This is a genomic window from Halobaculum rarum (assembly GCF_040025155.1).
GTDB classification, from domain to species: Archaea; Halobacteriota; Halobacteria; order Halobacteriales; family Haloferacaceae; genus Halobaculum; species Halobaculum rarum.
Window position 1 is genome coordinate 1329845 of record NZ_CP157275.1, and the last position, 54910, is coordinate 1384754.

The 54910-nt window shown below is 68.1% G+C and carries 59 protein-coding genes and 1 pseudogene (2 of these 60 cut by a window edge); 28 read left to right on the forward strand and 32 right to left on the reverse strand.

The annotated features are described in order from the left end of the window. Both ABJD39_RS07020 and ABJD39_RS07025 read left to right on the forward strand, forming a co-directional pair. Window positions 1-722: the 3' portion of a CheF family chemotaxis protein gene (locus tag ABJD39_RS07020; RefSeq protein WP_348613724.1), read on the forward strand. It extends 91 nt beyond the left edge of the window; the window shows 722 of its 813 coding nt (coding positions 92-813); its start codon lies beyond the left edge, outside the window; it ends in the stop codon at window positions 720-722. 96 nt (window positions 723-818) lie between these two features. After that, entirely contained in the window at window positions 819-944 is a 126-nt protein-coding gene (locus ABJD39_RS07025) for a hypothetical protein (RefSeq protein WP_348613415.1), read from the forward strand. 83 nt (window positions 945-1027) lie between these two features. Here ABJD39_RS07025 and ABJD39_RS07030 read toward each other — a convergent pair whose 3' ends face one another. The 3 genes and pseudogenes from ABJD39_RS07030 to ABJD39_RS07040 all read right to left on the reverse strand — a co-directional run. After that, entirely contained in the window at window positions 1028-1894 is an 867-nt protein-coding gene (locus ABJD39_RS07030; protein ID WP_348613417.1) for a CheF family chemotaxis protein, read from the reverse strand. A 126-nt stretch (window positions 1895-2020) separates the two neighbouring features. Then, window positions 2021-3223: a cation:proton antiporter gene (locus tag ABJD39_RS07035; RefSeq protein WP_348613419.1), complete on the reverse strand. Its 1203-nt coding sequence runs from the start codon at window positions 3221-3223 to the stop codon at window positions 2021-2023. Between the two features lie 101 nt (window positions 3224-3324). Next, a pseudogene (locus tag ABJD39_RS07040) lies at window positions 3325-3792 on the reverse strand (cation:proton antiporter regulatory subunit); the annotation flags it as partial. Window positions 3793-3938: 146 nt separating this feature from the next. On the opposite strand from ABJD39_RS07040, the gene hisA reads away from it, so the two are divergent. Next, the gene (gene hisA / locus ABJD39_RS07045; protein WP_348613421.1) at window positions 3939-4661 is read left to right on the forward strand and encodes a 1-(5-phosphoribosyl)-5-[(5-phosphoribosylamino)methylideneamino]imidazole-4-carboxamide isomerase; all 723 of its coding nucleotides are present in this window, start codon (window positions 3939-3941) and stop codon (window positions 4659-4661) included. A 9-nt stretch (window positions 4662-4670) separates the two neighbouring features. Here hisA and ABJD39_RS07050 read toward each other — a convergent pair whose 3' ends face one another. Next, a complete protein-coding gene (locus tag ABJD39_RS07050; RefSeq protein WP_348613423.1) occupies window positions 4671-5075 on the reverse strand; it encodes a hypothetical protein in 405 nt (134 codons plus the stop codon). On the opposite strand from ABJD39_RS07050, the gene hisB reads away from it, so the two are divergent. After that, a complete protein-coding gene (gene hisB, locus ABJD39_RS07055; protein WP_348613425.1) occupies window positions 5074-5664 on the forward strand; it encodes an imidazoleglycerol-phosphate dehydratase HisB in 591 nt (196 codons plus the stop codon). The two genes, ABJD39_RS07050 and hisB, sit on opposite strands and share 2 nt — an antisense overlap. A 30-nt stretch (window positions 5665-5694) precedes the next feature. Here the strand turns inward: hisB and ABJD39_RS07060 are convergent, their stop codons facing one another. Beyond that, a complete protein-coding gene (locus tag ABJD39_RS07060; RefSeq protein ID WP_348613427.1) occupies window positions 5695-6267 on the reverse strand; it encodes a hypothetical protein in 573 nt (190 codons plus the stop codon). Window positions 6268-6410: 143 nt separating this feature from the next. Between ABJD39_RS07060 and ABJD39_RS07065 the strand changes: the two genes are divergently transcribed. From ABJD39_RS07065 to ABJD39_RS07090, 6 genes are all read left to right on the forward strand, one after another. Further along, on the forward strand, window positions 6411-6911 hold the full coding sequence (locus tag ABJD39_RS07065) for an amino acid-binding protein (RefSeq protein ID WP_348613429.1): 501 nt from the start codon (window positions 6411-6413) through the stop codon (window positions 6909-6911). Between the two features lie 394 nt (window positions 6912-7305). Then, the gene (locus ABJD39_RS07070) at window positions 7306-7863 is read left to right on the forward strand and encodes a twin-arginine translocation signal domain-containing protein (RefSeq protein ID WP_348613431.1); all 558 of its coding nucleotides are present in this window, start codon (window positions 7306-7308) and stop codon (window positions 7861-7863) included. Window positions 7864-8043: 180 nt separating this feature from the next. Next, entirely contained in the window at window positions 8044-8538 is a 495-nt protein-coding gene (locus tag ABJD39_RS07075; RefSeq protein ID WP_348613433.1) for a hypothetical protein, read from the forward strand. A 30-nt stretch (window positions 8539-8568) separates the two neighbouring features. Continuing rightward, window positions 8569-9201 carry an IMPACT family protein gene (locus tag ABJD39_RS07080; RefSeq protein WP_348613435.1) on the forward strand — a complete coding sequence of 211 codons (633 nt, stop codon included), beginning with the start codon at window positions 8569-8571 and terminating at the stop codon, window positions 9199-9201. A gap of 85 nt (window positions 9202-9286) precedes the next feature. Further along, window positions 9287-11350: a S9 family peptidase gene (locus ABJD39_RS07085; RefSeq protein WP_348613437.1), complete on the forward strand. Its 2064-nt coding sequence runs from the start codon at window positions 9287-9289 to the stop codon at window positions 11348-11350. Window positions 11351-11432: 82 nt separating this feature from the next. After that, a complete protein-coding gene (locus ABJD39_RS07090; protein WP_348613439.1) occupies window positions 11433-11609 on the forward strand; it encodes a hypothetical protein in 177 nt (58 codons plus the stop codon). Window positions 11610-11618: 9 nt separating this feature from the next. On the opposite strand, the gene ABJD39_RS07095 is transcribed toward ABJD39_RS07090, so the two are convergent. From ABJD39_RS07095 to mdh, 3 genes are all read right to left on the reverse strand, one after another. Next, window positions 11619-11822 (reverse strand): DUF7569 family protein, encoded by a 204-nt coding sequence (locus ABJD39_RS07095; RefSeq protein WP_348613441.1) that lies wholly within the window; start codon window positions 11820-11822, stop codon window positions 11619-11621. A 186-nt stretch (window positions 11823-12008) separates the two neighbouring features. Next, entirely contained in the window at window positions 12009-12893 is an 885-nt protein-coding gene (locus tag ABJD39_RS07100) for an NAD-dependent epimerase/dehydratase family protein (protein ID WP_348613443.1), read from the reverse strand. Window positions 12894-13032: 139 nt separating this feature from the next. Then, window positions 13033-13947: a malate dehydrogenase gene (mdh, locus tag ABJD39_RS07105; RefSeq protein ID WP_348613444.1), complete on the reverse strand. Its 915-nt coding sequence runs from the start codon at window positions 13945-13947 to the stop codon at window positions 13033-13035. 212 nt (window positions 13948-14159) lie between these two features. Here mdh and upp point away from each other — a divergent pair, with 212 nt between their 5' ends. Continuing rightward, window positions 14160-14837 carry a uracil phosphoribosyltransferase gene (gene upp, locus ABJD39_RS07110; protein ID WP_348613445.1) on the forward strand — a complete coding sequence of 226 codons (678 nt, stop codon included), beginning with the start codon at window positions 14160-14162 and terminating at the stop codon, window positions 14835-14837. Between the two features lie 177 nt (window positions 14838-15014). On the opposite strand, the gene ABJD39_RS07115 is transcribed toward upp, so the two are convergent. Next, window positions 15015-16748 carry an excinuclease ABC subunit C gene (locus ABJD39_RS07115; protein ID WP_348613446.1) on the reverse strand — a complete coding sequence of 578 codons (1734 nt, stop codon included), beginning with the start codon at window positions 16746-16748 and terminating at the stop codon, window positions 15015-15017. A gap of 145 nt (window positions 16749-16893) precedes the next feature. On the opposite strand from ABJD39_RS07115, the gene ABJD39_RS07120 reads away from it, so the two are divergent. Next, a complete protein-coding gene (locus ABJD39_RS07120; protein WP_348613447.1) occupies window positions 16894-18639 on the forward strand; it encodes a methyl-accepting chemotaxis protein in 1746 nt (581 codons plus the stop codon). 156 nt (window positions 18640-18795) lie between these two features. Next, window positions 18796-19047, forward strand: a complete 252-nt coding sequence (locus tag ABJD39_RS07125; RefSeq protein WP_348613448.1) for a hypothetical protein — start codon at window positions 18796-18798, stop codon at window positions 19045-19047. Window positions 19048-19128: 81 nt separating this feature from the next. On the opposite strand, the gene ABJD39_RS07130 is transcribed toward ABJD39_RS07125, so the two are convergent. Continuing rightward, window positions 19129-19281: a DUF7556 family protein gene (locus ABJD39_RS07130; protein WP_348613450.1), complete on the reverse strand. Its 153-nt coding sequence runs from the start codon at window positions 19279-19281 to the stop codon at window positions 19129-19131. A gap of 196 nt (window positions 19282-19477) precedes the next feature. On the opposite strand from ABJD39_RS07130, the gene ABJD39_RS07135 reads away from it, so the two are divergent. The 3 genes from ABJD39_RS07135 to ABJD39_RS07145 are packed head-to-tail and all read left to right on the forward strand — an operon-like array spanning window position 19478 to window position 22866. After that, window positions 19478-20332, forward strand: a complete 855-nt coding sequence (locus ABJD39_RS07135; protein ID WP_348613452.1) for a CBS domain-containing protein — start codon at window positions 19478-19480, stop codon at window positions 20330-20332. A 1-nt stretch (window position 20333) separates the two neighbouring features. Continuing rightward, on the forward strand, window positions 20334-22226 hold the full coding sequence (gene glyS, locus ABJD39_RS07140) for a glycine--tRNA ligase (RefSeq protein WP_348613454.1): 1893 nt from the start codon (window positions 20334-20336) through the stop codon (window positions 22224-22226). Window positions 22227-22233: 7 nt separating this feature from the next. Next, window positions 22234-22866 carry a dolichol kinase gene (locus ABJD39_RS07145; protein WP_348613456.1) on the forward strand — a complete coding sequence of 211 codons (633 nt, stop codon included), beginning with the start codon at window positions 22234-22236 and terminating at the stop codon, window positions 22864-22866. A 62-nt stretch (window positions 22867-22928) separates the two neighbouring features. Here the strand turns inward: ABJD39_RS07145 and ABJD39_RS07150 are convergent, their stop codons facing one another. After that, window positions 22929-23108: a hypothetical protein gene (locus ABJD39_RS07150; protein ID WP_348613458.1), complete on the reverse strand. Its 180-nt coding sequence runs from the start codon at window positions 23106-23108 to the stop codon at window positions 22929-22931. Between the two features lie 51 nt (window positions 23109-23159). Here ABJD39_RS07150 and ABJD39_RS07155 point away from each other — a divergent pair, with 51 nt between their 5' ends. The 3 genes from ABJD39_RS07155 (at window position 23160) to ABJD39_RS07165 (ending at window position 24310) form a co-directional block, all read left to right on the forward strand. Beyond that, a complete protein-coding gene (locus tag ABJD39_RS07155; RefSeq protein WP_348613460.1) occupies window positions 23160-23483 on the forward strand; it encodes a hypothetical protein in 324 nt (107 codons plus the stop codon). Between the two features lie 100 nt (window positions 23484-23583). After that, window positions 23584-23988, forward strand: a complete 405-nt coding sequence (locus ABJD39_RS07160) for an SRPBCC family protein (RefSeq protein WP_348613462.1) — start codon at window positions 23584-23586, stop codon at window positions 23986-23988. Window positions 23989-24088: 100 nt separating this feature from the next. Beyond that, window positions 24089-24310, forward strand: a complete 222-nt coding sequence (locus ABJD39_RS07165; RefSeq protein ID WP_348613464.1) for a hypothetical protein — start codon at window positions 24089-24091, stop codon at window positions 24308-24310. Between the two features lie 3 nt (window positions 24311-24313). On the opposite strand, the gene ABJD39_RS07170 is transcribed toward ABJD39_RS07165, so the two are convergent. Continuing rightward, window positions 24314-25672: a CobW family GTP-binding protein gene (locus ABJD39_RS07170; protein ID WP_348613466.1), complete on the reverse strand. Its 1359-nt coding sequence runs from the start codon at window positions 25670-25672 to the stop codon at window positions 24314-24316. A gap of 111 nt (window positions 25673-25783) precedes the next feature. Between ABJD39_RS07170 and ABJD39_RS07175 the strand changes: the two genes are divergently transcribed. The 3 genes from ABJD39_RS07175 (at window position 25784) to ABJD39_RS07185 (ending at window position 29214) form a co-directional block, all read left to right on the forward strand. Then, on the forward strand, window positions 25784-26107 hold the full coding sequence (locus tag ABJD39_RS07175; RefSeq protein WP_348613468.1) for a hypothetical protein: 324 nt from the start codon (window positions 25784-25786) through the stop codon (window positions 26105-26107). Between the two features lie 17 nt (window positions 26108-26124). Continuing rightward, a complete protein-coding gene (locus tag ABJD39_RS07180) occupies window positions 26125-27108 on the forward strand; it encodes an ArsA family ATPase (protein ID WP_348613470.1) in 984 nt (327 codons plus the stop codon). A gap of 255 nt (window positions 27109-27363) precedes the next feature. After that, window positions 27364-29214 (forward strand): carbon starvation CstA family protein, encoded by a 1851-nt coding sequence (locus ABJD39_RS07185; RefSeq protein WP_348613472.1) that lies wholly within the window; start codon window positions 27364-27366, stop codon window positions 29212-29214. A gap of 420 nt (window positions 29215-29634) precedes the next feature. Here the strand turns inward: ABJD39_RS07185 and flaJ are convergent, their stop codons facing one another. The 12 genes from flaJ to ABJD39_RS07245 all read right to left on the reverse strand — a co-directional run bounded on the left by flaJ (window position 29635) and on the right by ABJD39_RS07245 (window position 40946). Continuing rightward, entirely contained in the window at window positions 29635-31383 is a 1749-nt protein-coding gene (gene flaJ / locus ABJD39_RS07190) for an archaellar assembly protein FlaJ (protein WP_348613474.1), read from the reverse strand. 9 nt (window positions 31384-31392) lie between these two features. Then, complete coding sequence (locus tag ABJD39_RS07195; protein WP_348613476.1) at window positions 31393-33060, reverse strand: type II/IV secretion system ATPase subunit; 1668 nt, start codon at window positions 33058-33060, stop codon at window positions 31393-31395. A 204-nt stretch (window positions 33061-33264) separates the two neighbouring features. Beyond that, window positions 33265-34023, reverse strand: a complete 759-nt coding sequence (locus ABJD39_RS07200; protein WP_348613478.1) for an ATPase domain-containing protein — start codon at window positions 34021-34023, stop codon at window positions 33265-33267. Window positions 34024-34064: 41 nt separating this feature from the next. Further along, window positions 34065-34517 carry a flagellar protein G gene (locus tag ABJD39_RS07205; RefSeq protein ID WP_348613480.1) on the reverse strand — a complete coding sequence of 151 codons (453 nt, stop codon included), beginning with the start codon at window positions 34515-34517 and terminating at the stop codon, window positions 34065-34067. A gap of 1 nt (window position 34518) precedes the next feature. Continuing rightward, entirely contained in the window at window positions 34519-34965 is a 447-nt protein-coding gene (locus ABJD39_RS07210; protein WP_348613482.1) for a hypothetical protein, read from the reverse strand. After that, entirely contained in the window at window positions 34949-36403 is a 1455-nt protein-coding gene (locus ABJD39_RS07215) for a FlaD/FlaE family flagellar protein (RefSeq protein ID WP_348613484.1), read from the reverse strand. Before ABJD39_RS07215 ends, ABJD39_RS07210 begins: the two co-directional genes overlap by 17 nt. A gap of 152 nt (window positions 36404-36555) precedes the next feature. Further along, window positions 36556-37095, reverse strand: coding sequence for a chemotaxis protein CheD (locus tag ABJD39_RS07220; RefSeq protein ID WP_348613486.1), 540 nt, complete (start codon window positions 37093-37095; stop codon window positions 36556-36558). A 7-nt stretch (window positions 37096-37102) separates the two neighbouring features. After that, the gene (locus tag ABJD39_RS07225; RefSeq protein WP_348613488.1) at window positions 37103-38302 is read right to left on the reverse strand and encodes a chemotaxis protein CheC; all 1200 of its coding nucleotides are present in this window, start codon (window positions 38300-38302) and stop codon (window positions 37103-37105) included. A gap of 2 nt (window positions 38303-38304) precedes the next feature. Then, entirely contained in the window at window positions 38305-38667 is a 363-nt protein-coding gene (gene cheY, locus ABJD39_RS07230) for a chemotaxis protein CheY (RefSeq protein WP_348613490.1), read from the reverse strand. A 106-nt stretch (window positions 38668-38773) separates the two neighbouring features. Further along, window positions 38774-39706: a DUF7500 family protein gene (locus ABJD39_RS07235; protein WP_348613492.1), complete on the reverse strand. Its 933-nt coding sequence runs from the start codon at window positions 39704-39706 to the stop codon at window positions 38774-38776. Window positions 39707-39762: 56 nt separating this feature from the next. After that, window positions 39763-40362, reverse strand: a complete 600-nt coding sequence (locus tag ABJD39_RS07240) for an archaellin/type IV pilin N-terminal domain-containing protein (RefSeq protein WP_348613494.1) — start codon at window positions 40360-40362, stop codon at window positions 39763-39765. Between the two features lie 2 nt (window positions 40363-40364). Continuing rightward, window positions 40365-40946 (reverse strand): archaellin/type IV pilin N-terminal domain-containing protein, encoded by a 582-nt coding sequence (locus ABJD39_RS07245; protein WP_348613496.1) that lies wholly within the window; start codon window positions 40944-40946, stop codon window positions 40365-40367. 214 nt (window positions 40947-41160) lie between these two features. Here ABJD39_RS07245 and ABJD39_RS07250 point away from each other — a divergent pair, with 214 nt between their 5' ends. After that, window positions 41161-41502 carry a winged helix-turn-helix domain-containing protein gene (locus ABJD39_RS07250; RefSeq protein WP_222921017.1) on the forward strand — a complete coding sequence of 114 codons (342 nt, stop codon included), beginning with the start codon at window positions 41161-41163 and terminating at the stop codon, window positions 41500-41502. A 49-nt stretch (window positions 41503-41551) separates the two neighbouring features. On the opposite strand, the gene ABJD39_RS07255 is transcribed toward ABJD39_RS07250, so the two are convergent. Next, window positions 41552-42283 carry an RAD55 family ATPase gene (locus tag ABJD39_RS07255; protein ID WP_348613498.1) on the reverse strand — a complete coding sequence of 244 codons (732 nt, stop codon included), beginning with the start codon at window positions 42281-42283 and terminating at the stop codon, window positions 41552-41554. Between the two features lie 216 nt (window positions 42284-42499). Between ABJD39_RS07255 and ABJD39_RS07260 the strand changes: the two genes are divergently transcribed. After that, the gene (locus tag ABJD39_RS07260; protein ID WP_348613500.1) at window positions 42500-43084 is read left to right on the forward strand and encodes a HalX domain-containing protein; all 585 of its coding nucleotides are present in this window, start codon (window positions 42500-42502) and stop codon (window positions 43082-43084) included. A 35-nt stretch (window positions 43085-43119) separates the two neighbouring features. Here ABJD39_RS07260 and ABJD39_RS07265 read toward each other — a convergent pair whose 3' ends face one another. From ABJD39_RS07265 to ABJD39_RS07290, 6 genes are all read right to left on the reverse strand, one after another. Continuing rightward, window positions 43120-44592 (reverse strand): DHH family phosphoesterase, encoded by a 1473-nt coding sequence (locus ABJD39_RS07265; protein WP_348613502.1) that lies wholly within the window; start codon window positions 44590-44592, stop codon window positions 43120-43122. Between the two features lie 162 nt (window positions 44593-44754). Then, a complete protein-coding gene (engB, locus tag ABJD39_RS07270; RefSeq protein WP_348613504.1) occupies window positions 44755-45387 on the reverse strand; it encodes a GTP-binding protein EngB in 633 nt (210 codons plus the stop codon). Window positions 45388-45471: 84 nt separating this feature from the next. Beyond that, window positions 45472-46521, reverse strand: coding sequence for an ABC transporter permease (locus ABJD39_RS07275; protein ID WP_348613506.1), 1050 nt, complete (start codon window positions 46519-46521; stop codon window positions 45472-45474). Further along, on the reverse strand, window positions 46518-47594 hold the full coding sequence (locus tag ABJD39_RS07280) for an ABC transporter permease (protein ID WP_348613725.1): 1077 nt from the start codon (window positions 47592-47594) through the stop codon (window positions 46518-46520). Before ABJD39_RS07280 ends, ABJD39_RS07275 begins: the two co-directional genes overlap by 4 nt. Before the next feature lie 53 nt (window positions 47595-47647). Continuing rightward, window positions 47648-49270: an ABC transporter ATP-binding protein gene (locus ABJD39_RS07285; RefSeq protein ID WP_348613508.1), complete on the reverse strand. Its 1623-nt coding sequence runs from the start codon at window positions 49268-49270 to the stop codon at window positions 47648-47650. Between the two features lie 57 nt (window positions 49271-49327). Further along, on the reverse strand, window positions 49328-50536 hold the full coding sequence (locus tag ABJD39_RS07290; RefSeq protein ID WP_348613510.1) for a BMP family lipoprotein: 1209 nt from the start codon (window positions 50534-50536) through the stop codon (window positions 49328-49330). Window positions 50537-50698: 162 nt separating this feature from the next. Between ABJD39_RS07290 and ABJD39_RS07295 the strand changes: the two genes are divergently transcribed. The 4 genes from ABJD39_RS07295 (at window position 50699) to ABJD39_RS07310 (ending at window position 54143) form a co-directional block, all read left to right on the forward strand. Next, window positions 50699-51424: a 5-formyltetrahydrofolate cyclo-ligase gene (locus ABJD39_RS07295; RefSeq protein WP_348613512.1), complete on the forward strand. Its 726-nt coding sequence runs from the start codon at window positions 50699-50701 to the stop codon at window positions 51422-51424. Between the two features lie 75 nt (window positions 51425-51499). Beyond that, window positions 51500-52828, forward strand: a complete 1329-nt coding sequence (locus ABJD39_RS07300) for a TIGR00341 family protein (RefSeq protein ID WP_348613514.1) — start codon at window positions 51500-51502, stop codon at window positions 52826-52828. Window positions 52829-52887: 59 nt separating this feature from the next. Beyond that, window positions 52888-53628 (forward strand): SIMPL domain-containing protein, encoded by a 741-nt coding sequence (locus tag ABJD39_RS07305; protein WP_348613516.1) that lies wholly within the window; start codon window positions 52888-52890, stop codon window positions 53626-53628. Between the two features lie 80 nt (window positions 53629-53708). Beyond that, window positions 53709-54143, forward strand: a complete 435-nt coding sequence (locus ABJD39_RS07310) for an SHOCT domain-containing protein (RefSeq protein WP_348613518.1) — start codon at window positions 53709-53711, stop codon at window positions 54141-54143. A gap of 4 nt (window positions 54144-54147) precedes the next feature. Here ABJD39_RS07310 and ABJD39_RS07315 read toward each other — a convergent pair whose 3' ends face one another. Next, window positions 54148-54910, reverse strand: the 3' portion of a protein-coding gene (locus ABJD39_RS07315) for an NOG1 family protein (protein WP_348613520.1). The gene runs 206 nt beyond the window's last position; the window shows 763 of its 969 coding nt (coding positions 207-969); its start codon lies off the right edge, out of view — the gene reads right to left on this strand; the stop codon is at window positions 54148-54150.

Below are 54910 nucleotides of genomic sequence, written 5' to 3' on the forward strand. Positions count from 1 at the left end.
GCAAGCGGACGATCGCGCTGTCGTCGGTCGACGGCATCGGCGGCCGGTACGACGCCAACCAGGAGATCCAGCGCGTCTCCAACTACGTCAGCCTCCGCATCGGCGAGGACGTGTTCCTCCTCGCCGCCGAGGAGCACGAGGAGTTCCGGACGGACCTCTACCGCGCGTTCCTCGACCGAAAGGTCATCAGGGCGCGCCACCCCGCGATCAAGGGCGGCGTCGTCCAGGACACCGAGTGGGAGCAGGCGCGCCTGAAGGTGGAGGCCGACGGGATCTCGGTCGCCCAGCAAAGCGGCGCGTTCGTCCGGCTCGAACTCGACGACATCGGCACGCTGGAGGAGACAGAGCGGACCGTGACGGACGAGAAGGCGCCGGTCATCGAGGCCGAACACACCGACGACGAGGGGACGAGCGTGCAGACGTACCTCTCGGGAAAGCCGTGGCTGGTCGCGGTCATCAAGTCGTACCTCGGGCGGGGTCACGACCGCAACCGCGGCGCCGTCGAGCTGTCCGAGTCCGAGCGGGAGGTGCTGATGGCGCTGTACTCGGGCGTCTCCTCGTTCGAGGTGCCGAACTTCCTCGGCATGAGCGTCGACCGCGTCGAAGAGATCTTCGAGCGGCTCATCGAGGCGGAGGTGCTGGAGGAGGTGCGCACCCGCCGCGAGGTCGCGCTGGAGCCCCGCGGGCGCAACATCGCCAGCGAGGCGATGAACGAGCAGTAGACTCCTCACAGTCAGATACTTACGATCCGAATAGCATCGTAGGATATGTTAGAAAATAAGGTTGTTCGCGCGAGTGTGTTCTTCGTAGTGGCTTTCGTGATCCCCGCTGTCCTGGGAGCGTTCTTCGGCGACGTCAGGCAGGGGCTCCTGATCGGAGGAGTCATGGGGACCACCTTCGCCGTGTTGAGCCAGTTCTTCGAGCCCGAAACCGAACTCGCCTGAGCGGCGTGAGATAAGCGGGCCCACTCACCGGTGATTTCACCGAGAGTCGTGTCCGGCCGATCGCGGTCGACGGAGCAGTTCTCTCAGGTGTTCACGTCCTCGATGCGCTGCCCGACGACCACGCGGCCCTTGGCGGTGAGCGCCGTTCCCTCCTCCGTGTCGACGAGCAGTCCCTCGTCGATGAGGCCGTTGAGCAGCATGGTGAGTCGCTGGGGCTCGATGTCGACGACCTTCGCCAGCGAGACGCCCGGGCCCGCGGAGTAGGCGGCGACGAGCACCTCCGTCTCCGCCTCGCCGAGTTCCACGTCGGCCAGTTCCTCCTGCACGTCGGCGTAGCGCAGCCGGATATACCGGCCGAGCACGTTGGTGAGGCGCTCGGAGTCCAGCCCGACCTGCGAGGTGACGGCGGTTCCGTCCTCGATGTGTCGAAAGGAAATGACGGGGTGTGTGCCGTTGCCGAGGTCGCGTTGGGTGCGCTCGACCGAGACGACGCCGCGCAGGTCGACCGTGAACGGCTCGGGGCAGCCCTCGAACGAGAGCGCGCCCTGGGTCACGTCGAGGCGGGCAGTGTGGGCGTCCGTCTCGACGACGCGTCCGCCGATCTTCGCCGGATGCCGAACCAGCGCCTTCGTCCCGTTGAGCAGCACCTTGAACAGGACCGTCGCGAAGCGGTCGATGTTGGTGTCGTTCCCCTCGATGGCCGCGACGCCGCGCCGGTCGTCCGTGCGGTAGGCGACGGTGACAGTGTCGTTGAAGTAGCCGGCCATCTCGGGCGGCACCTGCCCCACCTTCACGTCGAACACCGACGACAGCGGGATGGTCTCCTTGGAGCCGTCGGCCGCGAGCACGAGCCGTCGCTGACTCAGGATGATCCGGCCGGTCGGCGGTTCGCCCTCGACGCCGGGCGCGAAGAACCGACCGACGAAGTCGGCGACGACCGTCTCGCTCATAGCTGTCGACAGTGAGTCGGTCGACTTGACGGTTTCGCACCGGTGTTCAGCGATGAAAACCGGGACGGCCCGGCGACACCCGCAGCCTGTGAGGGCGATCGGTCAGCCGTCCGTGACAGCGCCGGATCAGCTGTCGCCCACGCCGAAGAGGCGCTCGATCCGGTCGGCCTCGCTCATCGCGAGCGTGCCCGCGAACGACATCACGAGCACGTAGCCGACGGCGAACGCGGGGATCACCCGGGCGATCGTCGGGTCGGGCGAGGTCGCCGCCAACGCGGCGATGATGAGCGAGAACTCCCCGCGCGGCACCAGCGCGAGCCCGGTTCGCAGCGAGCGCCGCGGCGAGAGGCCGTACAGCCGGCCGCCGATCCCGCCGCTGATCACCTTCGCCGGCCCCGACAGCGCCGCCGCCGCGAGCACGAACGTGGCGACGCCGGCGACGGCGACGGGGTCGGTGTTGAGGCCGACCCACGCGAAGAACACGACCGCGAACGCGTCCCGAAGCGGCGCGATCCGGTCGGCGACCTGGTCGTGCAGCGGGGTGGCGCCGACGCCGACGCCGACGAAGAAGCCCGCGACCGCCTCGCTGGCGCCGACCGACAGCGCCAGCCCGGAGATCACGAGCGCGACCGCGAGCGTCCGGACGACGAGGTCCTCGTCACTGGTGCCCAGATAGGGGGCGAGCCGCGGCGCGAGTAGCTGGGCGGCGAGCGCCAACGCGATCAGGAAGCCCAGCGCGACCGCGATCCGTGGGAGCGCGTCGACGGGCGACCCGCCGGCGACGAGCGCGACTGCCAGCGCGAGATACACGGCGATGACGAGGTCTTCGGCGACGAGCGTTCCGAGCACCGGCTCGGCCTCCGGGTCCGCGATCCAGCCCAGATCGACCAGCGACTTGGTGATCACCGCCGACGAGGAGATGTAGACGATCCCCCCGACGAGGAACGCCCCGAGCGGGCCCAGCCCGAACAGGAGCCCGAGCGCGACGCCGACGGGGAAGTTGACGAACAGGTCGACGGCGGCGGCCGCCGAGAGCTTCTTCCGGGCGGCGATCAGCCGGTCGATGCTGAACTCCAGTCCGAGGAAGAACAAGAGGAGGACGACCCCGACCTCCGCGAGCGTGAGCACCTCGGCGGGCGCGATCGACGGGAGCCCGACGGCGCCGGCAACGTGCGGGCCGACGAGCACCCCGCCGAGAACGTACAGCGGGACCGTCGGGATCCCGACGCGCCGGCCGACCGCGGCGGCGAGCGTCGCGGCCGCGATCAGGACGCCGAGCGCGAGCAGGCCGTGGAGCTCGCCGGCCGCGGCGGTCGATCCCGCCGCCATCAGCTCCCGCCGTCGTCGGACTCATCGACCACGTCGCCGTCACCCGTTCCGCCGACCATGTCGCCGCCGACACCGTTCCCGCCGCCGGACTCGATGAACGTGGCGTGGAAGGAATCGACCTCCGAGCGCGAGCCGATGACGACGACGGTGTCGCCGGCGCGGACGCCCGCGCCGGGGTCGGGGTTCGGCGTCACCTCGTCGCCGTGTTCGACCGCGATGATCGACGCGCCGGTGCGCTGGCGGACGTCCGCGGCCTGGATCGTCTCGCCCGCGAGTTCGGAGTTCTCGGGCACCTCGTACCACTCGATGAGCGCGTCGCCGCCGAGAACCGTGTCGATGTTCTCGGTGGCCACCGGCTGGAAGTACGCCCCCTCCAGCACCGTCCCCACGGTCCGCGCGAGACCGTCGGACAACACGAACAGCTTCTCGGCGTCGCTGTCGGCGTCCGCCCGTCGGAACACCTCCCGCTTGCCGGTGTTGTGGGTGACGACGATGAGTCGCTCCTCGCCACCCAACTCTATCTCGTGTTTCTTGCCGACGCCGGGGAGGTCAGATTCGTAAACCGTCATGCGTGGGTGATGAGGGCGGTCACCGCATAAACACGGCGGCGGGGAGACGACGACCCACCGGTCGCGGACGGGGTCGACCCCTGAGCCCGGCGCTCAGAGTCACCGGTGACGAACGACTTACCAACCGCCCCGACACAGGCTATCGCATGACTCACTTCCCGGAGTTCGAGGTGATCCCCGCCGTCGACATGCAGGAGGGCGAGGTCGTCCAGCTGGTGCAGGGCGAGCGCGGCACCGCCACCCGCTACGGCGACCCCGTCGAGGCCGCCCGACGCTGGATCGACGAGGGCGCCCGGACGCTCCACCTGGTCGACCTCGACGGCGCCTTCGAGGGCGAGCGCGTCAACGCCGCCGCCGTCGACGCCGTCCTCGACGCGGTGGACGTGCCCGTCCAGCTCGGCGGCGGGATCCGCACCGCCGACGACGCGATCGATCTGCTCGACCGCGGCGTCGACCGGGTCATCCTCGGCACCGCCGCCGTCGAGAACCCCGACATCGTCGCGGAGATCTCCGAGGAGCACCCCGGGAGCGTGACGGTGAGCCTCGACGCGAAAGACGGGGAGGTCGTCGTTTCCGGGTGGACGGAGGGGACAGGGCTCGATCCCGCGGAGGCCGCCGGCCGCTACGAGGACCTCGGCGCGGGCGCGATCCTGTTCACCGACGTGGACGTGGAGGGGCAGCTGGAGGGCATCAACCGCGAGATCGTCGAGCGCGTCGTCGACGCCGTCGACGTCCCGGTCGTCGCCTCCGGCGGCGTGACGACGCTCGATGACGTGCGCGCGCTACGCGAGGCCGGCGCCGCGGCCGTCGTCGTCGGCACCGCGCTGTACGAGGGACGGTTCACCCTCGCCGAGGCGCAGTCGGCCTGAGACGACGGCTCAGTCCCCGAGTCGTCGCGACGCGTACGCGACCGCCAGAACCGTCGCGGCCGCCATCAGAACCAGCCCGACCACGAGCCCCGTGTACGTCGCCGACGAGAGCGAGACGGAGCCGCCCGCGAACGCGAGCGCTGCCGGGATCCCCTCGTTCATGTGTGTCGATAACATGGATGGATCGACTTGAATCCCCGTCGAACAGCCGTCATACGGCCGGCAGGCGGCCAGCAGGTGACCACTGGACGGGCGGCAGGCGACCAGCAGGCGGCCGCCAGGCGGGACGGTAGTAGGCAACAGCGGACGGCTACTGGACGGCAGGCGGGCAGCGGATCCGGAGAGGCGCACGTCCGGCACCGCGACCCACGAAGCCGGAACCGTCTTGACCGCCGCCGCCGAGGCCTCGGCCATGAGCGACCGCACGGCGGCCGTCAGTCGGGAGACGGCCGAGACGGACATCGACCTCACGCTCGCGATCGACGGCGACGGCGACGGCGAGGTCGACACCGGCGTCGGCTTCTTCGACCACATGCTGACCGCCTTCGCCAAGCACGGCCTGTTCGATCTGACCGTCCGCTGCGACGGCGACACACACATCGACGACCACCACACCGTCGAGGACGTGGGGATCGCCCTCGGCGAGGCGTTCGCGGAGGCGTTGGGGGACAAGCGGGGCATCCGCCGCTACGCGGACCGGCGCGTGCCGCTCGACGAGGCGGTCGCGGGCGTCGTCGTCGACGTGAGCGGCCGGCCGTACTTCGAGTTCTCCGGCGAGTTCTCGCAGACGGAGGTGGGCGAACTGACCAGCGACATGGCCCGACACTTCGCGTACTCGCTGGCGATGAACGCCGGGCTGACACTGCACGTCGACGTCGAGCGCGGCGTCAACGCCCACCACGAGGTCGAGGCGCTGTTCAAGGCGCTCGCGCGGGCGCTGGACGACGCGACCCGCCTCGACGGGCGCCGCAGCGACACACCCAGCACCAAGGGCGACCTTTGAGCCGGAAAGACAGCGTACTCGCCGAGTCCGCTATTCCTTTATCAACTGACCGTTCTCCTCGGCGAGGACCCCGCGCTCGATCGCGTAGTCGAAGATCTCCCGTACGTCCTCGTCCTCGAGGTCGTAGGCGCCGGCCGCGAACTGGGCCACCTCGGCGCGGTCGACGGGGAACTCGCGGTTGTTGAGAAAGCGCATCACCTTCCGGAAGTCGACCGGTTCTTCGCCCGCGTCCGTCTCTGTCGCGCCCGAGCCGTCGTCCTCCGTCGCCGCCGCGCCGCCGTGGTCGTCCGCGGGACCGTCGGTCGCGTCCGCGGTGTCGTCCGCCGCCGTGTGGTCGGCGTCCGCCGTCGACGCGTCCTGCTCCGCAGGAGACGGGGATCCGTGTCCCGCCGCGTCCGTGGCGAGCGAAGTGCCGCCAGCGCCCGTGCCGCCGGCACCGAGGCGATCGAGGAGGGGAGCCAACACGCCGTCGAGCGTCTCCCGGCAGGAATCACAGAGGACGACGCGCATCTGTTCGTCGGAGGCGGGATCGAGATCCGCGGGGAGGACCTCGTAGGCGCCCGCGGCCGTCGCCCCGCAGAAGTCGCAGTCGAGTTCGCGCATGTGCGGGGCGTAGGTGGGGGGCGACAAGGGCGTTGCGGGCGAGGTGTGAGCGAAGCGAGCACCTCGAAAGCGAACGGTTACCACGACGTTCGATCGCCCAACACCGAACAGTTATGCCCGCAGGTGGGCGACGATGACCACGAATGTTCGACGAGATCCTGGGAAAGTTCGAGGGGTCGCCGGGGCAGCAGGCGGTGGTCAGGCTCCTGCTCGCGCGCGGCTTCTCCGTCAACGAGGAGGGGCGTGTCGTCTCCGGCGGCATCGAGATCCCCGACACCGGGATCGCTCGCGAGGCGGGCGTCGACCGCCGGGTCGTCGACGCGACGACGACCGCGATCCGCGAGGACGAGGAGCTGCGGCGGATCTTCGCCAACATCACCTCGGTGCCGAGCTTGATGGACCTAGCGCCGGTGCTCGGGCTCACCGTGCTCACCGTCGAGGTCGGCGACCCCGACGCTTCCGGCATCGTCGCCGATATCACGGGACTGCTCGCGGACGCCGGACTCTCGCTGCGGCAGGTGCTCTCCGACGATCCCGAGTTCGCCGACGAGCCGAAGCTGTACCTCATCACCGACGAGAAGCTGCCGGGCGACCTGCTCGTGTCGATCCGCGAGTTGGAGTACGTTCACAGCGTCGAGTTCTGACCGGCCGCCACGCCCGAGCGAGTCGCGGGGGGCGGGAGTTGCCCAGTTCGACGCGATAGTGTACCCACTGGAGCGCCGATCGGGTCGAATCGTGACGCCAGCCGAACCGTTATCCGTATGCTTCGTCCGTCCGCTCGCCACCGGACGGGTCGTAGCCGTCTCAGCCGTCCCAACCGGGCCGGAACGGATGATGGCTCGACCCCTCTCTCCCCGGGACGCGAAGTTAGCAACCGGCACGTCCCGGCTAAGCCGAGCGTTCGCGACTGCGACGCATCGTCCCCCCGTTCGACGGAAAGGTGACGTTTGGAGCCGCAGACCGAGCTTACGAGGGTTAACTATCTCTTCTGCTTTTCCCGCCATCTCCCCTCTCTTCATTCCCGAGAGGGACCCGATCATGACTGATCAAAACTACATCGACCAGCTACTCGGAGACGAGTCGCGTCGTTCGTTCATGAAGAAGAGTGCCGCGGCGACTGTCGCCGCCGGAGCCGCCTCGACCGGGACGGCCGCCGCACAGGAGGACGACGGCGACATCCTCACGGACGAGTGGAAGGGACTGATGTTCATCAACGAGTTCAACCCGAGGGCGCGCTTCTCGTTCGTTTCGCCCGTCGTCGAGTGGGTGCCGAACTACGGCGACGTCCGAGACAGTTTCTTCTCGGACTACAACACTCGGATGATCCGGTACGAGAACACCGGCGAGACGATGCGGCTGTTCGTCGCCGAAGACGCCGAGATCGGCGAGTACGACGACGACCTGGGCTTCGTCACCGACGCCGACGACGACGCTGAGCAGCCCCAACTGTTCGAAATGAACCGCGAGTGGACGCCCTTCGGGGACAACGAAGAGCTTATCACCGTCAACGTCAGCCCGGTCGACGAGGACGAGGAGGACCTCCTCCTCGATAACGATGACTGGTGGGAGGAGAGCGACAGCGACGACGGAACCTAGATCGGCACCGATACCGAGACCGACACCAACTGTCGGTCCCTACAGGCTCGTCTCCACGGAGCGTCCACTTTTTGACGGTCGAGGTAACGGCGACCGGTAGAGACGACATGTGGGGGTGACGAACGTGGGCGACGTGGCTCGAACCGACGGCGCTTTCACCGCGACTCGCCGAGTCGGGATATGGACGACCGAACCGCGAGTCTCCTGCGCGTGCTCGGCGTGCAGGCGGCGCTCGTTTCGGCGGCTATCCACCTGATCGAGGGGCTCCCGAGTCTGTTCGTCTACCTCCCGATACTGTCGGTTCGTGACCCCCGGCCGTACCTGTTCGTCCCCTCGGCGCTGCTGCTCGTCGCGCTCGCGACGGTCATCGTCCGCGGCTCGCACAACCGGCGGCTCTACTCGCTGAGCGCCGGCGTGTTGCTCACCTACTCCGCCGGGTACGCCTGGTGGCACCTCACCGATCACGGCGGCCTCCTCCCGAGACACGACGTGAGCGACCCGATCGGCGAGATCGCCGCGCACCTCGCGAGCGACCCGATCGCGCTGGTCTCGTTCGCCGCGCAGGCGCTCGGCGCGGCTGCGTTCCTCTCGCTGTTCGTCGCCGACCCCGGGCCACCGGCGAACGCAGCCGACGACGCCGGCGAGCCAACGACCGCCGTGGCGGGAGACGAGTAGCCCTTTCACGCGCCGTCGGGAAGGAAGGCCATGGGGACCCCCGAACCGTACCGCACCGTCGCCGACCGCGCGTCCGCGGAGTTCACGGTACAGGGGTCGCGATTCATCGGCCACCTCGCGCCCGCGGACACCGTCGACGAGGCGGAGGCGGTCGTCGACGAAGTGAGCGCGTCGTACGACGACGCGACGCACAACGTCCCCGCCTACCGCGTCCCGGCGGGCGACGGACCGTCGTCGGCGCCGGGCGAGGTGATGCTCCGGGAGTACTCGAGCGACGACGGCGAGCCCACCGGTTCGGCCGGCAATCCGGCGCTGAACGTGCTCCAACAGCAGGAGATCCGAAACGTCGTCGCCGTCGTCACGCGGTACTACGGCGGGACGAACCTCGGCGTCGGCGGGCTCGCACGGGCCTACTCCCGCGCGGTGAAGGACGGCCTCGACGCCGCCGGCGTCGTCGAGGAGGAACCGCACGAACGCGTTTCGCTCACGGTCGCGTACGACGACTCCGGGACCGTCAGGAGCGTCCTCGAATCGACCGGCGTCGAGTTCGACGCCGACTACGACGTCGAGGTCCGCTTCGACGCGCGCGTGCCCGTCGTCGATGCGCCGGAACTGCGCGATCGACTCCGGTCGGCGACGAGCGGCCGCGTCGACATCGAGTAGCCGGACCTCCCACAGCGCACGCTCGGAAGCCGCCGTCCCGTTCCGGGTTCCGAACGTACTTTGCGCGCGACTCCGACGCCGCGGTATGGACCATGTTCAGGCGAGCGACTTCCACGACATCGCCAAGCCGAGCGACCCGCGGGTCGCGCCGGACGGCGAGCACGTGGCGTTCGTTCGGAGCGTTCCCGACGACGACGAGTCCTACGAGTCGACGGTGTACGTTGCACCGACCGACGGCGACGACGATCCCCGACGGCTGACGCTGGAGGAGGGAACGGACGCCGAGCCCCGATTCTCTCCGTCCGGTGACCGACTCGCGTTCACCTCGACGCGCGGGAAGGACGACGACACCCAACAGCTGTGGCTGCTTCCGCTCGACGGCCCCGGCGGCGAGGCCGAGCAGGCGACCGACGTGGTCGGCGGCGTTACTTCGCTCGCGTGGAGTCCCGATGGGAGCCGGATCGCGTTCCTCCAGTCCGTCACCGAGGAGGACCGCGAGGAGGAGCGCGACCTGGAGGTACCCGAGGAGTACGAGTCCGAGGAGCCCGACCCGCGGGTCGTCGACCGGACCGTCTACCGCACCGGCACGGACTACTTCGACGGAAAGCGGCCGCAGGTGTACGTGCTCGACGTGGAATCGGGCGATCTCACGCGCGTCACCGACGGCGACCACGATCACGCGGGGCCGACGTGGGGCGACGACGAGACGCTGTACTTCACGGCGCAGAAGGCCGGCGAGGACCCGGACGACAACTACCAGATCGATATCGTCGCCTACGATACCGAGTCGGGCGAGACCGAGGACGTCCACCGGACTACGGGCTGGGGCGCGTCGCTTGCGGTCACAGACGACCACCAGATCGCCTACACGTACACCGAAGCCGAGCAGGCGAGCATTCAGCCGACCGAACTCCACGTGTACGACCGCGCGGCCGACGAGACGTACGACCTCACCGCCGACCTCGATCGCGGGCTGGGCTATGAGGCGGCCCCGCAGTGGGGTCCCGACGAGGAGCGCGTCCACTTCGCGACGCCGGATGAGGGAGCGACGAGCCTCTGGTCGGCCCCCGGCGACGCGAGCGAGTCGCCCGAGCGAGCGTACCGCGGCGGCGCCGTCAACGGCGCACACGTCGCCGACGGCGTGACCGCGATCACGAAAAGCGAGTGGGACCACCCCGGAGATCTCTTCCTTCTCGATGGGAGCGAGGAACGCCGGCTTACCCGCCTGAATCGGGAGTACCTCGACTCGGTCGCGGTCGGCGAGCCCGAACCGCTCGCGTTCGAGTCCGAGCAGGGACCCGTCGAGGGGTGGGTGCTGACGCCGCCGGAGTTCAGCGAAACCGAAACCTATCCGCTCGCCGTTGAGATCCACGGCGGTCCACACGCGATGTGGACCACGAGCGGGACGATGTGGCACGAGTTCCAGACGCTCGCGGCACGCGGCTACGTCGTCTTCTGGTCGAACCCGCGCGGGTCGAGCGGCTTCGGGGAGGAGTTCATGCAGGCTATCGAGCGCGACTGGGGCGACGTGACCCTCACCGACGTGATGGCCGGCGTCGAGGAAGTCGCGAGCAGGGAGTACGTCGACGAGACGAACGCCTTCCTCACCGGCGGCTCCTTCGGCGGCTACATGACCTCGTGGGCCGTCGGGCAGACGGACTACTTCCGTGGGGCCGTCTCCCAGCGCGGCGTGTACGACTTCACAGGCTTCTACGGCTCCACCGACGGGGCATACAAGCTGGTCGAAGGGGACTACGACACGATGCCATGGGAGGAACCGGAGTTTCTCTGGGAGCACTCGCCGGTCGCGTACGCGAACGAAGTCGAAACGCCGACGCTGCTGATCCACTCGGACCAGGACTACCGGACGCCGGACAACACGGCGGAACTGTACCACCGCATCCTGCGCAAGGCGGGCGTCGATACGCGGCTCGTGCGGTACCCGCGCGAGGGCCACGAACTGTCGCGCTCCGGCGAACCGGCGCATATCGTCGATCGGATCGAGCGCATCGCCCGCTGGTTCGACGGCTACTCGGAGTATCACGACGCCGAACGCGCGCTCGACCGTCCGGACGACGAGGGACTCAGCGCGGGCACGGACGACGGAGACGACGGCGGCGACAGGAACGACGGCGGCGACGGCGAATAAGCAACCGACGCGTCGAGCGCGGTGGCTACCGGCCCGCACGACTGCCGTCCGCTTTTGCGGCCGGTCGTCGTAGACACAGCCGATGACCGACGCTGTCGACTGCGCATACTGCGGCTGCGACGTGACCGCACACGATCCGGTGTACGTCCGCGAGAACGGCTCGGAGGGGGAGACGCCGTACTGCAACTACGGCTGCCTGTCGGCGCACATCGAGGAGGAGGGACTCGCGCTCGGAACGACCTGTTCGATCGGGGGCTGACAGATCAGGTTAGTCGACGATGATGTCGTTCTCCTCGTCGATCGTCACGTCCGGCTCTGACTGCATCTGTTGTTCGTAGCGATCGATCCAGTCGGCGAAGCAGCCCGGGCACAGGCGCTGCTCGTCGACCGTCGAGCGGTCGACAGAGAGCCGGATCGTTCGGGCGAGCGCGTCCTCCACCGACGATCCGCACGCGTCACAGGAGTCGGACATACCTTCGGCTGTGCGAGCCAGCGATTTAGTCGTTGCCTCGGGGTGTCGACGAAGCGACGGCTGCGAAGGGGCTGACAGGCGGCACGGTCGAACCGTGACGGGGGCGCCGCGCACCCGCGAACCCGCCACGGCCGGGGTCAGGTCACGACACGACTGGTCCCGCCATCGGATATGAACCCTCGCGCGCTAGCTCCACAGTTCGGGCGCCGGCACGTCCTCCTCGCGCGCGGTTCGCCACTCGTGCTCCGGACTCCAGTCGAACAGTTCGGCCGCCTTCGCTGTCGACAGCGCGGACTGTTCCCCGGAGAGCCGGCACTCGTCGGGGAGTCCCCCGAAGTGTTCCTCGACCGCCTCGGCGGTCGGTCGGCCGAGGTAGTTGTCAGCGGCGGCGGCGTGGACCGCCTCGTGGCTTCCGGGCGGGTCCGCAACCGCGCGAGCGGCGAGCGCGGTCACGTCGCGAACGTCGACGTAGGACCAGCAGTTGCCCGCGCCGTCGGCGAGCGCGTCGAAATCGCGGCAGGCATACTCGCCGGGATACTGGATCCACGACGGGCGGATCGACGTGACCGGGACGCCGTGGCGGCGGTGGACCATGTCCGCGATCTCCTCGGCGACGACCTTCCCGGTCCCGTATGGATCTTCGGGCCGCATCGGATGATCTTCGGTGATCGGGAGTTCGTCCGGAAGCGGCGTGTCATCGGCGAACGCGAGGCCGTAGGCGCTCTCGCTCGACGCCTGCACGACGGTCGCGTCCGCACGGCCGGCGGCGACGAGGACGTTGTACGCGCCGGCGACGTTGTCCTGAAAGACGCGACTCCCCGCGTGGCGCGTCGGCGACGGGTGTGAGCCCCAGTGGACGATCGCGTCCGGGTCGACCTCGCCGACGAGGTCGAACGTCTCGCCGGCGTCAGTGAGGTCGACGGCGCGGAAGTCGACGTTCTCGCGTGGAGTCACTTCGTAACCGGGGTGGTCGAGATCGACGCAGACGACCTCGTGGTCGTCGGCGAGCCGGTCAACGATCCAGCGGCCCGAGCGTCCGAGACCGCCGGTGACGATAACCGTCGGGATCATACGTTCGCGGTCGGACGGCAGCGTGAAAAACGAGGGCGGTTACTCGGAACCGGGGGCGGCTCGGGCGAGGCTCCGTGTCCGAGTCGGGGCGCGGTCGCTCGGGCGAGGCTCCGTGTCCGAGTCGGGGCGCGGTGCTCGCTTACGCGATCTCGTCGTACTGGTCCGCGAGCTTCCCGGCCGCCTCGTCCATGAGGTCGACCTCGTAGTCGTCCAGATCCCACTCGACGACCTCCTCGACGCCGTCGGAGCCGAGCTTCACGGGGACGCCGAAGGCGGTGTCCTCGTGACCGAACTCGCCCTCCAGCGCGACCGAGCCGGGGAGCACCTCGCCGGTGTCGCGGACGACAGCCTCGACCATGTGGGCGACGCCGGTCGCCGGGCCCCACTCGGTCGCACCCTTGCGCGAGATGACGTCCATCGCCGACTCCTGAAGGTCGCCGAGGATCTCCTCCTTCTCGTCGGCGGTGAACTCGGGGTCGGTCCCGTCGACGCGGACCTTCGAGAACACGGGCACCTGCGCGTCGCCGTGCTCGCCGAGGATCGTCGCCTCGACGTTCTTCACGGGCGCGTCGAAGCGCTCGGAGAGGACGTACCGGAAGCGCGCGGAGTCGAGGCGGCCGCCGAAGCCGATCACCTGCTCCCGGGCGCGCTCGCCGCTCTCGTACAGGTGGCGGTTGAGCAGGTCCACGGGGTTCGACGTGGTGATCGACACGAAGTCGTCGTTGTACTCGCGCAGCGACTCGCCGATGTCCTCCATGATCGGCGCGTTGTCGCCCGCCAGGTCGATCCGAGTCTGGCCCTCCTTGCGTGGGATACCCGCCGTGATCACGACCACGTCGGAGCCCTCGGTGGCCTCGTAGCCGCCCTGCCGGATCCGCGTGTTGGAGTCGTACGCGACTCCGTGGTTGGTGTCGGCGGCTTGGCCGATCGTCGTCTCTTCCATGTCGGGAATGTCGACGAACACCAGCTCGTCCGCGATACCCCGAAGCGCGATGTTGTAGCCGGCCGCGGCGCCCACGGTTCCCGCCGCGCCGATCACGCTGACTTTCGTCATATCACGTACATAGCGGACCGAGTCGCCAGTAAACGTTTCGAAACCGACGATCTCGGGTGCTGAACGACGTAGACAGGTTCGACGATCGACGACATCCCGACGCCGTGAGTCGGAAGCGCGCGACTGTGAATCGGAAGCGCGCGAGAGACTCACGCACGGGGCGCGCGAGCCAACGGGATTATCACCGCCCGCATAGCTACCTTCGAGCAACAATGGCTATCGAGGAGCGAGGGGACGCACACCTCATCACACACGCGCTGGCGAAAGACACGCTCTCTCGGCTGCGCGACGTGGAGACTGAGCAGGTCGCGTTCCGCAAGGGGCTGGTGAAGCTCGGTCGCATCTGCGGGTACGATATCATCGACGGCGCGATGGAAACGGAGTTCGTCTCCATCGAAACCCCGCTCGCGGAGACGACCGGCGAGCGCGTGAAGGGACTGGACAACGTCGTGATCATCAACGTCCTCCGGGCCGCGACGCCGTTCGTCGAGGGACTGTTGAAGGCGTTCCCGCGAGCCAAACAGGGCGTCATCTCCGCCGGTCGCAACGAGGAGGCCGGCATGGGCGAGGACGGCACCTTCCCCATCGAGATCGACTACACGAAGCTGCCGGACATCACCGAGGACGACACCGTCATCGTCGCCGACCCGATGCTCGCGACGGGCTCGACCATGTGCGCCGTCCTCGATCACGTGCTCGCCGAGAACTCGGAGCCCGAGGACCTGTTCGTGCTCTCGGCCGTCTCGGCGCCCGACGGGCTCACGCGCGTCGCCGAGGCGGTCCCCGAGGCCGACCTCCTCACCGTCGCCATCGACGACGAACTCAACGACGAGGGGTTCATCGTCCCCGGCCTCGGCGACGCCGGCGACCGCGCGTTCCGGACGCAGTAATCCGGACTCGCGGAACTCCTTCTTGGTTCAGCCGAACCTTCTTATCCGAACCCGGGACCATCCCGTCGCGTGACGTAACTGCGGCCGTCGGGGGACGAGGCGGGTGTGTGGTCCACCCCCGACGGCGGCGCTCGCGATCCGGGCCACCTGTCAGCCAGAAGCCGTGAAGTCCCCCGACTACAGCCGTGCCTGCAGCGCACGCACCGTCTCCTCGCCAACGCCGGGCACGTCGAGCAGATCGGACTCGCTGGCCGCGCGGACGTTCTCGACGGAGCCGAAGCGGCGGAGGAGTCGCCGCCGCGTCTCGGGGCCGATCCCGGGGACATCGTCGAGGACCGTCGAGACGTCGTCGCGGAGCGTCTGGTGATACTGGACGGCGAACCGGTGGGCCTCGTCGCGCACGCGCTGAAGGAGGTGAAGATGCGGGGCGTCGTCGTCCCAACGGTGCACCCCGTCGAGGGTGATCACCAACTCCTCCTCCTTGGCGAGCGCCACGACCGGAACCTCCCAGCCGGCCTCGGCGAGCGCGTCGCGGGCGGCACCGAGTTGGCCGTCGCCGCCGTCGACGAGCAGCAGGTCCGGGTCGGGGCGGTCGTCGCGTCCCTCGACGGCGCGCTCGGCACGCCACGTCACCAACTCGCGCATGTTCGCGTAGTCGTCGTTACGGTCAGTGAGCTTCTTCCGACGATAGTCGGCTGTCTCGGCGCTCCCGTCGACGAAGCACACGTCCGAGCCGACGACCTGCTTTCCCTGCGCGTGACTCACGTCGAACCCCTCGATACGCTCGGGGCGGTCGATCCCGAGCGCGTCCGCGAGCGCCGACAGCTCGTCGCGACGCGTCGGACCGCTGCGGGCGTTCTTCAGCGCGAGGTCGACGAGCTTCGCCTCTCGGCCGGTGCCGGGGACGCGGACGGCGACGCCCTCCGTCTCGAGCCACGCGAGCACGTCGCTGTCGGCCGGACGCTCCGAGAGCAGGATCGCGTCGGGAAACTCCCGCTCCGCGTAGTACTGAACGAGGAACGCTGACAACACCTCGGCGACTCGATCCTCGGCGTCCGGCGCGTCCAGTGAGTGGCGAGACCGGTCGACGAGTTGACCGCGCTCGCTGTGTAGACGGGCGACGACTGCCGAGTCGCCCTCGACGGCAGCGCCGAGCACGTCGACCGCGCGCTCGTCGGAGCGGTCGGCGACGGCCTCCTCGCCCTCGCCGTGGAACGCCTCGACGACAGCGAGGCGATCGCGGAGGTTCGCCGCGCGTTCGAACTCCTTCGCCTGTGCGGCCGCCTCCATTTCCCGGCGCAGGGGGTCGGCGAGCGCGCCCGTCTCTCCCTCGAAGAACCGGACCGCGGATTCGACGTCCTCGCGGTAGGACGCCTCGTCGATCTCGCCGGTGCACGGCGCGGAGCACAGCCCCATCTCGTAGTCGAGACAGGGCCGATCGCGGCCCTCGTACTTGTGATCCGAGCAGCCGCGCAGCCCGTACGTCTCGCGGATCGCCTTGATAACGGTGTCGACGCGGCCCTTGTCGGTGAACGGGCCGAAGACGGTGGCCGCCTCGTCGGGGTCTCGCGTCGCCTCGATCCGCGGAACCGAATGGTCGGTGAGTTGGACCAGCGGATACGACTTGTCGTCCTTGAGACGGACGTTGAAGCGCGGGTTGAGCCGCTTGATCAGGTTCGCCTCCAGCAGCAACGCCTGCGTCTCCGTATCGGTGACCGCGTAATCGAGCGCGTCCGCGCGGTCGACCATCCGTCGGACCCGAGCGGACCGCGGGTCGGCGTACGACGGTACCCGGTCACGAAGGGTGACCGCCTTCCCCACGTAGAGGACGGTGTCGCCGTCCAGGAACTGGTAGATCCCCGGCTCACGCGGGAGGTTTGCCGCGCGCTCGCGAACGGCGGTCGCGTCCATCGCGGGAAGGTGGGAACTCCGCGCGTTTGAGGGTGACGCGTCGAGAGCGTCGACGCACCACACCAAAGGGATGCGCGCGACCGATAGTATCATATGCGATTTCTGGACGGTAATGATTAAACGCGATTCACAAAGTCGTAGATGCATGCCATTACTCGCTCGCCTCCGTGCGTGGGCCACGGGGACGGATCCGAACGAGCCGCTGGCGGACGGCGGGGTCACCGTCCGATCTGGCGCCGATCCGACGGAAATACCCGAGTCAGACACCACTGACGAGGAGGACAACGAATTAAACGTCGACGACGACCTGTTGCTCGACGGGATGGGATCGCCCGTCTTCATGCTCGACGCAGACGGAGAGATCGTCGCCTGGAATTCGGCGATCGAGGAGCTGACTGGCGCGAGCGCCGAGGAAGCCGTCGGGCACGAGCACGCAAGCGAGATGTTCTACCCCGACGGTCGCCGGGCGGAGACGCTCGCCGACAAGGTGCTCGAACACCCCCAGTCGGTTCACGAGGAGTTCGGCGTCGACCTCGAGGACGAGTCGATGTGGCTGTACGCCGACACCAGCGTGATGACCGACCAGCACGGCGTCGACCGCGACATCTACTTCACGGCGATGCCGCTGTACGAGGACGGCGAGTTGGTCGCCGTCCTCGAGACGGTTCGGGATCGAACGGACCAGGTCCAGCGGCAGAAGGCGGTCGAGGGGCTCGTCGACGAACTCGGCGCGACGATGGGGTCGCTAACGGAGGGGAACCTCGGCGCGCGGGCGTCGTTCGAGGACGAGAACGACTGTCTCGACGACCGGCTGCTCGACGTTATCTGCGAGTTCAACGAGATGGCGAACGCCTTCCAGAAGACCGCCGCCGGCGTCGACGAGGGGACCGTCCGACTGGAGGACTCCGTCGAGGAGGCCGTCGACGCCGCCGAGGAGATCGCCGAGAACGTCGGCGAGCAGAACGAACTGCTCTCGGAGGGCGTCTCGGAGATGCAGACGTTCTCCGCGTCGATGGAGGAGGTCGCCGCGACCGCCGAGGAGGTCGACACGGCCGCCGAACAGGCACGCGACGCCGCGACCGAGGGCCTCGACGCCAGCGAGGACGCCCGCGAGGCGACCGAGGAAGTGACCGATATCGGCGAGGAGCTCGTTCACTCCGTCACGGATCTCGGCGATCGGATGGACGACATCGAGGCCGTGGTCGAGGTCATCTCCGACGTGGCCGAGCAGACGAATCTGCTCGCGCTCAACGCGAACATCGAGGCCGCCCGCGCGGGCAAGGACGGCGACGGGTTCGCGGTCGTCGCCGAGGAGGTGAAAACCCTCGCCGACGAGACCCGTCAGCACACCGAAGAGATCACCGGCAACATCGAGGAACTGCAGAGCCAGACCGACTCGACGGTCGTCGCCGCCGAGCAGAGCCACCAGCAGATCGACCACGCGGCCGACCAGATCGACGACGTGCTGGAGGCGTTCGAGGACATCGCGGCGTCCATCGACCAGGCCGCCGACGGCATCGCGGAGGTGTCGCGCGCGACCGACGACCAGGCGGCCACCGTCGAGGAGCTCACCGCGACCATCGAGGAGGTCCGCGAGCGGTCGAACGAGACCGAACACGCCGCCGACCGTATCGTCGCCGCGACCGACGACCAGAGCGAGGCGATCGCGGAGCTGTCCCAGCGCGTCGCCGAGCTCCGGGGAGAAAACGCCGAGAGCGCCGGCTTCCGTGCCGACGGCGGACGATCGACCGACCACGCCGGACGGACGGCCCCGTTCGAGACCGAGGATCTGGAGTTTCGAACCGACGGCGGAGTCACGATCGAACCGAGCGAGGAGACCACCGAAGAGACGGCCGAGGACGAGTACGGCGGGTTCGAGTTCGGCGTCTGACCGGAATCGATCTCTCTGCAGGCTCGACGCCTGAGAAGGCTCGTATCGAACCGGCCGGAACCGACGCGTTGGTCGCTCGCTTCCCCGTGTCAAGTTCCCGTGATCGTGCTCCTCCGACCCCCACAGCCTTTCTCGTCCGCGGCCGAACCGGGAGCCATGCGCCTCTGGCTCGTCTCCCGCGAGTACGACACCCGACAGACGGTGACGCTTACCTACGCGAGCGTCGACGGCCGACGCTCGTACACCCGGCAGGCGTCGATCGAGTTGCTCCAGCGGAAGCCGATCACCGCCGCGATCGACCGCGACGAGGCCGACACCGACGGCGTCGACGACGGCGAGCGGCGCGACCGGTACGCCGCGGAGGCCGAGCGAATGGCCGCCGACCACGACCCGGACGACGAGATCTGACGGCGCCGTCGCTGGGAGGAACTGGGGTATCGCGGCGACAAAATCGACCGAAAGCAGTGTAGGGGAAGCGATTCCTCGACGTCAACACCAGTTCTCGAGCACCGGGGCGTCCGCCTCGCCGACGGAGAGCCACGCGTCGTCGCATGCGAGGTCCGCGATGACGAACTCCGCGGAACTCTCGTCGACCGACGCCATCACCTCACTGGGCTCACGCCCCGTGTGCCTCGTTGCCATATGTATACCTCTCACATGCGTACTGATAAACTCGTCGGATTGATAGCAATTCACAGGGTCAGCTCGGACTACCTGACGCCGCACTGACGCCGTGCCGACGGCGTGTGTGACGCCGACTGCGACGGCGACTGGGCCGACGAAGAGTCGGCACCACACCTTCGCATGATACAAGAGGCGTCGGGGCGCACTGCGGGGTATGAACGTAGCAGACGCGATGACGCCGCGGGAAGACCTCGTCACGGTGTCGCTCCCGGGCAGTCGCGACGACGTCCTCACGTACCTGCAAGAGTACCGCTTCTCGTCGGTTCCGGTCGTGAAAGGCGAGGGCGACGAGGAGGTGTACCGCGGTCTCGTCTCCCGAGACGATCTCATCGACAAGCCCGACGAGGATCAGCTCGCGCTGTTGATGCGCGAGACCCCGACGGTCACCCCGGAGACGAACCTTCGCGACGCCGCCCAGGTGATGCTCGGCGGCAGTCGGCGAGTCCCCGTCGTCGAGGAGGACAACGGCGACACGCTGACCGGCATCATCACCGTCACGGACATCGTCGCCGCGATCGCTCGCGGCGAGGTCGACACCGACGCCGCCTGCGGCGACGTCGCCGGTACCGACGTGAACACCGTGTACATCGGCACGCCGCTGACGGTGGCCGAGCGCCAGCTGTTCTTCGCGAACGTCCCGTACGCGATCGTGCTGGGCGATGACAGTGACATGGCCGGCATGCTCACCGAGGTCGACGTACTCGACGTCGCCCGCGTCGTCGAGGGGGAGGACGACACCGGCGACTCCATCGCCGACCAGGACGACGACTGGAAGTGGGAGGGCATCAAGGCCATCGGCGCCGCGTACGTACCCACACGGAACGTCGAGATCCCCGCCGAGCCGGTCTCGGGGTTCATGACCGAGGACGTGGTCACCGTCTCGCGCCGGCGGAGCGTCACCGAGGCCGCCCAGGAGATGATCACGGAGGACATCGAACAGATCCCGCTGCAGGCGGGCGGCGAGCTCGTCGGTATCGTCCGGGACGTGCACCTGCTGGAGGCGCTGTAGGATGGTCACACAGGAGGACGTGATCGAACTGGCGAAGCGCCGAGGCTTCTTCTTCGGCGCCAACGGCGCCTACGGCGGCGTCGCCGGCTTCTACACGTACGGCCCGAACGGCGCGGCGGTGAAGGACAACCTCGAGTCCGCCTGGCGCGACCGCTTCACCGTCCGCCAGGGAAACATGGAGATCGAGGCGCCGACGATCGTGCCGGAGGCCGTCTTCGAGGCGTCCGGCCACCTCGACGGCTTCGACGACATGCTCGTCGAGTGCCCCGAGTGTGGCGAGTCCCACCGCGCCGACCACCTCATCGAGGACAACACCGACATCGAGGAGGCGGAGTCGTTGCCGATCTCGGAGGTCGAGGAGCTCATCCGCGAGCACGACCTGCGCTGTCCTTCCTGCGACGCGCCGCTGGGCGGCGAGCCGGTCGAGGACTTCAACCTCATGTTCGAGACGAGCATCGGCCCCGGCTCGGGCCAGCCCGGCTACATGCGCCCGGAGACCGCGCAGGGCATCTTCGTGGAGTTCCCGCGGCTGAAGGAGTACGCCAGAAACCGCCTTCCGTTCGGCGTCACCCAGATCGGCCCCGCCTACCGCAACGAGATCAGCCCCCGGAAGGGCATCATCCGCGTGCGCGAGTTCACGCAGGCCGAGTTGGAGACGTTCATCGACCCCGAGGAAGACGAGCCGCCCCTGCACGAAGTCGAGGACGTGGAAGTGACGTTGTACCCGGCGGACGAACAGGAGGCGAGCGAGGCGCAGAGCGCCTCGGAAGCGAGTAGCGCGGAGCAGAGCTCCGCGGACAGTCGAGCGGCAAAGCCGCACGACGACGGCGAAGCCGCGAGCACGGACGGCGAGGCGTACACCACGACCGTCGGCGAGGCCGTCGACGAGGGCGTCATCGGCTCCGAGTGGGTCGGCTACTACCTCGGCGTCGCGCAGGGCTGGTACGAGCGCGTCGGCGTCGACATGGACCGCTTCCGCTTCCGCCAGCACCTCCCCGGCGAACTCGCCCACTACGCGGCCGACTGCTGGGACGCGGAAAGCGAGGTCGGCGGCGACTGGATCGAGATAACCGGCTTCGCGTACCGGAGCGACTACGACCTCACGAAGCACGCCGAGCACTCCGGCGAGTCGTTCACCGTGTTCAAGCAGTACGACGAGCCCAAGACGGTGGAGCGGGCGACCGTCGACCCCGACATGGCGACGCTCGGCCCCGAGTTCGGCGGCGACGCCGGCGCGGTCGCGGACGCCCTGCAGACGCTCGGCGAGCGCGACCCCGACGCCTTCGACGCGGCTGAAGTCGAGGTCGAGGTCGACGGCGAGACCCACACGGTCGACACGGACGTGGCGAACTTCTCGGTCGAGACGGTGACCGAGAACGGCAAGCACATCACCCCGCACGTCGTCGAGCCGTCGTTCGGTATCGACCGCATCGTCTACACGGTGATCGAGCACGCCTACCGGGCCGACGAGGTCGACGGCGAGGAGCGCACCTACCTCGCCTTGGACCCGGAGATGGCCGCGACCGACGCCGCCGTCTTCCCGCTCGTCTCCAACGACGAGCGCCTGCTCGACCTCGCCGACGAGGTCACCGACGGCCTGCGCGCGGCGGGCCTCTCCGTCGAGTACGACGACTCCGGCTCGATCGGTCGCCGCTACCGTCGACAGGACGAGGTCGGCACGCCGTTCTGTGTCACCGTCGACCGCGACGGCGTCGAGGGCGAGGGCCCCGACACCGTCACCGTCCGCGAGCGCGACTCCGCGCGGCAGGTCCGCGTGCCCATGAGCGAGGTCGCCGACGAGATCGCGCGTCTTCTCGACCCCGAGGAGGATCGGGCGTTCGACGCGCTGGCGGAGTCGCACGACGAGATCGAGACGGACGTCGAGACGGCCTGAGACGCCGATGGGGGAGCTGAAGCGGCGGGCAGTTCACGCCTCGGGGACCGGATTCCCGGCGATCTACCTGCTCGGGCTCGTCACCTGGCGGCAGCTACAGGGCCTCCTCCTGCTGGCAACTGCCGGCGTGTTCGTCCTCGAGTTCCTCCGGCTCGTCGTCGGCGTGGAGTGGTGGCCGCTGGACCGCGTGTACGACGAGCTGACGCGGGAGTACGAGGCCGACAACGTCGCCGGCTACGCGCTGTTCATGGTCGGAGCAACGCTGGCTGCGCTGGCGTTCGCCCCGCCGTACGGACCCGAGATCGTCGCGTTCGAGCCGCCGCTGGCGGTGTCGGCGATCCTGATGCTGTCGATCGGCGACCCCGTCTCGGGGTACCTCGGGAGCAACGACGCGACGACCGCCAAGGAGGTCGGCGTGCTCGCGGTCATGTTCCTCGTCTGCTTCGCGCTCGCGGTTCCAGTGACCGTCCTCCACGCGGGGACGGTCGTCGGCGTCGCCGCCGCGGCCGCGGGCGCACTGGGCGCAACCGTCGCCGACGGCCTGAAGCCGGTGATCCGCGGCTACGTGGTCGACGACAACCTCACGATCCCGCCCGCCGCGGGCGCGGCGATGACCGCGGTGTTCCTGCTGGCGGCCTGAGGACCTCATTTGACGGGGCGCGAGAGGGTGCGAGGGCGACCGGTCTCGCCCCGGCGCTCCGACTACCGCAACACGAGCAGGTACGTGGCCGCGAAGACGACGAGCGCGAGCCCGGCGACGTTCTCGAGCGTCAGCGCGGTCAGATCGAGGTACGACAGTCCCCACACGACGACGGTCGAGAACGCGGTCGACAGGACGATGTTCATCGCCAGCAGCACGCGGGGGTCGCCGTCGCTTGCCATGCCTCGGCGTGCGGGTACCACCTACTTGGCTCTCGCGGTCGTAGTCGGGATATGCGTCTCCGGAACCGTGAGGGCGACCCAGTCGATCCCGTCCCCTTTCTCGTCGTCGCGGGTATGGGGTTCATGATCGTCTTCTCGGCCGGACCGATCTACCTGATGGCGCTGTTCGGCGTCGACGTGGCGACCGCGCTCGCCGGATCCGCCGCGGCCTTCCTTCCGGTCGCGATCGTCGCGTACCATCAGCTCGTCCGATCCGCCCGGCCGGACCTCCGCGGCGAGCTCCCGGCGTCGTGGCGGTTCCGCCGGTTGTGGTACGCAGCGATCGCGTTCGGGCTGCTGCTCGTGTTGTTGACGCTCCCGCTTGTCGACTGGTGAGCCCGCCCGGTGCGAACGGTTCGAGGAGGTCGACGGAGACGGAGAAGGGGTGGAAGCGGTTCCCCGCGGGCTTTTGTACGGGGGGCGCCCACGCCGCGGCATGCGCGAAGTCGAGGCCGAGCGGTTCGTCGCGGCGACCCCGGACGCGCTCCGGCGGCTGCTCTCCCCGGCGACGCTCGTCGAGTACGAGGGGAGCTTCGTCGCCCGCGGGACCCGATCCGACGGTGACGCTACGGTCGTCACCGTCGCCGGCGGCGGTCTGGAGTTCGATCTCCGGGTGACCGAGACGGCGGACGGCTGGCGCTACGAGCAGGTCGGCCAGCAGGGACCGTTCGACGCGATGGAAACCGAGGTGACCGTCACGGCGGCGAACGAGGGCAGCCGGATACGGGCGGTCTCGCGCGTCTCGCTGGGGCTGCCGATCCCCTTCGCGGACCGCGTCGCCGGGTGGAAGCGCCGCGGCGAACTCCGACGGCTGCTCGACGCCGTCGCCGACGACGCCTGAGGCGATCGATCCGGGCGAGATCGATCCGGGCGGGGCGGTCGTGTGTCACGACCGGGAAGCCGCGCCGAGATTTATACGCGAGTTACCGAGTACCGTACATATGGGACTGCTCGGCACACTCACGGAGACGCCGAAGGCCTCGACGGAGTCGCCCAACCGCGGCGGGGGCACCGCCGAATCGGAGGGCGCGTACTGGTGTCACGACTGCGACGAGCGCCTGCTCGATCTCGACGTGACGGGCGAGGATCCTCCGTCGTGTCCGGACTGCGGCGACGAGATGACGTTCGAGCGATCGCCCGGCTCGACCGGCTGCGCCTGCTGACGGCTACGACAGCGAGACGACCGCGTCGTCGTCCCCGTCGCCGTCGTCGGCGTCGTCGGACACGGTCGGAACCCACGTTTCGGTGTCCGTATCGACCTCCGCGTCGCCATCCCCGAGTTCCTCGTCCGTGACCAGACAGGCGTCCAGCCGCGCGCGAACCGCGGACTCGTCGAGGTCGACGCCGATGACGACCACCTCGGTGTGCCGGTCGCCCCACTCGTCGTCCCAGTCGGCGTCGCCCCGGCGGTTCGCACGGTACAGCTCCCGGTCGGCCTCGTCCATCGCCGCCACCCACGGGCCGACTGCCTCCACCCGAACCGAGGGGCCGGCCTGGCTGTAGTGCAGTCGCTGATCGCTCCCGGCGACGTGGAGCGTTCCCTTCGAGCGGACGACCGACTCGGGCAGGTCCGAGAGGACCTCGGCGACGCGTTCGGGGTGGAACGGTCGACGCTCCCGATACACGAAGGAGGTGACCCCGTACACCTCGTCGGGGTGGGCGTGATCGTGAGCCTCGTGGCCCTCCTGGCCGCGCTCGTGACCGTCGTGGCCCTCGTGCGTCCCACCGTCCTCGTGTTCGTCGGGGTGGTCACGTTCGCGGTCGCCCGAGTGGCGGTGTTCGCGGTCGCCGCGGTGATCGTACAAGTCCACGTCGAGAATCCGGTCCAGCGGCGCCGCCGAGTGCTTGGTGGGGATGATCTCGGCGCCGGGTCGAAGCGCGCGCACCAGTTCCTCGGCCTCGGCGAGCTCGGCCTCGTCACACAGATCCGCCTTGTTCAGGAGGACCACGTCGGCGCCCTCGACCTGTTCGACGAGGAGATCCGAGAGGGGACGAACGTCGTCGCCCGCGCCGTCGGCGTCGTCACCGTCCGAGGGGAGCACGCCCCGTCGCTCGGGTGTTCCCTCGCCCGCGAACGCGTCGAGGAACTGCGGGGTGTCGAGCACCGTGACGACCGCGTCCATCCGGTACCGCGCGGCCGCCGGACCGTTGGTGAACTGCCGCGCGACCGGGCCGGGCTCGCTGATCCCCGAGGGCTCGACGACGAGGAGGTCGAACTCCTTGCCGTCGGCGAGTTGGACGACCGCCCGCTCGAGATCGTCGCGTAGTTCACAGCAGATACAGCCGTTCGACAGCTCGGCGACCCCGACTGCCGGGAGATCGTCCGAGGAGAGCAGGTCGTAGTCGACGTTCACCGAGCCCACGTCGTTGACGAGCACGGCGATGTCCCTGTCGCCCGCGTTCGACAGCAGGTGGTTCACGAGCGTCGTCTTGCCGGCGCCGAGGCTCCCCGAGAGGACGGTCACGGGGATCGCGTCGTCGTCGGCCGAGCCGGGTCCGCCGCCGAGTCCGCGTCCGGGCGTCATTGACGGACGATCCGCGCGTGTGGTACTTGTGCCCGTTGGTCGCGGCGGATCGAGAACGACGGACGCACGATCGCGATACCCTTAACCACGGGAGCGCCACACACATGGCTGATGAGCGACGCCACGGGCGACGGCGAGGCCCCCCTCGCGGACCGCATCGACCGCCTCCTCGCGGCCCTCCGCGAGTGGGCCACGGGCCTGTACCACGGGCTCGTCACCCACCCGGCCTACGAGAAGATCGAGAAGGAAGCCGAGGACCTGGAGGACACGTTCATGCTGGCGTGCTTCCCCGACGCCTTCGGCATCCCCTCGCCCGTCTCCTACTACACCGCCGAGTTGCTCCCGTACCTCGAATCGGAGTTCGAGGCGTGGGAGCGGCGGATGTGGGACCGCGGCTCGATGCTCGAACGCAAAGGACAGCAGTACCACTTCTAATGGCCGGAGACACACACATGGAGAAGTTCGTGTTCTTCGGCGGGAAAGGCGGCGTCGGCAAGACGACGATGTCGGCGGCGTACGCCGTCAAGTGCGCGGACGCCGGCCTCGACACGCTCGTCGTCTCGACGGACCCGGCCCACTCGACCTCGGACGTGTTCGATCAGCAGTTCGGCGACGAGCCGCAGGCGGTGGACGGTCGCGACGGCCTGTGGGCGATGGAGATCGACCCAGACGAGGAGGTCGAACACCACCTCATGGAGACGAAACGAGCGCTCGGCGACCAGGTGAGTGCGGCGTTGGTCAACGAGATCGACCGCCAGATCGAGATGGCCCACCAGACGCCCGGCGCCTACGAGGCCGCGCTGTTCGACCGGTTCGTCGACGTGATGCGCTCCAGCGAGAACTTCGACCGCGTCGTCTTCGACACCTCCCCGACCGGCGGCACGCTCCGGCTGCTCGGGCTTCCGGACTTCTTGGAGGGGTGGATCGACCGCCTCACGCGCAAGCGCGAACGATCGATCGACCTGTTCGAGAAGGCCGCGATCGGCAACAACGAGCCCCGACGGGTGATGGACGGCGACCCGATCCTCGCGCGGCTGCGCGAGCGCAAGGAGTTCTTCGAGTACGCCGGCGAGACGCTACGCGAGCACGCCGCGTTCTTCCTCGTCGTCAACCCCGACGAACTCTCGGTTCGGGAGACGCGTCGCGCGGTCGAGGGGCTCGCCGACCGCGGGCTCGCCGTCCGCGGGCTCGCGGTGAACCGACTTACGCCCGAACCCGACGACGACGAGAACGGGCGCGGCGCGCGGTATCTCCGCGACCGCGTCACGACTGAGGACGCCCACCTCCGAACCCTCCGCGAGGAGTTCGACCAGCCCGTCGTCGCCGAGATCGAGACCCGCGTCGAGGAGGTGAAAGGTGACTTCCTCACCGAGGTCGCCGCCGAACTCGACATCGACACCGCCGCACCCGCGACCCCGCAAGACCGTTCGGGGTGACCCGTCGTCGGACGGGACGATCACACGTCGCAATCGATCGCGCGTGAGAGTATTGTGGAGTGCGCGCGAGCCGCGGGGTGGGACCACAAAGTATTCAACGGCAAAGTTCCCACAAAATCCAGATCCGAAAGGTAAGAAACGAAGAGAGAACGACCGTTCAGGGTGGGGAACTGGTCGTTTCGACGCCGACAGTCCGCCGTCGAAGGTTAATGTTTTTATATTCATTCTACACACGACTGTGACGAGGTAACAAGCATGGTGGCAGCAATGTGGCTGGTGATCGGGGTGCTCGTACTGTTCAGTGCGGGGTACCTCGGGTACTCACGGTATCTCGCACAGTTCGTCGAACTGGACGACGACCGCGAGACGCCGGCACACAAATACGAGGACGGACAGGAGTACATTCCGGCGAAGAAGCCGGTACTCTTGGGGCATCACTATTCGAGTATCGCTGGCGGGGCGCCCATCGTGGGCCCCATCACCGCGGGTGTGGTGTGGGGCTGGGTGCCAGCGCTGTTGTGGATCGCCATCGGCAACCCGCTGATGGGCTCGGTCCACGACTTCGTCTCGCTGTCGGCCAGCCTCCGACACGAGGGGAAGTCGATCGGGTACATCATCGGCGAGTACGTGGGCGAACGCGGCAAGAACATGCTGCTGTGGTTCGCGTTCCTCACGATCATCCTGGTCGTCGCAGTGTTCGCGCTCGTCGTGGCGATCGTGTTCAACGCGTATCCCGAGGCGGCGACCGCGAGCCTGATCTACATCGGGCTCGCTGTGCTGTTCGGCGTGTACCTGTATCAGCTGAACCTCTCGTTCATCGCGGGGACGATCGCGTTCGTCGCCGCGATGTTTGTCGGCGTGTACGTGGGCACGCTGTACCCGGTCGCGCTGTTCGAGCCGGCCGCACGCGCGCCCGCTCAGACGTTCGTGCTGCTCGGAAGCGGCGGCTCGTGGATCCCCGGCGCGGGGGCCCTCGGCTCCAACACCGCCGCGTGGGTGCCGATCATCCTCCTGTACGGGGCGCTCGCGAGCGCGCTTCCGGTATGGGTGCTGCTGCAGCCCCGTGACTACCTCTCGTCGTTCCTCCTGTACACGGGGGTCGGCGGAGCGCTCCTGGCGATCATCGTCGGCACGCTCGGCGGCGCGCTCGGCATCGGCGCGATCACGCCGAGCCAGCCGCTCGTGACGCAGCTCGAACCGTGGTACGGGTTCATCGGCCGCTCCGGCGCGCCGCTGTTCCCGCTGCTGTTCATCACCATCGCGTGTGGGACCATCTCCGGGTTCCACTCGCTGGTGTCGTCGGGGACCACCTCGAAGCAGCTGAACAAGGAGACCGACGCGCGCGCCATCGGTTACGGCGGGATGCTCGGCGAGGGTCTCCTCGCTACCGTCGCGCTGATCACCGTCGCGCTCGTCGCACCCGAGGTCGGCGGCGGTATCGGCCTCGCGCTGCCGACGTTCGCAACCGGCGGCGGGATCATCCTGACCAGCTTCGGGATCCCGACCTCCTTCGGCGGCCCGTTCATGGCGCTGGTGCTCGTGAGCTTCCTGCTCACGTCGACTGACACAGCCGTCCGCCTCGGGCGGTACATGATGGAGGAGATCATCGGAACCCCCGAGTCGTCGATCGAGTCGGTCGCGGCCGACCGATACGGCAACGCCGTCGTGCAGGCGGTACCGGCGTACGTCCTCATCACGAGCGGCTCGTGGCTGACGCTGTGGCAGCTGTTCGGCGGCGCGAACCAGCTGCTCGCGGCGCTGGCGCTGCTCACCGCGACGGTGTGGCTGGCCAACTGGAGCGACTCGAAGCAGCTCATCTCCACGGGCGGCCCGATGGTGATCATGGTGACGATCACCGTCCTCGGCCTGCTGTGGCTCGCGCTCCACGACAACGTCTACGCGAAGTTCCTCAACGACGCGTGGATGGCCGAGGCCGGAGCCTTCGCGATGCTGTCGGCGGTCGTCCAGATCGCCCTCGCGTTCACCCTGATCTACCTGGCGCTGTCCCTGGTGAAGATAGGGTACAAGAACATCAAGGAGGCCCGCAGGGGCACGGGCGGCGCGGTCGCCGCCGACGGCGGTCGGGAATCGCAACGCGATTCCTGAACTCGTCGGAACGAGTTCCGACGGAGGCCAGGCAGACGACTGAACGGCCGACTGCCGCGGCGGTCGGGTCCATTTTTCGACGCGCTCGACGGCCAGCGGCGGCCCCGTCGACGCGCCGGCGGTCCGAGTGTGACGTGACGCCGACGGCTCGGCGGAGCACGCGCTCGCCGAGAACCAGATACGGACCACCCGGACGCCTCAAATCGAGGCGCCCGGCCGGGTCGACGCGTCGAACGCCAGGTCCCTACCCATGGCTTCGCCGCGACCCGACGGCGGTCGACTCCCGTAGCCCCGTTACCGCCGCTGTTTGCGCATCGGTGTCACAGCGATATAACCGTTCCGCGCGGAGTCCCAGCGAAGAGCCACAGCGACGGACACTGGGTACAGCCCGGTATCCGGCTGTTCGTCGACTCCGGCCGTTCATATCGTGAGAATCGTGCTGACGAGGTGCTTCGTGAAGATGGCCACGCCCGAGCCGAGCCACGTCATGAGCACGAAGTGGAGGTACGCGTTCGCCTTGTTGCCGCCGTCGATGGTGCGGATCATCACCGACGAAAGCACGGCGTTGAACAGGATGACGAGCAAGAGCAGGAACTCGATGAGCGCGATGTCGTACACCCCGGCGTAGATGATCTTGCCGACGCCGCCGGCGTTGGTGATGTTGAACTGCTGGGACAGATCCGCGAGGATGTTCACGACCTGCAGGCCGATGAAGAACGCGAACGCGGAGGCGGACGTGATCCCGTACAGCAGTCCGATCATCGTCACCGTCGCCTGCCGGCGCTGCTCGCGCAGCTGCATGACCGTGTTCATGTTCTGGGAGATGAGCTCCCCGAGCAGCTTCGGCCGACCGCCCATCGACCGTCCTTCGAGATACATGTCGGAGAACTTCTGGATGAGATACGAGCGTGTGTCGGTCGCGAAGGTGTACCACGCCTGCTCGGAGCTGATCCGGATGTTGAGCCGGCGGTACAGGCGGACGATGGCCGGGGTGAGTGCGCCGAAGTCCTTCTGGTGGAGCGTCGCGAGCACGTCGCCGGTCGTCGACTGCTTGGCCGACTCGGCGGCGCCGAGCGCGCGGATGAACGAGGGAAACTCCCCGTCCCGCTCCTCGATGCTGCGCTCCTCGAACCGGAGCATCACCCCGGTGATCGCCATCGGGGAGATCGGGACGCAGATGTACAGCGCAAGGGGGATGTCCTCGAGGAAGAAGAGCAGCCCCCGCAGGCCCGGTCCGACGTTGAACAGCCCCGCGCCGACGAAGACGACGAGCGCGACCGTGCCGAAGACGCCGACCGCGAAGCTGGCCCACAGTCGGAAGTCCGAGGGGGCCCCCTCCTCGGAGTGGAACCAGACGGGGTCGTGGGGAGCCATCGCCCGGATGACGACGTAGAAGCCGAGCTGCACCAGCATGAACAGGACGATGACCGCCGAGACGGTGAGCGTCGGGTTGTCACCGGTGAGGATGGGGAGCACGATGGCGAACACCAGCGCGAACGTCATCGAGAGGATCATCGACATGTAGAGGTCCTTCATCACCTCCAGGTTCGCCAGCGCGCCCTCGTACACCGTGATGTAGTTCTGGATGACCGCGTCCTGCTCGGACAGCAGGAAGTCGTCGAGGGTCTGGCCGGCGCCGATGGTGTAGCCGAGCCGATCGAAGAAGTCCGAGAACACGTCCGAGGGAACCTCCTTCGCCCGGCGACGCAGCGCGTCGTCGAGCGACTGGTTCCACGTGTCGACGAGGTGGACGACGCGCGCGAGTTCGGCGGCCGCGGCGCCGTACTCCTCCTCGGTCGCGAGCGTCCGGAACACCTCCATTCGGTCGATGTTCGTCGTCGACAGCACCGTCATGTGCGTCATCACCAGGTGGAGCTGGTTCTCGATGGCCACCTGTCGTCCGTTGAGGTAGAGCTTCGGGTAGAAGACCGCCGCGACGAGTATCAAGATCCCGAGCGCAGGGATCGGCAGGCGGACCGTCAGCGGCAGCGGCAGCAGGAACGCGCCCACGATCGTGAGCAGGAAGAACGCCGCCGAGGGCGCCAGAATGGAGCCGACGTACTTCCGCTTGGACATGTCCAGCGCGTCGTACGACTCCACGAGATCCGCCGCGAGCTCCGCTGCGGAGTCGGGGAAGAAGTCGGACGCGGACGCGCTGTTCGTGCTCATACGCGGCGCTCAGGTCGTGCGGTGCATGTCGAAGGGGAGCCCGTCGACGCCGTCGCGCTGGAAGGAGGTGATCGCCTCGTTGACCTCGTGGTAGCCGAGGATCCCTTCCTGGATCATCCGCTCGATGAGCTCCGCGCGGAAGCTCAAGTCGTCGTAGATGTCACGGGTGTCGGCGTACCCCAGCAGCGTCGCGATCTGCTCTTCGAGCACGTAGGAGTTGTTGCGCCCGCGGAAGACGATCTCGTCCTCCACGGGGTCCCAGTCGAACACCTGCCGGGTGACGACGCCGTCCATCTCCTTGGAGTAGCCCTCGATCTCCTGTACCGAGGTGACCCGGCGCAACACGTCGTCGCCCTGCTTGACGCGGTTCTGGAACAGCGCCACGTCGGCCACGTCCATGAACGTCTCCGGGACGTTGATCGGCTCGGAGGTGAACCGCTGGATCATCGAGACGATGTCGGAGGCGTGGAACGTCAGCATGACCGGGTGGCCCGTCTGGGCCGCCTGGAACGCCATGCGACCCTCCGCACCACGGACCTCCCCCACGATGATGTAGTCGGGGCGCGAGCGCAGGGCGGCCGCGACGAGGTCGAACATGTCCACGCTGTTGGAGTCGCCGCCGTCGCCCTCACGGGTAAGCAGTTGCTGCCAAGTGCTGTGCGGCGGGATGACCTCCGCGGTGTCCTCCGCGGTGTAGATCTTCGAGTCCCGCGGGATGTACGAGAGGACGGCGTTGAGCGTCGTCGTCTTCCCCGACGCCGTCTCCCCGACGACGAAGACGGTCTGCTCGTTCTCCAGGCACAGCCAGAGGTACGCCGCGAGTTCGGGGCTGAGCGTCCCCCACTTCGTGATCTGGTTGATCGAGAGGGGCACCTCGTCGCCTTGGCGGATGGTGAGCGAGGAGCCCTTGATCGACACGTCGTCGGAGTAGATGATGTTGATACGCGAGCCGTCCGGCAGCGTCGAGTCGATGATGGGGTTGGAGTCGGAGACGGGGTCGCCCATCCGCTCGCCCATGTTGCGCAGCCAGTTATCGAACTCCGTCGGGGTGCCGAAGTCGACGGTCGTCTCCAGCATGCCGAAGACGCCGTGGTCGACGTGGCACTCCTTGGGCCCGATGACGTGGATGTCCTCGTTCTCCGGGTCGCGCATGACCGGCTCCAGCGGCCCGAAGCCGACGATATCACGGTTGAGCCGGTAGCGGATGTTGTCGTACGTCTGCTTGGACACCTCGACGCGCCCGAAGTTCTTGATCGACGAGAGCACGTTGCGTCGCCCCTGCTCCTCGGTGACGGCGGTAACATCCTCCAACAGCTCCTCGATCAGATCGTCGTATCCCGACTCGCCCTCCGGCGCGGGTTTGTGGCCGCTCTGGCGCAGGAGCTTCGATTTCACCGTGTCGAGCACCTGTTCTTCGGCGCCCGACAGCGTCGGCTCGACGGTGTAGTACTTCGTGTCCTGCCCGAAGTCGCCGTACACGTGACAGAAGATCGGGCCGCCGACCGGGTACAACACGTTCGGACGGCGGGCCTCGTGTTCGCCCTCGACCTCGTCGACGAACATCGGGAACTCGCCCGTGATCTGTTTGAACTTCTGCAGGTGCTCACGCAGGTGCGGGCGCTTCATGGCCAGCTGCTTCAGCTCGCTCGAGGGGTTCGCCTGTCCTTGGTCTGTCATCGAATACACCTCCGTGCCGGCGACGACCGGCGTCCGCCGTCGGACGTGACGGCACCGCGCCCCCGGCTCCCAGCGAGGGTGCTGCTCATTACGACGACACACCCGCGAACGAGTCTTAAACCCTCCCCGCGAGCTATCACCGCCGATAACAACGCGCAGTGTGTACGAACGCGCAAGAGCGCGTCCGCGGGCGGCGACACCCGGTCAGGCGACGCTGCGCGACTCGATGACGATCCCGGTACCCGAGCGTACCGAGAAGCCGATGGAGTCGCCGACCTGGCTGCCCATCCCGGCGAAGCGCTTGACGGAGATGTTGCGACGCACGTCGGAGCCGACCTCGACCATCTGCAGCTCGAAGAACACGTCGGCGATGGAGCGGAACGGGCCGATGGCGTCGTCGCCGACCGCCGAGGGGTCGACTGTGAGGACGATCACCTTCCCGCTGGAGATCATGTCGCGGAAGAACGAGATGATCTCGAGGGCGGCCTGCCGCTCGTCGTTGTTGCGGACGAGCGCCTCGAAGGTGGGATCGTTGCGGAGGATCGAGTCGAACGTGTCGAGGATGATCACGTCGGAGTCCCACATCGTCTCCGCCTCCATCAGGAGCTTGAGCAGTTCCTTTCGGTCGGCATCGGTGTCGGAGAAGTTCCCGCCCGAGTCGAAGTCGGCCGCGAGAAACAGCAGCTCCTCGTCGAGCAGCGGCTTCGTCACGTCGTAGCGCAGCGAGTACATCTGGTCGATGAACCCCGAGACGGTCAGTTCCGTCGACAACATGGTGACGGATGCGCCCTCGTCGACGAGGCCGTACGCGAACCGCTGGGACAGCGCGGACTTCCCGGCGCCGTAATCGCCCTCCATGAGGACGATGGAGCCGCGCGGGATCCCCCCGCCGAGCTCCTTGTTCAGTTGGTCGCGCTCGGGCAAGCCGATCGACAGCAGCGTGTTTTGTTGTGCTCGTGACATTGTGAGAGGTGAGTTGTGGGAGGTGGGTAGTGTGGTGCAGCTTAGCTTCTGAAGCGGAACACTTCCTCGTCGCCGCTGACGACCAGCTTCAGCCGGTGGTCGCCGTCGGGCAGGTCCGGCGCGGAGAACTCGAGGCGGACCACGTCGCCGCGGTGCCAGGTGTCGCCCCCGCCGACAACGGAGACGTTCACGCCGGTCTGATACTCGCCGTCGAGGAGGACGTCGACCGTCCCCGGATCCGCCGGGAGATCCGATGCACCCGTGTTACGGACGTGAATGGTGACGTTCTCGTTGCCCGAACGGTTGTACACCTGCGCGCCGGCGTCGGAGACGATCTCCGCGTCGGCGCGGATCTCGCCGGCCACGTCCAGCGACTTCGCCGAGATGGCGTCGCTGACGCGGTCGACCTCGCTCGTCAGGGTGCCGGCGACCGACGCCGCGATGACGATGGCCGCGATGAACAGGATGAGTTCGGCGGCGCTCCCGCCCGCCATCTCAGTTCACCTCGACGACATCGCTCGCGTCGCGGACGCCGTGATCGACGACGACCTGCGTGCGGTTCGGCGCGCTCGCGAGGTCGACCTCGAAGCGCGCGGTCTCGCCCGGCAGCCACACGTCGGTGCCGGTGTCGCCCTCGACGGCGACGGTCGTGTCCGCGGGCGCCGGGATCTCGTTGTCGACGAGCAGCGTCGTGTCGCTCACGTCGACGGTCGTGGTGCCGTCGTTGGTGGCGTTCACGACGAGCGTCCCGGTGGTCGTGTTGTACGTCGCGTTCGTCACGGTGACGTCCGTGTTCGCCTGTGCGAGCGCGCGGTCGGCGGCGTCGTGGCGCGCGTCGCTCACCTGCTCGAAGCCGTTGGCTGCGGCGGGGTAGACGATACCGACCGCGAGGAACACGCCGAGGAAGACGACGCCCGCGGAGGCACTAACGCTGATGCCCATGCATGCCCCCAGAGAGCTGTGGCCACCGGTCGATGACGACCGATTCGGCCGTGGCGTCGGTCAACTGCATGATGTACTTGAGCGACCGCGTGTGGTGGTCCAGATCGAGGTGGTCGGTCCCGGGGCGATCCATGAGGTTCCGGTCGATGTCGCCGAAGCCCGAGAGGAACCCTTTGAGCTGGTCGGCGACCTCCTCGTCGATCCACTCGACGCGCTCGTAGTAGTTGACCGCGCGCACCGCGTCGGTGGTGGTCGACTCCTCGACGAGGAACTCCAGCCACTCCATCACCATCAGGTCGCCCACGTAGTCGCCCGGCAGACTCGTGAGGTACGGCTTGTCCGGCTCGTCGGAGAGATCGTCCTCCTCGACGAACTCGAAGCCGCCGTTCTCGTCGACCCCGGCGCCGCGGCGACTCGGGTCCGTCGGCCCGGCCGTCGACTCGGGCGCCGGGTCCGGATCGGGTTCCGGCTCCGGCCCGCCCCCCGTTCCGAGGGCGCCGGTCTCGTCGTGCCCGTTGGACTCCGGCTCAGTGTCGAGCGCGTCGAGAGGGCCCCCGGTCTCGTCGGCCGCGGCTTCAGCCTCGGCGGCGTCCCCGTCCCAGTCGGCGTCGCCCGACTCGTACTCGTCTTTCAGTTCACTGAAACTCTTTCCGCCGCCGTTGTCGGTCGCCATGGTGTCTGAATCAGTGTCATCCGCGTCGTCGTCCCCGAAGCCGTCGAGGTCGTCGTCGAAGCTGTCCGCCTCGTCCATCTCGTCGAGATCGTCCATTCCGTCGTCGTCGGGGTCCTCTTCGAGATCGTCCATCTCATCGCCGGCGAGATCCTCGTCGAAGAACCCCTCGGCGTCGGCGCTCGCGAGGTCCTCGTCGAGATCGTCCTCGCTCTCCTCCTCGCCGTCGGCGTCGTCGAACAGTCCGAAGCCGCCCTCGCCGCCGAAGTCGCCGCCGCCGCCCTGCACGTCGTCGACGAAGGGGTTGATCCCCCGCGTCACCATCTCGTAGATGTCGAGCAGGCTGCGGACGTCCTCCCCCATGTCCTCGACCTTCCCGGAGATCTCCTCGTTCTCCGAGCGAACCGTGTTGACCGTCGAGGAGAGGCTCGCGACTTCGTTCTCCAGGTCGTCGACGCGCTTCTCGAGCTCGGCGACGCCGTCGTCGCCGCCGCCCTCGTCCCCGCCGAAGGGGTCGTCGTCGTCCCAGTCGTCCATGCCGCCGAGGTCACCGAGGTCGTCGTCGCCGCCGTCGGCGCCGCCGAACGCGCCGTCGTCGCCGCCGAGCAGATCGTCGCCGTCGTCGTCGACGTCCCCGGGCCCGTCGTCGCCGTCGCGGAAGCGATCGAGCAGGCTGGCCCCCAAGAGCCCGAACGAGACGAGGAGTGTCGCGTCGGCCCCTGGGATCCCGCCGACTCCTGCTCCCGGTAGCGCGGTGAGGAGACCCATTACGCCTGAACACCCCCGAACAGAACTTAAAGCCACTCCGCGGATTATCGTGCTCGATAACAGTTGTACGACTGACCTCCCGCCCGATATCGGGGCTGCAGCGCCTAGAGAACGTGACCGTGTGCTGATCGAACGTCGACCGCGAGTCCACCCTACAACAGGATCGTCTCGCCGCCGGCGTACGAGACGTGGAGCGTACCGGTGGCGGTGTCGAACCGGAGCGACCGTCCGCGGTCGCCGCCGGTGTCGGCTCCGTCGACGGGGATACCGCGCTCGCTGAGAGCCGCCTCCGCGGCGGCGACGTTGCGGTTGCCGACCGACCCGTCCGCGCCGGTGGCGTTGAACTCGATCATCTCGGCGGCGCCGGCGATCTTCGCGCGGAGTTCGTCGGGGTCGCCGCCGGCGTCGACCATCGCAGCGACGGTCGCGTCGATACCGTCGACCACGAACTTCTCGGGCGCGCCCGGTCGGTCGTCGGCCGCCGGAAGCATCGCGTGTAAGAGCCCGCCGACACCCGCGCTCGGATCGGAGAGCGCGACGCCGAGACACGACCCGAGCCCGCTGGTGACCAGCACCGCACCGTCATCGGCGACGACCGCGTCCGAGAGTCCGACCTTCAGTCGCGGCGCGGACTGCTCGGACGTCGGTGGTACCGACGGCGCGCCCGCGCTCGACGAATCGGTCGGGCTCACGATCGCCTCACCGGGGGAGCCCGCCGTCGGTCGCCGCCGGTTCGATACGATCCAGCGCCGCCGCCAGCTCGCGCTGGTCGGGGAGAGCGTAGATGTCGCACCGCACGTTGCCGTCCGGGGTTCGGACCGTCGAGTCGATGATGAACGCGTGGTCCTGCGTCTTCCCGAGCCGGGTCACGAGCGGACTCATCACCGCCGAGCCCATGTCGTGGACGAACTGCGGCGGGGTGTGCTCGATGCTGGTACCGAGCACGTTCGCCCAGCCGTCGATGAACCCCGACGTCATGATGTTGCCGAGTTCCCGGAGCGCCCCCTTCTCCACGTCCCCGATCCCCGGTTCGGTCTCGGTGGGGATCATCCCGCCCGCGACCTCCTCCGCCGACGCCTCGTCGAAGAGAATGGCGAGGTAGCCGCTCGGGTCGCCGTGAAGCTCGAACACCGTCCCGGCGACGGTCTCCGTTCCCAACTCTGCGGGCACGTCCTGCACGGGGACGAACCGGAGTCGGGACACGTCAACGTCGGTCTCCGTGCCCGTCATCATGGTGATGTTGTCGGCGGCGGAGGCGGCGCCCTGCTCGGTCATCCGGTTGAACGTCGGCAGCTTGTTCACCGGGACCGCGTCGCCGGCCTCGCCGACGGGACCGTCGTGGCCGAGCATGTCGGTGAACCCGGCGTACTCGGGCAGCATGTAGATCGCGAACTCGAGGTCCTCGTCCATCGAGGAGACCTGCGATTCGAACATAAACACGCCCTGTCTGTCGTCGTCGAACACGCCGTCCGGGAGGATGTCGGTCCCCGAGGCGCGGACGTACGCGGGTGGCGTCATGTCGATGCCGACGCCGAGGTGGTCGGCCCAGCCGTCGATGAACCCCGAGGTCATGATGTTGCCCGCCTCGGTGACGCCGCTCCTGACGAACTCGCCGTCGCCGCCGCCGGGCATGAGCCGCTCGACGAGGCTCTCGGCGGCGTCCAACTCGAACGCCAACACGGTCTGGCCGCTGATCCCTCCCTGTAGTCCGATCTCGACACCGACGAACTCCCGGCCGGCGAACGACTCGCGCAGGTCGCCGGCGGCCATCAGCGTCACGTCGGTCACGTCGACGTACACGTTCGCGCCGGCGAGCTGTCCCAGCGCGTCCGCCGCTCGGTCGGCGCCCTGACTCGCGAGATCGGAGAACTCCCCCAGCGACTGGATGTCGACGTACATCCCTACGCGGGGACGACGTCGTTGATGGCTTCGAGCACGTTCGGCTTCTGGAACGGTTTCGTGATGTACCCCTCGGCGCCCGCCTTGATCGCGGCTTTCATCTTCTCCTCCTGTCCGACGCTGGTGCACATGATGACGCTCGCGTCGGGGTGATCCTCCGTGATCTCGGTGGTCGCTTCGATCCCGTTTCGGATCGGCATGACGATATCCATCATCACGATGTCGGGAGCGTGTTCGCCGTAGAGGTCGACCGCCTCCACGCCGTTCTCGGCCTCGCCGACGATCTCGAACTCGCCCTCGAGGATCTCCCGCAGGAGGTTCCGCATGAACTCCGAGTCGTCCGCGATCAGCACGCTAGTCGGCATATAGCCGATACCGGCCCGGCGGCGATGATAAACGCATCCCCGCGACTATCAGCCGTGAAAACCGGACGGCGCCGAAGCGTCAGCGGCGCGTCGCCGTCCGGACGAGTTACTCCAACCGAAGTCCGCCGGCCTCGTCGACTGCCGCGAGCACGTCCTCGACGGAGTCGTCACGGGAGACGCCGAGTCCGGCGAGCGCGGACCGAACGGCGTTGGGCGGAAGTCGCGGGGCGGTGCCCATCCCCGCCAGAAGGATCCCGAGCGCGTCCTCGGTGGCAGTGTCGCCGCCAGCGGCGTCCGCGAACCAGGTAGCGAGCGTCTCGAAGGTCTCCCCGACGTCGTCGGAGGCCATCCGGTGGCGCGCCGTGCGACCGTCGAGCGACAGCGTCGCGTCGAAGCCGTACGCGAACTCGGTGTCGGCAAGGGAGGCGGCGAGCCACTCACCGACCGCGCCGGCGTCGAGATCAGACGACGAACCGGCTGCCTCTCCACGCGGGGCGCCCCGTCGAGCGTGGGAGGCGGGCCGTTCGGACGCGGCTGCGGAGTCGTCGCCGTCGGTTCCGTCATCGCTCGTCGGGTCACCTGGAAGGCCGTCGTCGACACTCGTGGCTGCCGACTGCGAGGCCCGGGGCGAATCGTCGACGTCACCGATAGGAGCGTCTTCGCTGGGATCGTGTTCGGTCGGAGGCGTTCGCCCGCTCGACGGCGTCGTCGATGACGCCGCGTTCGCCTCCGTATCGGCGGCTCCGGGACCCTCCGCCGGCGAGAGCCCCTCGCGAACGGACTCGGCGGTCGAGGCGACGTCGGGGTCCCCGGGGTCATCCGCGGCGGCGTCCGTCGTCGCGGTCGTCCTCGTGTCCTCCGACGCGTGCTCCGACTCCGCACTGTCGGAACGGTTCTCCGCCGGGGGCTGCTGCGGCTGACGGCGGCCGGGCGAGACGACGTACCGGTCGTCGCCCAGTTCGCGGACGTACTCGCTTTTCGAGATGTCGAGATCGTCCGGGTCGACACTGGGGTTCCCGCGCGGCGCGTCGTCGCTCATGGCTCGGTGTTCTGTGGCGTGCGGTAAAAAGTGTAGTCGCGATCGAACGGACCGGGTTACAGCTCGACACCCTGTCGCTGCCCGAGTGACTCGGGCACCGTGAAGCGGATGGTCGTTGTCGCGCCGGACATCGTGTTGATCTTGATCGTCACTTCGTCACCTTCCGTGAGGAGGCTCGGATCTTCGCTCCCCTCGGAGAGATCGAAGTTGATACTGAAGCGGTCGTCAGGGTCGTTGAGCACGGTCGACGAACCCTCCGCGTTCTTCACGACCGACGTGGTGAACGAGTCGTCGACCTGCGTGCTGGCGTTATCGTGGTTGAGGATGAACGTGCCGTCCGGACCGACCCAGGTGATCGTCACGTTCTCCAGATCGATCTCGCCGGCGCCGGGCGCCTGTGTCACCGTCACGTTCACCGCGGTGATGGTGTTGTTCTCCTGATCGACCGTCCCGGTGGTAACGACCTCCTGGACGCGATCGCTGACCTGTTTACTGGACTGCTGTCCGGTTTCTTGCGATTTACTCTGAAGGAAGCCGGCGGTGTTGATGAGGACGCCGGCGGCGATCGCCGCCACCAGCACCATCGCGATGAACACGATGAGCGTCCCGATACCGACCTGCCCGCGCGCTTCCTCGTCCGTGATGAACTCGAACATGGTTACAGTTCGACCGCGCTCTTCTGGCCGAGCGATTCGGGCACCGTGAAGCGGATGCTCGTGGTCGCGCCGGCCATCGTGTTGATCTTGATCGTCACCGACTGCCCCTCATCCAGGTTACCGGGCCCGCTGGCGAGGTCGAAGTTGATGTTGAAGCGGTCGTCCGGGTCGTTGAGTACGGTCGTCGAGTCGTCGGTGTTCTTCACCGCCGTGGTGTTGAACTTCCAATCGGTGCCGGACGCCTGGTCGTGGACCAGCGTCTCGGTTCCGCTCGGTCCGACCCAGTTGATCGTCGCGTTCTTCAGGTCGATCTCGCCGGCGCCGGGTGCCTGCGTCACCGTCACGTTCACTGCCGTGACCTGGTCGCCGGACACCTGTCCGACAGTCACGACCTCCTGCAGGCGGTCGCTGACCTGTTTGCTACTCTGTTGTCCGGTTTCCTGTGACTTGCTCTGAAGGAATCCCGCGGTGTTGATGAGGACGCCGGCGGCGATCGCCGCCACCAGTACCATCGCGATGAACACGATGAGCGTCCCGATTCCGACCTGCCCGCGCTCTTCCTCGTCCGTGATGAATTCGAACATTGTGTGGTTCTCTCGGTCCCAAGCCCATAGCGGGCCGGGCGGTGGCGCCGACGACTCGGGATCGTGTATTAAATCTGCGGCGCTAGCTATCAGAACAGATAACTATGTGGAGACTATCGAGAAAGATATCGACAGAGGGGGGAACAAAAATTCGGGAGACAGAAGCGGATTCGAGGCGGTACGCTTATTGCACACACTCTCAGTATTGAGATCTATGTCTGCGGACGACGAAGAGATCATCGAGGTGCTGGGGAACAAGTACAACCCCGAGATCCTCGACGCGGCGGGTGAACCGAAATCAGCACAGGAGTTGTCCGATCAGTTGGACGTACCGATCGCCACCTGCTACCGCCGGATCAACGAACTGGAGGACACCGAACTGTTGGAGCTACACGACCGTCCCCTCTCCGACGAACACCGCCGAATCAAGGTGTACCGGCGGTGCGTCGACGGCGTAAACGTGACCTTCCGCGACGGGCTGACCGTTGAGTTGGAGGAGCGCTCCGAGGTGAAGAACAAACTCGACGACGTGTGGCGGACGATGACCGACGGGTGATCGGAGGCCTGACAGCCGTCGCGCCTCCCCGACCTCGACCGAGCGCCGTTCAGAACCCGCCGTCGGGACTGTCGCGGCCCATCATCGAGAAGCCGCCCGCGCGCTCATACACCTTGATCCCGCCCTCCCCGATCTCCATCGGGAAGATATCCGTATCGATATCCTGCTTGCGCATCTTCGCCACCCAGACGTAGCGGTTGACGCCGGAGTCAGTCGGCGTCTGGATGAAGTAGATATTTCCGTCGGTGAGGAAGTTCTCCAGCCCGATCTCCGTCTCCGGGAACACCGCTCCCTGTTCGTTGATGAGCAGCGAGGTGAGGCCGTTCTGCTTCAGGATGTCCGAGAACTTCAGGAGGTACGTGCGCTTCTGCTTCTCGTCGTCGAAGAACAGCGAGAACATCGTAAGGGAATCGAGCACCAGCCGATCGTAGGAGGCGTTCGCGAAGTCCTCGAGCAGCGTGTCGAGCGCCGACGAGAAATCGCCCTCCCGGAGCATGTGCTGTTTGTCGTACACTTTGATCGAGCCATCGTCGACGAGGTCGCCCCAGCGATCGAAGCCGATCGACTCGGCCGCCTGCCGGATGTCCTCCTCGTTTTCCTCGAAGGAGATGTAGATGCCGTGCTCGTCGTAGTCCGTGACGCCCTCGTAGAGGTACTGAATCCCGAAGATCGACTTTCCCGTCCCGGGGTTTCCGCTCACGAGCACCGTCGCGTTCTCGACGAGACCGCCGTTGAGAACGGAGTCGAGTCCGTCAATTCCGGTCGGAACAGTGGCTACCATATTGGTATCCGCCGTCCTCATAAATGAAAACGGTTCCGCCGTGTACCGGTGCCGTGAACGCGGCCGGATCCGCGCCGCCGCAAATGTCCAATCGAACACATATACACAGTAACAGCTTTCTGCGGCCGGATCTGTGTGCGATAGCTTTAAGCACAAACACATCCGGTTGACGAATATGATTGACGGCGGGATCGAGCACGTCGGGGGTCAGTTACGGTGACACGGCGCGTGCTCATCGTCGAGGACGAACCCGAGGTGGCCGACTTATACTGCGGCTACCTCTCGGGAACCTACGACGTCACGGTCGCAAACACGGGCGCCGAGGCGCTCGATCTCGTCGACGACTCGACTGACGCCGTCCTCCTCGACCGGCGGCTCCCGGACACCTCCGGGGCGGACGTGCTCGCGGCGATTCGCGGGCGTGGCCTCGACTGTCGCGTCGCGATGGTGACCGCCGTCGAGCCGGACGTCGACATCGTCGAGATGGGGTTCGACCTATACCTCGTGAAACCCGCGACCCGCGACGACATCCAATCGGCCGTCGAGCGCCTGGGGACGCGTGCGCAGTACGACGACACGCTCCAGCGGACCGCCTCGCTGGTCACGAAACGGGCGGTGCTCGAGGCCGAGCGGACCCCGGCCGAACTCCGCTCCTCGCCGGAGTACGAGGATCTACTCGACAGCATCGACTCGCTGCAGTCGGAGATGGAGGACCTCGCGGCCGCGTTCTCGCCGGACGACTACCGGATGTTGTTCCGCGATCTCGGCTCGTCGTCCACGTCCACATCCGAGTCGGCCTGATCTCGGGGTCGCCCTCCGCCCTACGACGAACGCACTCACTCGCCGTCCAACTGTTCGCCGACGAGCTCGTCGACCGCCCCGAGGAACGCCTCGCGCTCGTCGGCGGGGATCGTCGCGCCCGCGGCGACGTCGTGTCCGCCGCCGTCACCGCCGACGGCGCGGCTTGCCTCCCGCATCACCGCCGAGAGATCGAGTCCCTGTCCCACGAGGAAGCCGCTTCCCCTCGCCGAGACCTTCGTCTCGCCGTCCCCCTTGTCCGCGAATGCGACGATCGGCTTGCGGGCTGAGACGCCGTCGGCGCCGACAGCCATTCCGGCCACGATGCCGACGATGGTCTCGCGGATCCTGGTGCCGGCGTCGAACCACTGAACGTTCTCCTCGCGCTCGACGCCCTCGTTCGTGACCCACTGGAGCCCCTCCGAGAGGTTCCGGCGGTGGTTCCGAAGCAGGGTTCGAGCACGGTCGAGCGCCTCCTCGCGGTCGCCGAGACAGACCGCGAGCCCCACGTCGGCGCGCTCGTAGCGCGCCGTGGCGTTGAGCAGCGTCGAGAACTCGCTCACGTCGCGCAGTTCGGTGCCGGGCTCCTCGTCGGCGAGCACGTAGGTGGTGCCGACGAGCGAGTCCACGCGCTCGCTGGGGACGCCAGAGGAGACGGCGCGTCGGATGAGCGCGCTGGCGACCGTCCGGCGCTCGTCGGCGTCGAGGTTGACCCACCGGCGCCACTCGCCGTCTCCGTCTTTCATCGGGACGTCCAGTCCCGAGAGGAACTCGATCGCGCCGGCCTGGTCGTTCGAGATACCCGGGATCCGGGCCTCGCTGGCGTACTCCAGCAGCTTCGGCAGTGGGCGAGTCTGGCGGCCGTACAGCGCCAGATCGGTCACTTCCTCCAGCGCGCCGGCGGCGACCGCGTCGGCGACGAGGCTCTCGTTGGCGCCCGAGAGCCCGCCGTCCCCGTCCTGCATGTCGCCGACCGCGCCGACGACCGCGAGGGCCGCGAGATCGCGGTTGTCCGTCCCGGTCGCGTCGCCCAGTGCGCGCGCGAGGAGGTAGGAGGCGCCCGCGCCGGAGAGCTCACTGGCGCCGTCGAGCCCTTCGAGGAGTGGGTTCAGGTGATATTCGGTCTCTGCCTCTGCAGGCTGGTGATGGTCCGCGATCACGGGGGCGAAATCGCCGGCCTCCTCGTGGGGAGCGATCACGTCGAGTTGGCCGCTGCCGAAGTCGGTGAAACAGACCACGTCGTAGTCGGTCGCGGCGATGGAGGCGACCGCGTCGGCGTCGAGCTGCTTGAAGAAGGCCGTCTCGAAGTCGAAGCCGGCACGCTCGAACGCCGCCGTCGCGACCGCGGCGCTGGTGAGGCCGTCGGCGTCGATGTGCGAACAGAGGAGGAACTCGCCGGCCTCGCGGAGGCGCGCGGCGCACGCTTCGGCGCGCTCGCGGAGTTCCGGGACGGGGAAGCCGTCCCTCTCGTCCGGTTCCGACCGCGTTTCGTCGGCGTCCGCGCTGGCCATTGCTGTGGGAGGGTGGGGCGTTCTGCGGGATAAACACTCGCACTCCGACAGCGGCAGCGAGGACGCGTGCAGCGGAGGGCGCGTGGCGGGGAGGGGAATTTCGGGTTCGTTGTTACCGCAGAGTGCTGTACCAACGACCACACACAGACACGGCGAATACGACTACTTCACGAACTGCAGCAGGTCGTCCCGCTTCGCCTCGCGAAAGTGACCGCGCAGCGCCTCCTTCAGCGGCTCGATGGAGCCCTTCTTCGCGGTGATCGGCGCGATCGTTCCGCCCTCGCCGGACCACTGCTGCCACGGCGGGTACAGCCCCAGCCGCTCGCACAGCTCGTTCAGCCGCTCGTCGCGGTCGTCAACCTTGTCCATCTTGTTCACCGCGACGACCGGCGCCACGTCCACGTCCTGGAGGAACTGGAACAGCTCCACGTCGTGGGGGATATCGCCCGCGTCGCTGTGGCGGTCGATGATATCGATCACGGCCTTCCCGTCGACGACGAGCACGCCCGCGATGATCGAGTCCGCGTTGTCCTCGATGTACCGAATCACGTCGGTCTTGATCGCCTCGCGCTTGCCCTCCTCGACGCCGGTCATGAACCCGAAGCCGGGGAGGTCGGTGAACATGAACGACTGGGGCGCCCAGTCGAAGTGGTTCGGCCTGCGCGTGACGCCCGGCTTCTTGCCCGTGGACACGTCGTGGCCGGTCAACTCGCGCATCAGCGTCGACTTGCCGACGTTCGAGCGCCCGACGAGCACCACCTCGGCGTCCCGGTTCGGTCGCCCCTCGAAAGTCATAGCGTTCGGTTGGACGAGAGGCCGGTTAAGCGACGCGGGTGAGGCCCCGGCGGGCGGGAGTCACTCCTCGCCGGCAGGAGACGCTCACTCCTCGCTCTCGTAGGACTCCCCGACGGCCGAGGGCATCCGGGTGGAGCCCCAGACGGTCAACACCACCACGACGGCGACGTACGGGAAGAGGTTGACCAGCCGGTTCGAGAGCTCGATGCCGGCCGTCTGGAACTGGATCTGTAGCATGTCCAGCCCACCGAACAGGAGCGCGGCGGCGGCCGCACCGAGCGGGTTGTAGTTGCCGAACAGGTACGCGACGATACCGATCCAGCCGCGGCCGTTCACCATCGTGTCCCCCGTCCCGGTGAACGACCCGGCGTGTGCGAGCAGCACCGCGCCCGCGAGCCCCGCCATCGCGCCAGAGAAGATCACCGCGGCGTAGCGGACGCGCGCGACGTTCACGCCCGCGGTGTCCAGCGCCTCGGGGTTCTCGCCCGCCGCCTGGATCCAGTAGCCGTACCGGGTCCGGTACAGCACCACCCAGGCGACGACGGCGACGACCGCGGTGAGCATCACCAACGGCGACGTGTCGAAGAGGATCGGTCCGAGGACGGGCAACTCCGCCAGCACCGGCACCGTCACGTCGTTCACGCTCACCAGTCCCGGGCTGTTGCGGTTGCCCCAGATCAGGACCGCCGAGAACGGTCCGAACCCGAGGCCGATGAACCAGACGGCGAGGCCCGCGACGATCTGGTCGGCCCGATACCGGATCAGCAGAACGGCGAACAGTAGCGTGTACACGAGGCTCGCGAGAACCGCGGCGACGACGGCGATCCAGAGGTCGCCCTGGGTCGGCGACTCGCCGCCGATGAGCCACACGAACGCCGCCGCGTTGGCCGCGCCGAGGATCATGAACCCCTCGAGGCCGATGTTGAACACGCCGCTCTTCTCGGCGTACAGCCCGCCGATGGCCGCCAGCGCGATGGGCGTGGCCGCCTGGATCGAGCGCTCGACGAAGCCGACCGTTACGATGCTCACGACCGGCAGGTCCAGCAGGACCGCGAGCGCCGCCGCGAGCACGAGCGCCGCGAGGACGCCCCCGATCCGGAACCGGTTGCGCTCGACGTAGCCGGCGACGCTCATCGGTTCTCACCCCCGAGACCGGTCCGACGGGCCGCCATCCGGAACAGCTCCGGGGCGGCGACGAACAGGACGACGAGCCCGACGACGCCGTCGATCAGCTGCGGGGGCACGTCGCTGTTGATACCGATGTGGGTCCCGGCGGAGTCGAGCCCGCCGAACAGCAGCGCGGCGGGGACGACTCCCAGCGGATTGTTCGCCGCGAGGAGGCTCACGGCGATGGCGTCGAAGCCGTACGTCGCCACCCCGCTCGGGTCGCTGTAGTACCCCTGAATCATGACGGCGAACATCGCGCCCGCGACGCCGGCGACCATCCCGGAGAGGGTCATCGTCGTGACGACGGTCCGCCGGGCGTCGGCGCCGGAGAACGTCGCGGCCGCGGCCTGATGACCGCTGGTCACCATGTCGTAGCCGATCCGCGTCCGGACCATGAGGAACGAGACGACCGCGACGACGACGAGCGCGACCGCGAGCCCGACCAGCGAGAAGTCGGGGCTGTCGAAGACGATCGAGGGCAACCCGACGTACTCCGGGATCCGGGCGGTGTTGGGTGCCCGGTTCCCCTCGCCGCGGAGCGGCCCCTCGACGAGGTAGCCGACGACGCCGACGGCGATGAAGTTGAGCATGATCGTCGTGATGATCTCGTTGGCGTCGCCGTACGCCTTCAGTACGCCCGGGAGCGCCCCGTAGAGGCCGCCCGCGACGACGCCGGCGACCGTACCGACCACGAGCAACGCGAGGCCGCCGACGGTGCCGCCGGGCAACAGCGGCGCGAACTGGAGGATGGCGATCACCGTGGCGAACCCGCCGACGACGAACTGCCCCTGCACGCCGATGTTGAACACGCCGGCCCGGAAGGCGACGGCCACGGCGACGCCGACGAGGACGAATATCGTCGTGAACCGCAACGTCCGAGCGACGGCGTTCGCGTCGCCGAAGGCGCCCTCGGCGACGTTCGCCAGGAACGCGACCGGGTCGTATCCCGAGAGCGTGACGGCGACCAGACCGATCGCCAGTGCGAGCGCGGTCGAGGCGGTCGCGATCCCGAGCCGCTGGAGCACCGTCGCGTCCAGCATCCGGGCGGCCGCCGCGTCGAGGACCGCCCGACCTCGGCCGGGGTCGGCGTCGCTCACCGCTCCACCTCGGAGTCGGCGGCCGTCGCGGACCCGGTCCCGCCGGCGTCGGCTGCGGCGTGGCCGCCCTCGCCGGCAGCGCCGCCGTCGTCGAGGCGTCTGCCGGCCATCAGCAGGCCGAGCTCCTCGTCGGTCACGGCGTCGGGGTCGACCGTGTCGATGAACTCCCCCTCGTACATGACCGCGATACGGTCGGAGAGGGTACGGATCTCCTCCAGCTTCGAGGAGACGAGCAGGACCGCGAGCCCCTCGTCACGGAGATCGAGCAGGCGGTCGTGGATGAACTCGATGGAGCCGATGTCGACCCCGCGAGTGGGGTGTGCCGCGACCATGACGTCCGGGTCGTGTTCGATCTCGCGGCCGACGATGAACTTCTGCTGGTTACCGCCCGAGAGCGAGGCCGCCTCGACGTCGACGGTCGGCGGCTGCACGTCGTACTCGTCCACGATGTCGCTCGCGTGCTCGCGGACCGTCGGCCAGTCGATGAGTCCACGGGTGACGTACGGCTCGACGGTCTGGTTGCCCAACAACGCGTTCCGAACCAGGTCGTAGTCCTGAACCAGCCCCTCCGTCTGCCGATCCTCCGGAATGTAGACGAGCCCCTCCCGGATCCGCCCGCGACGACTCGTTCCGGTGACATCGTCGCCGTCGAAGACGACGGTGCCCGAGTCGACGGGCCGAAGCCCGGTGAGCGCCTCGACCAGTTCCGTCTGTCCGTTGCCCTGCACGCCCGCGACGCCGAGGATCTCACCCTCGCGGACGGCGAGGTCCACGTCGCTGACCCGTTCGAGGCCGCGGTCGCCGGTGACGCGGAGCCCCTCCACGTGGAGCATCGGGTCGCCCGGCTCGGTCTCGCGCGGACGGCGCTCGAACAGCACCTCCCGACCGACCATCATCCGCGCGAGCTCCTGCTCGGTGGTGGTCGCGGCGTCGACGGTGCCGACCGCCTCGCCGTCCCGGAGGACGGTGACCTCGTCGGCGACCGACAGCGCCTCGTCCAGCTTGTGCGTGATGAAGACGAGCGACCGCCCGTCTGCGGCGAGATCCGACATCACGTCGATCAGCGAGTCGACCTCCTGCGGCGTGAGGACCGCCGTCGGCTCGTCGAGGATCAGCACCTCCGCGCCCCGGTAGAGGCTCTTGACGATCTCGACGCGCTGGCGCACGCCGAGGTCGAGGTCGACGACGCGCTCGTCGAGGTGCTCGTCGACGTCGAAGCCGTAGCGGTCGCAGATGGCTTCGATCTCCGTGCGCGCTGCCCCCTCGTCGACGAGGCCGCGGTCGGTCGGCTCGTGGCCCAGGACGACGTTCTGGAGGACGGTCATCGGCCCCACGAGCTGGAAGTGCTGGTGGATCATGCCGATCCCGGCGTCCATCGCGTCTCGCGGCGAGTCGAAGGTCCGTTCCTCGCCGTCGACGGCGATCGTCCCCTCGTTCTGGTCGTACAGCCCGTAGAGCACGCTCATCAGCGTCGTCTTTCCGGACCCGTTCTCGCCGAGGAGGGCGTGAACCGACCCCCGTTCGAGCGTGAAGTCGACCCCGTCGTTCGCGACGACATCGCCGAACCGCTTGGTGATGCCGTCGAGTCGGACAGCTGGCGTTGCTTGGTTACCGGTCATAGTGGGATACGTCAGTCATAGCAAACCTCGATCATGGAGAAATCGACCGCTGACGGCTCAGTTACAGCCGGAGGCGGTGCACGGCACCTCGATGTCGCCGTCGACGATCCCCTGCTTGGCCTCCTCGAGGTTCTGTGAGACCGCGTCGGGGAGCTCCCCCTCGAACGCCTGTCCGATGACGCAGTCGACACCCTCCTCGGCCAGCCCGAGGGTGTTCGCGCCGGTGACCGACTCGAACTCGTCATCGGCGACGGCGACGGCGACCTCGCGGGTCCCCTCGTTGATGTACTTGACCGCCGAGCCGATGATGACGTCCTGGAAGTCCGACAGCGTCACGGACTGGTCGGCGTCGACGCCGATCGCGAAGCGCCCCTTGCTCTGTGCGGCCTCGAAGACGCCCCGACCCGCAGCCGCGGCGGCGTGGTAGACGATGTCCGCGCCGTCGTCGTACTGGGAACTCGCGATGTCGGCCGCGGTGTCCGTGTCGGTGTAGTCCCCGATGTAGCCGACGTTGACCTCGACGTCCGAGTTGACCCACTCGGCGCCGGCGACGTACGACCGCTCGAACGCGTTGATGAGCGACCCGTCGACCCCGCCGACGAACCCGATCTGGGCGCTCCCCGGGTCCGTCTCGCTCCCCTCGTGGGAGAGCTCCTCGGTCGTCATCGTCCCGCCGAGCACGCCCGCGAGATACGACATCTCGTGGTTGGCCCACGTGTAGCCGGCCACGTTCGGTTCGTCGACGTGGTCGTTGATCAGCATCCAGTTCTGGTCCGGGTAGTCGACGGCGTTCTGGGTGAGCGCTTCCGTGTGGTTGTACGAGACCAGGACGATGAGGTCGTAGTCGCCGCTTGCGGCCAGTTCCGACTGCGTCGACTGGTACTGCGCCTGCGCGGTCTCCTCGACCTGGTTGATCTCGATGTCGTACTCCTCGGCCGCGCTCTGGAGTCCCTCCAGCGCGAGGTCGTTGAACGCGTTGTCGTCGAAGCCGGCCGGGCTGGAGACGATCGCGACATTCGTCGTATCGCCGGTTCCGCCACCGTCTCCGTCACTCCCGTCGGTGTCGGTGTCGCTGCCGGTATCGTCCCCGCCGTCTCCGTCGCCACCGTTGCCGTCGCCGTTGCCGCCGCCCGTACAGCCGGCGAGGACCGTCCCGCCGAGGACGGCCGCGCCCGACGAGAGGAGGGTTCGCCGGTCGACCGACCGCTCGGCGTGCTCGGAGCGCGATCCGCCGTCAGTGCTGTCCGAATCAGAACGTGATCTCATATCCCATAAACGATGAGCTGACCTGCATAAAAAAGTTACTCAGTAGCGGGAGAATCATCGATCGTTCGCGGGAGCAAACTGCAGGGCGGCGCCGAAGAATCAGGAGTCGACAACACTGGGATCGAGCACGACGCTTATCCCGTGAGGATCCCGACACGCTCCATGGACAAACAGCCCCTCCGTGAGCGGATCTGGGACGACTTGGAGGAGTCGGGTGAGGCCCGCTTCCCGTTCCCGCCGCACGGCCGGATCCCGAACTTCGCCGGGGCGGACGAGGCGTGCGACCGCCTGACCGACACCCCGGAGTGGAAGTCGGCGGAGACGCTCAAGGCGAATCCCGACGCCCCCCAGCTTCCAGTCCGTCGCGCCGCCCTCCGGGCGGGCAAGACCGTCTACATGGCCGTCCCCCGGCTCCGGGAGGAGCACCCGTTCCTCCGGCTGGCGCCCGAGGAGGTGCCCGACATCGACGAGGCGACCACCGTCTCCGGCTCCTCGAACCACGGCGTCCCCGTCGGCCCCGACGAGGTTCCCCACGTCGATCTGATCGTCTCCGGAAGCGTCGCCGTCACCGAGTCCGGCGGCCGCGTCGGGAAAGGCGAGGGGTTCGCGGATCTGGAGTTCGCCGTGCTGTCGGAGTTGGGCGCCGTCGACGACGCGACCGCGGTGGCGACGACGGTCCACGAACGGCAGGTCGTGAGCGACGAGGTGAATCTCGATTCTCACGACGTGCCGCTGGATCTGATCTGCACCCCCGAGCGGACGATCCGGCCGGGCGTGGTCGCCGGCAGCGACACCCGCCTCGCCCGCCCCGACGGCGTCGACTGGGACGCGCTCCCCGCAGAGAAACTGGAGTCGATCCCGGTGTTGCAGCGGCTGCAGCCGAAATGAACCACGTCGGCGGACGGTCTCCCGGGGCCGACACCGCCCGTCGATTATAACTGTTCGCTCCGTTGAGGTTCCCCCGTGCGACTGGTTCAGGTGATGGTGCCGGCGGGCAAGCAAGAGACCGTCCTCTCGACCCTCGACGAGGAGGGTATCGACTACGTGTTCTCCGACGAGACGAGCGGGCGGGAGTACACCGCAGTCGTCTCGTTCCCACTGCCGACGGAGGCGGTCGAGCCCGTGCTCGCGGAGCTTCGGGAGGCCGGGCTCGAACGCGACGCCTACACGGTCGTCCTCACCGCCGAGACCGTGGTCTCGAAGCGGTTCGAGGAGCTGGAGGAGCGATACGCCAACGACGAGGAGGGCAACGGCGACCGGATCGCCCGCGAGGAGTTGGAGGCACGGGCGACCGAGATGTCGCCCCGGCTGGGCGCGTTCGTGACGATGACGGTCATCAGCACCGTCGTCGCCACGGCGGGACTGCTGCTCGACTCGGCGGCGGTCGTCGTCGGGTCGATGGTGATCGCGCCGCTGATCGGGCCGGCGATGGCCGCCAGCGTCGGCACCGTACTCGACAACGAGGAGCTGTTCGCTCGCGGGGTGAAGCTCCAGGCGTTCGGGGCCGTTCTAGGGGTGGCGAGCGCGGCCGCGTTCGCGGCGGTACTCCGATACGGGCGGGTCGTCCCCTTCGGCGTCGAGGAGGTGTTCTCGATCGCGGAGGTACGCGAGCGGCTCGCGCCGGACGTACTCTCGCTGCCCATCGCGCTGGGATCGGGCGTCGCCGGCGCGCTGTCGCTCGCCTCCGGCGTCTCGTCGGCGCTCGTCGGCGTTATGATCGCGGCGGCGCTGGTCCCGCCGACCGCCGTCGTCGGAATCGGGATCGCGTGGGGTCAACCCGGCACCGTCGCCGGGGCGGCGCTGTTAGTCGTCGTCAACTTCGCCGCTATCAACTTCGCCGCGCTGGCGACGCTGTGGTACAAGGGCTACCGCCCGGAGTCGTTCTGGCGCCTCGACGAGACGCGCGCGACGACCCTCCGGCGTGTCGCCGTGCTCGGCGTCGCCATCCTGCTGTCGACGACCGTGCTGGCGGGCGTGACGGTCGCCTCCTATCAGAGCGCGCAGTTCGAGACCGCCGCCCAAGAGGAAGCCGACGCCCTGCTCGAGGGCGACGCGCGCGTACTCAATGTCGAGGTGACGTACGGCGGGTTCCCCTTCCGACAGCCGACCGCGGTGACGGTGACTGTCGGCCACCCGCCAGGAACGACGCCGCCGCGGATCGCCGAGGCGCTCGCGACACGCCTAGCGAACGACGTCGAGGCGCCGTTCGGGATCGGCGAGCCCGCGACCGCCGACGTGTCGGTGCGGTACGTTCCCGTCGAGGAGTCGCGCACCGGCGGGGACTCAGCGTGACACAAACGCGCATTTGTGTGTAAGATAGCTTAACGGTCCGCGCGGTCGTCTGTTCGGGCATGAACCGAACTACAGCACTCCCCGCGCTACTCGTCGCGGCCATGCTCGTGCTCGCGGGCTGCGCCGGGACGACCGGATCGAGCGCCACCAACGCGGCCGCGGCCGCGACGGGCGCGAACGCGACAGACGTGAACAGCATCACCGCCGACGGCACCGCGACCGTGAGCGCCTCGCCCGACCGCGCCGAGATAACCGTCGCCGTCGAGTCGACCGCCGACAACGCCAGCGCGGCCCGCTCGCAGGTCGCCGCCGACGTCGAGCGGCTCCGCGAGGCCCTGACCGACGCCGGCTACGAGGTGCGCACGGTCGACTTCCGGCTGTCGCCCGAGTACGACCACCGGAGCGACGAGCGCGAACTGGTCGGCTACCGCGCGTACCACGCGCTCGCGTTCGAGACAACCCCCGACGACGCCGGCAGCGCCGTCGACCTGGCGGTCGACAACGGCGCGACCGCCGTACAGGACGTCCGCTTCACGCTGAGCGACGAGCGGCGCGCCGAGCTCCGCGAGGAGGCGCTCGCGGCCGCCGTGGGCGACGCCCGCGCGACCGCGGAGACGGCCGCCGGCGCCGCAGACCGGTCGGTCGGAACCGAGCTGTCGATGCGGGTCGGCTCGGCGGGCGTCTCGCCGTACGACTCGCGGGTCGTCTACGAGACCGCCGACGCCGGCGCCTCCACGTCGTTCGACCCCGGCCCGGTGACCGTGTCGGCCTCGGTGACGGTGACCTACGAGTTGGAGTGACGAGTCGCGTCGAACTCTCCACTGCCGACCATGGCGGATCGAGGGGAACAGCCAAGTGATCTAGCCGACGACACGCCGACGTGACGGATTCGGACCCGCGAATCGTTACCGGCGCGATGCTCGGACTGTTCCTCGCGTTCGGCGTCGACGTCATCGTGATCGTCGCCGCGCTGTGGTACGTCGGTCGGGTTCCAACGACGACCGTCGTCGGCACGACGTCGGTGATTCTCGGCGCCTTCTCGCTATGGGTCGTCGTCCGATGGGTTCGGCTCCGACAACTCGGGACGAACACAGCGGATGCGACAGCAGGGATGGGCGCGACGCCGGCGGACGGAGCGGAAACGGACGGAGAGCCCGATCCCGTCGAGCGCCTCAAGCGCCGCTACGCGGACGGGGAAGTCTCCGATGAGGAATTCGAACGGCGGCTCGATCACCTACTCGACGCCGACAGCTGGATCGAGACTGGCGAGTTCGACGCAACCGAATCGCGAACCCGGACCCGAGAATCCGAGTAGCGCCTCAGTTCTCGCCGCGGGAGGGCAGGTCCGGCTCGAAGCCGACCGCCTCGACGGCCATGTCGAGGACGGCGTCGACGTTCTCGTTCTCCGTGACGCTCATGTACGCGTCCGCATCCACGTCTCTCGAGCGGTCGCTCTTGTTGCAGACAGTCAGGACCGGGGCGTCGAACCGCTCCTCGACCTCCGCGAGCAGTTCCAGTTGGTCAGCGAGCGGGTAGCCGCAGTCCCCGGAGGCGTCGACGACGAACAGGACGGCGTCCGCGAGGTGGGTGAGCGCGGAGACGGCCTGTCGCTCGATGCCGTTGCGGTCCTCCTCGGGCCGGTCGAGCAGGCCGGGGGTGTCGATGATCTGGTAGCGGATGCGGTCGCGCTCGAAGTGGCCGATCTGGACCGCCTTCGTCGTGAACGGGTAGGAGGCGATCTCGTTGGAGGCGCGGGTGACGTGGTTGACGAACGACGACTTGCCGACGTTGGGGTAGCCGGCGACGACGATCGCGGGCTCGTCGGGCCGGATATCCGGCAGCGTCTTGAGCGCGTCGCGCGCCTCCCCGACGGTGAGGAGATCGTCCTCGATCTCGTCCATGATGTCGGCCATGCGGGCGAACGCCTGCTTGCGGTGCTTGCGTGCGGTCTCGACGCCCGATTTGCGCATCTTCGCCTGGTACTCCGAGCGGAGCTCGTCGATCCGGCGGGAGGCCCAGTTGACCTCCGAGAGCGCCTGGCGCAGTTCGTCCACGTCGACGACCGCGTCGGCGAGTTCGTAG

Coding starts and splice junctions, on each gene's coding strand:
- ABJD39_RS07030 (WP_348613417.1), bottom strand. CDS start 1,894: ATGAGCGAGACGGTCGTCGCCGACTTCGTCGGTCGGTTCTTCGCGCCC.
- ABJD39_RS07035 (WP_348613419.1), bottom strand. CDS start 3,223: ATGGCGGCGGGATCGACCGCCGCGGCCGGCGAGCTCCACGGCCTGCTC.
- hisA (WP_348613421.1), top strand. CDS start 3,939: ATGACTCACTTCCCGGAGTTCGAGGTGATCCCCGCCGTCGACATGCAG.
- hisB (WP_348613425.1), top strand. CDS start 5,074: ATGAGCGACCGCACGGCGGCCGTCAGTCGGGAGACGGCCGAGACGGAC.
- ABJD39_RS07050 (WP_348613423.1), bottom strand. CDS start 5,075: ATGGCCGAGGCCTCGGCGGCGGCGGTCAAGACGGTTCCGGCTTCGTGG.
- ABJD39_RS07060 (WP_348613427.1), bottom strand. CDS start 6,267: ATGCGCGAACTCGACTGCGACTTCTGCGGGGCGACGGCCGCGGGCGCC.
- ABJD39_RS07065 (WP_348613429.1), top strand. CDS start 6,411: ATGTTCGACGAGATCCTGGGAAAGTTCGAGGGGTCGCCGGGGCAGCAG.
- ABJD39_RS07070 (WP_348613431.1), top strand. CDS start 7,306: ATGACTGATCAAAACTACATCGACCAGCTACTCGGAGACGAGTCGCGT.
- ABJD39_RS07075 (WP_348613433.1), top strand. CDS start 8,044: ATGGACGACCGAACCGCGAGTCTCCTGCGCGTGCTCGGCGTGCAGGCG.
- ABJD39_RS07080 (WP_348613435.1), top strand. CDS start 8,569: ATGGGGACCCCCGAACCGTACCGCACCGTCGCCGACCGCGCGTCCGCG.
- ABJD39_RS07085 (WP_348613437.1), top strand. CDS start 9,287: ATGGACCATGTTCAGGCGAGCGACTTCCACGACATCGCCAAGCCGAGC.
- ABJD39_RS07090 (WP_348613439.1), top strand. CDS start 11,433: ATGACCGACGCTGTCGACTGCGCATACTGCGGCTGCGACGTGACCGCA.
- ABJD39_RS07095 (WP_348613441.1), bottom strand. CDS start 11,822: ATGTCCGACTCCTGTGACGCGTGCGGATCGTCGGTGGAGGACGCGCTC.
- ABJD39_RS07100 (WP_348613443.1), bottom strand. CDS start 12,893: ATGATCCCGACGGTTATCGTCACCGGCGGTCTCGGACGCTCGGGCCGC.
- mdh (WP_348613444.1), bottom strand. CDS start 13,947: ATGACGAAAGTCAGCGTGATCGGCGCGGCGGGAACCGTGGGCGCCGCG.
- upp (WP_348613445.1), top strand. CDS start 14,160: ATGGCTATCGAGGAGCGAGGGGACGCACACCTCATCACACACGCGCTG.
- ABJD39_RS07115 (WP_348613446.1), bottom strand. CDS start 16,748: ATGGACGCGACCGCCGTTCGCGAGCGCGCGGCAAACCTCCCGCGTGAG.
- ABJD39_RS07120 (WP_348613447.1), top strand. CDS start 16,894: ATGCCATTACTCGCTCGCCTCCGTGCGTGGGCCACGGGGACGGATCCG.
- ABJD39_RS07125 (WP_348613448.1), top strand. CDS start 18,796: ATGCGCCTCTGGCTCGTCTCCCGCGAGTACGACACCCGACAGACGGTG.
- ABJD39_RS07130 (WP_348613450.1), bottom strand. CDS start 19,281: ATGGCAACGAGGCACACGGGGCGTGAGCCCAGTGAGGTGATGGCGTCG.
- ABJD39_RS07135 (WP_348613452.1), top strand. CDS start 19,478: ATGAACGTAGCAGACGCGATGACGCCGCGGGAAGACCTCGTCACGGTG.
- glyS (WP_348613454.1), top strand. CDS start 20,334: ATGGTCACACAGGAGGACGTGATCGAACTGGCGAAGCGCCGAGGCTTC.
- ABJD39_RS07145 (WP_348613456.1), top strand. CDS start 22,234: ATGGGGGAGCTGAAGCGGCGGGCAGTTCACGCCTCGGGGACCGGATTC.
- ABJD39_RS07150 (WP_348613458.1), bottom strand. CDS start 23,108: ATGGCAAGCGACGGCGACCCCCGCGTGCTGCTGGCGATGAACATCGTC.
- ABJD39_RS07155 (WP_348613460.1), top strand. CDS start 23,160: ATGCGTCTCCGGAACCGTGAGGGCGACCCAGTCGATCCCGTCCCCTTT.
- ABJD39_RS07160 (WP_348613462.1), top strand. CDS start 23,584: ATGCGCGAAGTCGAGGCCGAGCGGTTCGTCGCGGCGACCCCGGACGCG.
- ABJD39_RS07165 (WP_348613464.1), top strand. CDS start 24,089: ATGGGACTGCTCGGCACACTCACGGAGACGCCGAAGGCCTCGACGGAG.
- ABJD39_RS07170 (WP_348613466.1), bottom strand. CDS start 25,672: ATGACGCCCGGACGCGGACTCGGCGGCGGACCCGGCTCGGCCGACGAC.
- ABJD39_RS07175 (WP_348613468.1), top strand. CDS start 25,784: ATGAGCGACGCCACGGGCGACGGCGAGGCCCCCCTCGCGGACCGCATC.
- ABJD39_RS07180 (WP_348613470.1), top strand. CDS start 26,125: ATGGAGAAGTTCGTGTTCTTCGGCGGGAAAGGCGGCGTCGGCAAGACG.
- ABJD39_RS07185 (WP_348613472.1), top strand. CDS start 27,364: ATGGTGGCAGCAATGTGGCTGGTGATCGGGGTGCTCGTACTGTTCAGT.
- flaJ (WP_348613474.1), bottom strand. CDS start 31,383: ATGAGCACGAACAGCGCGTCCGCGTCCGACTTCTTCCCCGACTCCGCA.
- ABJD39_RS07195 (WP_348613476.1), bottom strand. CDS start 33,060: ATGACAGACCAAGGACAGGCGAACCCCTCGAGCGAGCTGAAGCAGCTG.
- ABJD39_RS07200 (WP_348613478.1), bottom strand. CDS start 34,023: ATGTCACGAGCACAACAAAACACGCTGCTGTCGATCGGCTTGCCCGAG.
- ABJD39_RS07205 (WP_348613480.1), bottom strand. CDS start 34,517: ATGGCGGGCGGGAGCGCCGCCGAACTCATCCTGTTCATCGCGGCCATC.
- ABJD39_RS07210 (WP_348613482.1), bottom strand. CDS start 34,965: ATGGGCATCAGCGTTAGTGCCTCCGCGGGCGTCGTCTTCCTCGGCGTG.
- ABJD39_RS07215 (WP_348613484.1), bottom strand. CDS start 36,403: ATGGGTCTCCTCACCGCGCTACCGGGAGCAGGAGTCGGCGGGATCCCA.
- ABJD39_RS07225 (WP_348613488.1), bottom strand. CDS start 38,302: ATGTACGTCGACATCCAGTCGCTGGGGGAGTTCTCCGATCTCGCGAGT.
- cheY (WP_348613490.1), bottom strand. CDS start 38,667: ATGCCGACTAGCGTGCTGATCGCGGACGACTCGGAGTTCATGCGGAAC.
- ABJD39_RS07235 (WP_348613492.1), bottom strand. CDS start 39,706: ATGAGCGACGACGCGCCGCGCGGGAACCCCAGTGTCGACCCGGACGAT.
- ABJD39_RS07240 (WP_348613494.1), bottom strand. CDS start 40,362: ATGTTCGAGTTCATCACGGACGAGGAAGCGCGCGGGCAGGTCGGTATC.
- ABJD39_RS07245 (WP_348613496.1), bottom strand. CDS start 40,946: ATGTTCGAATTCATCACGGACGAGGAAGAGCGCGGGCAGGTCGGAATC.
- ABJD39_RS07250 (WP_222921017.1), top strand. CDS start 41,161: ATGTCTGCGGACGACGAAGAGATCATCGAGGTGCTGGGGAACAAGTAC.
- ABJD39_RS07255 (WP_348613498.1), bottom strand. CDS start 42,283: ATGGTAGCCACTGTTCCGACCGGAATTGACGGACTCGACTCCGTTCTC.
- ABJD39_RS07265 (WP_348613502.1), bottom strand. CDS start 44,592: ATGGCCAGCGCGGACGCCGACGAAACGCGGTCGGAACCGGACGAGAGG.
- engB (WP_348613504.1), bottom strand. CDS start 45,387: ATGACTTTCGAGGGGCGACCGAACCGGGACGCCGAGGTGGTGCTCGTC.
- ABJD39_RS07275 (WP_348613506.1), bottom strand. CDS start 46,521: ATGAGCGTCGCCGGCTACGTCGAGCGCAACCGGTTCCGGATCGGGGGC.
- ABJD39_RS07280 (WP_348613725.1), bottom strand. CDS start 47,594: ATGCTGGACGCGACGGTGCTCCAGCGGCTCGGGATCGCGACCGCCTCG.
- ABJD39_RS07285 (WP_348613508.1), bottom strand. CDS start 49,270: ATGACCGGTAACCAAGCAACGCCAGCTGTCCGACTCGACGGCATCACC.
- ABJD39_RS07290 (WP_348613510.1), bottom strand. CDS start 50,536: ATGAGATCACGTTCTGATTCGGACAGCACTGACGGCGGATCGCGCTCC.
- ABJD39_RS07295 (WP_348613512.1), top strand. CDS start 50,699: ATGGACAAACAGCCCCTCCGTGAGCGGATCTGGGACGACTTGGAGGAG.
- ABJD39_RS07305 (WP_348613516.1), top strand. CDS start 52,888: ATGAACCGAACTACAGCACTCCCCGCGCTACTCGTCGCGGCCATGCTC.